Source organism: Rothia gullae (genome assembly GCF_024294905.1).
Classification (GTDB): domain Bacteria; phylum Actinomycetota; class Actinomycetes; order Actinomycetales; family Micrococcaceae; genus Rothia.
Window position 1 is genome coordinate 123,711 of sequence record NZ_JANCOC010000004.1, and the last position, 57,671, is coordinate 181,381.

General features: G+C 59.4%; 50 protein-coding genes and 1 pseudogene (1 of these 51 only partly in view). 5 read left to right on the top strand and 46 right to left on the bottom strand.

Features of this window, described 5'->3' with window-relative positions; genetic code table 11:
• Nucleotides 1–89 precede the first annotated feature (89 nt).
• Complete coding sequence (gene dnaJ, locus NML54_RS04045) at nucleotides 90–1,226, bottom strand: molecular chaperone DnaJ (RefSeq protein WP_254756024.1); 1,137 nt, start codon at nucleotides 1,224–1,226, stop codon at nucleotides 90–92.
• Nucleotides 1,227–1,491: 265 nt separating this feature from the next.
• Here dnaJ and NML54_RS04050 point away from each other — a divergent pair, with 265 nt between their 5' ends.
• Both NML54_RS04050 and NML54_RS04055 read left to right on the top strand, forming a co-directional pair.
• The gene (locus NML54_RS04050; protein ID WP_254756025.1) at nucleotides 1,492–2,361 is read left to right on the top strand and encodes a DUF3097 domain-containing protein; all 870 of its coding nucleotides are present in this window, start codon (nucleotides 1,492–1,494) and stop codon (nucleotides 2,359–2,361) included.
• A 268-nt stretch (nucleotides 2,362–2,629) separates the two neighbouring features.
• Nucleotides 2,630–3,049 carry a DUF4870 domain-containing protein gene (locus NML54_RS04055; protein ID WP_254756026.1) on the top strand — a complete coding sequence of 140 codons (420 nt, stop codon included), beginning with the start codon at nucleotides 2,630–2,632 and terminating at the stop codon, nucleotides 3,047–3,049.
• A 777-nt stretch (nucleotides 3,050–3,826) separates the two neighbouring features.
• Here NML54_RS04055 and hemW read toward each other — a convergent pair.
• The 8 genes from hemW to NML54_RS04095 all read right to left on the bottom strand — a co-directional run bounded on the left by hemW (nucleotide 3,827) and on the right by NML54_RS04095 (nucleotide 14,135).
• Nucleotides 3,827–5,113, bottom strand: a complete 1,287-nt coding sequence (hemW, locus tag NML54_RS04060) for a radical SAM family heme chaperone HemW (RefSeq protein ID WP_254756027.1) — start codon at nucleotides 5,111–5,113, stop codon at nucleotides 3,827–3,829.
• Between the two features lie 158 nt (nucleotides 5,114–5,271).
• Nucleotides 5,272–6,228 (bottom strand): BsuBI/PstI family type II restriction endonuclease, encoded by a 957-nt coding sequence (locus tag NML54_RS04065; RefSeq protein ID WP_254756028.1) that lies wholly within the window; start codon nucleotides 6,226–6,228, stop codon nucleotides 5,272–5,274.
• Nucleotides 6,225–7,676 (bottom strand): Eco57I restriction-modification methylase domain-containing protein, encoded by a 1,452-nt coding sequence (locus tag NML54_RS04070; protein WP_254756029.1) that lies wholly within the window; start codon nucleotides 7,674–7,676, stop codon nucleotides 6,225–6,227. Before NML54_RS04070 ends, NML54_RS04065 begins: the two co-directional genes overlap by 4 nt.
• Before the next feature lie 182 nt (nucleotides 7,677–7,858).
• Nucleotides 7,859–9,700, bottom strand: coding sequence for a translation elongation factor 4 (gene lepA / locus NML54_RS04075; protein ID WP_371260001.1), 1,842 nt, complete (start codon nucleotides 9,698–9,700; stop codon nucleotides 7,859–7,861).
• 96 nt (nucleotides 9,701–9,796) lie between these two features.
• Nucleotides 9,797–10,819, bottom strand: a complete 1,023-nt coding sequence (locus NML54_RS04080) for a PAC2 family protein (RefSeq protein ID WP_254756030.1) — start codon at nucleotides 10,817–10,819, stop codon at nucleotides 9,797–9,799.
• Nucleotides 10,820–12,215: 1,396 nt separating this feature from the next.
• Nucleotides 12,216–12,551 (bottom strand): hypothetical protein, encoded by a 336-nt coding sequence (locus NML54_RS04085; RefSeq protein WP_254756031.1) that lies wholly within the window; start codon nucleotides 12,549–12,551, stop codon nucleotides 12,216–12,218.
• A 374-nt stretch (nucleotides 12,552–12,925) separates the two neighbouring features.
• Nucleotides 12,926–13,318 carry a hypothetical protein gene (locus NML54_RS04090; protein ID WP_254756032.1) on the bottom strand — a complete coding sequence of 131 codons (393 nt, stop codon included), beginning with the start codon at nucleotides 13,316–13,318 and terminating at the stop codon, nucleotides 12,926–12,928.
• Entirely contained in the window at nucleotides 13,308–14,135 is an 828-nt protein-coding gene (locus NML54_RS04095) for a hypothetical protein (RefSeq protein WP_254756033.1), read from the bottom strand. The genes NML54_RS04090 and NML54_RS04095 overlap by 11 nt, the downstream gene beginning before the upstream one ends.
• Here NML54_RS04095 and NML54_RS04100 point away from each other — a divergent pair.
• Nucleotides 14,116–14,661, top strand: a complete 546-nt coding sequence (locus NML54_RS04100; protein WP_254756034.1) for a tyrosine-type recombinase/integrase — start codon at nucleotides 14,116–14,118, stop codon at nucleotides 14,659–14,661. The two genes, NML54_RS04095 and NML54_RS04100, sit on opposite strands and share 20 nt — an antisense overlap.
• 161 nt (nucleotides 14,662–14,822) lie before the next feature.
• Here NML54_RS04100 and rpsT read toward each other — a convergent pair whose 3' ends face one another.
• From rpsT to aspS, 35 genes are all read right to left on the bottom strand, one after another.
• Nucleotides 14,823–15,086 carry a 30S ribosomal protein S20 gene (gene rpsT, locus NML54_RS04105; RefSeq protein WP_005505969.1) on the bottom strand — a complete coding sequence of 88 codons (264 nt, stop codon included), beginning with the start codon at nucleotides 15,084–15,086 and terminating at the stop codon, nucleotides 14,823–14,825.
• A gap of 261 nt (nucleotides 15,087–15,347) precedes the next feature.
• Complete coding sequence (locus tag NML54_RS04110) at nucleotides 15,348–15,992, bottom strand: type II toxin-antitoxin system PemK/MazF family toxin (RefSeq protein ID WP_254756035.1); 645 nt, start codon at nucleotides 15,990–15,992, stop codon at nucleotides 15,348–15,350.
• 15 nt (nucleotides 15,993–16,007) lie between these two features.
• Nucleotides 16,008–17,042: a DNA polymerase III subunit delta gene (gene holA / locus NML54_RS04115; RefSeq protein ID WP_254756036.1), complete on the bottom strand. Its 1,035-nt coding sequence runs from the start codon at nucleotides 17,040–17,042 to the stop codon at nucleotides 16,008–16,010.
• A gap of 127 nt (nucleotides 17,043–17,169) precedes the next feature.
• Nucleotides 17,170–19,164, bottom strand: a complete 1,995-nt coding sequence (locus NML54_RS04120) for a ComEC/Rec2 family competence protein (protein WP_254756037.1) — start codon at nucleotides 19,162–19,164, stop codon at nucleotides 17,170–17,172.
• A 65-nt stretch (nucleotides 19,165–19,229) separates the two neighbouring features.
• Nucleotides 19,230–20,387, bottom strand: a complete 1,158-nt coding sequence (locus NML54_RS04125; RefSeq protein ID WP_254756038.1) for a ComEA family DNA-binding protein — start codon at nucleotides 20,385–20,387, stop codon at nucleotides 19,230–19,232.
• A 220-nt stretch (nucleotides 20,388–20,607) separates the two neighbouring features.
• On the bottom strand, nucleotides 20,608–21,573 hold the full coding sequence (gene whiA / locus NML54_RS04130) for a DNA-binding protein WhiA (RefSeq protein ID WP_254756039.1): 966 nt from the start codon (nucleotides 21,571–21,573) through the stop codon (nucleotides 20,608–20,610).
• 108 nt (nucleotides 21,574–21,681) lie between these two features.
• On the bottom strand, nucleotides 21,682–22,734 hold the full coding sequence (locus NML54_RS04135; RefSeq protein WP_254756040.1) for a gluconeogenesis factor YvcK family protein: 1,053 nt from the start codon (nucleotides 22,732–22,734) through the stop codon (nucleotides 21,682–21,684).
• A 108-nt stretch (nucleotides 22,735–22,842) separates the two neighbouring features.
• Nucleotides 22,843–23,757, bottom strand: a complete 915-nt coding sequence (gene rapZ, locus NML54_RS04140; protein ID WP_254756041.1) for an RNase adapter RapZ — start codon at nucleotides 23,755–23,757, stop codon at nucleotides 22,843–22,845.
• A 358-nt stretch (nucleotides 23,758–24,115) separates the two neighbouring features.
• Nucleotides 24,116–25,543: a bifunctional phosphopantothenoylcysteine decarboxylase/phosphopantothenate synthase gene (locus NML54_RS04145; protein WP_254756042.1), complete on the bottom strand. Its 1,428-nt coding sequence runs from the start codon at nucleotides 25,541–25,543 to the stop codon at nucleotides 24,116–24,118.
• A gap of 31 nt (nucleotides 25,544–25,574) precedes the next feature.
• Complete coding sequence (rpoZ, locus tag NML54_RS04150) at nucleotides 25,575–26,033, bottom strand: DNA-directed RNA polymerase subunit omega (RefSeq protein ID WP_254756043.1); 459 nt, start codon at nucleotides 26,031–26,033, stop codon at nucleotides 25,575–25,577.
• 286 nt (nucleotides 26,034–26,319) lie between these two features.
• On the bottom strand, nucleotides 26,320–26,877 hold the full coding sequence (gene gmk, locus NML54_RS04155; protein ID WP_005505951.1) for a guanylate kinase: 558 nt from the start codon (nucleotides 26,875–26,877) through the stop codon (nucleotides 26,320–26,322).
• 41 nt (nucleotides 26,878–26,918) lie between these two features.
• Nucleotides 26,919–27,299, bottom strand: a complete 381-nt coding sequence (gene mihF / locus NML54_RS04160) for an integration host factor, actinobacterial type (RefSeq protein ID WP_254756044.1) — start codon at nucleotides 27,297–27,299, stop codon at nucleotides 26,919–26,921.
• Between the two features lie 395 nt (nucleotides 27,300–27,694).
• Nucleotides 27,695–28,570 carry an orotidine-5'-phosphate decarboxylase gene (gene pyrF / locus NML54_RS04165; protein ID WP_254756045.1) on the bottom strand — a complete coding sequence of 292 codons (876 nt, stop codon included), beginning with the start codon at nucleotides 28,568–28,570 and terminating at the stop codon, nucleotides 27,695–27,697.
• Entirely contained in the window at nucleotides 28,570–31,890 is a 3,321-nt protein-coding gene (gene carB / locus NML54_RS04170) for a carbamoyl-phosphate synthase large subunit (protein ID WP_254756046.1), read from the bottom strand. Before carB ends, pyrF begins: the two co-directional genes overlap by 1 nt.
• Nucleotides 31,891–33,078: a glutamine-hydrolyzing carbamoyl-phosphate synthase small subunit gene (gene carA / locus NML54_RS04175; protein ID WP_049327218.1), complete on the bottom strand. Its 1,188-nt coding sequence runs from the start codon at nucleotides 33,076–33,078 to the stop codon at nucleotides 31,891–31,893.
• A 178-nt stretch (nucleotides 33,079–33,256) separates the two neighbouring features.
• Nucleotides 33,257–33,796, bottom strand: coding sequence for a PH-like domain-containing protein (locus tag NML54_RS04180; protein ID WP_254756047.1), 540 nt, complete (start codon nucleotides 33,794–33,796; stop codon nucleotides 33,257–33,259).
• 185 nt (nucleotides 33,797–33,981) lie between these two features.
• On the bottom strand, nucleotides 33,982–35,283 hold the full coding sequence (locus NML54_RS04185) for a dihydroorotase (RefSeq protein WP_254756048.1): 1,302 nt from the start codon (nucleotides 35,281–35,283) through the stop codon (nucleotides 33,982–33,984).
• A 30-nt stretch (nucleotides 35,284–35,313) separates the two neighbouring features.
• Nucleotides 35,314–36,315 carry an aspartate carbamoyltransferase catalytic subunit gene (locus NML54_RS04190; protein ID WP_254756049.1) on the bottom strand — a complete coding sequence of 334 codons (1,002 nt, stop codon included), beginning with the start codon at nucleotides 36,313–36,315 and terminating at the stop codon, nucleotides 35,314–35,316.
• On the bottom strand, nucleotides 36,312–36,980 hold the full coding sequence (pyrR, locus tag NML54_RS04195; protein WP_239662323.1) for a bifunctional pyr operon transcriptional regulator/uracil phosphoribosyltransferase PyrR: 669 nt from the start codon (nucleotides 36,978–36,980) through the stop codon (nucleotides 36,312–36,314). The genes NML54_RS04190 and pyrR overlap by 4 nt, the downstream gene beginning before the upstream one ends.
• A gap of 333 nt (nucleotides 36,981–37,313) precedes the next feature.
• Nucleotides 37,314–37,724 (bottom strand): transcription antitermination factor NusB, encoded by a 411-nt coding sequence (gene nusB, locus NML54_RS04200; protein ID WP_254756050.1) that lies wholly within the window; start codon nucleotides 37,722–37,724, stop codon nucleotides 37,314–37,316.
• Nucleotides 37,724–38,287, bottom strand: coding sequence for an elongation factor P (efp, locus tag NML54_RS04205; protein WP_254756051.1), 564 nt, complete (start codon nucleotides 38,285–38,287; stop codon nucleotides 37,724–37,726). Before efp ends, nusB begins: the two co-directional genes overlap by 1 nt.
• A 212-nt stretch (nucleotides 38,288–38,499) precedes the next feature.
• Nucleotides 38,500–39,627: a 3-dehydroquinate synthase gene (aroB, locus tag NML54_RS04210; RefSeq protein ID WP_254756052.1), complete on the bottom strand. Its 1,128-nt coding sequence runs from the start codon at nucleotides 39,625–39,627 to the stop codon at nucleotides 38,500–38,502.
• Between the two features lie 25 nt (nucleotides 39,628–39,652).
• Entirely contained in the window at nucleotides 39,653–41,026 is a 1,374-nt protein-coding gene (locus tag NML54_RS04215) for a shikimate kinase (RefSeq protein WP_254756053.1), read from the bottom strand.
• Complete coding sequence (aroC, locus tag NML54_RS04220; protein WP_254756054.1) at nucleotides 41,026–42,243, bottom strand: chorismate synthase; 1,218 nt, start codon at nucleotides 42,241–42,243, stop codon at nucleotides 41,026–41,028. The genes NML54_RS04215 and aroC overlap by 1 nt, the downstream gene beginning before the upstream one ends.
• 119 nt (nucleotides 42,244–42,362) lie before the next feature.
• A complete protein-coding gene (locus NML54_RS04225) occupies nucleotides 42,363–43,298 on the bottom strand; it encodes a shikimate dehydrogenase (protein ID WP_254756055.1) in 936 nt (311 codons plus the stop codon).
• A gap of 284 nt (nucleotides 43,299–43,582) precedes the next feature.
• Nucleotides 43,583–44,776, bottom strand: a complete 1,194-nt coding sequence (gene mltG / locus NML54_RS04230; RefSeq protein ID WP_254756056.1) for an endolytic transglycosylase MltG — start codon at nucleotides 44,774–44,776, stop codon at nucleotides 43,583–43,585.
• A complete protein-coding gene (gene ruvX, locus NML54_RS04235; protein WP_254756057.1) occupies nucleotides 44,773–45,336 on the bottom strand; it encodes a Holliday junction resolvase RuvX in 564 nt (187 codons plus the stop codon). The genes mltG and ruvX overlap by 4 nt, the downstream gene beginning before the upstream one ends.
• Nucleotides 45,337–45,338: 2 nt before the next feature.
• A complete protein-coding gene (gene alaS / locus NML54_RS04240) occupies nucleotides 45,339–48,026 on the bottom strand; it encodes an alanine--tRNA ligase (protein ID WP_254756058.1) in 2,688 nt (895 codons plus the stop codon).
• 132 nt (nucleotides 48,027–48,158) lie between these two features.
• Nucleotides 48,159–48,653, bottom strand: coding sequence for a peptide chain release factor 4 (locus tag NML54_RS04245; protein WP_254756059.1), 495 nt, complete (start codon nucleotides 48,651–48,653; stop codon nucleotides 48,159–48,161).
• Entirely contained in the window at nucleotides 48,653–49,090 is a 438-nt protein-coding gene (locus NML54_RS04250; protein WP_254756060.1) for a DUF948 domain-containing protein, read from the bottom strand. The genes NML54_RS04245 and NML54_RS04250 overlap by 1 nt, the downstream gene beginning before the upstream one ends.
• Before the next feature lie 305 nt (nucleotides 49,091–49,395).
• Nucleotides 49,396–50,028 (bottom strand): 30S ribosomal protein S4, encoded by a 633-nt coding sequence (rpsD, locus tag NML54_RS04255; protein ID WP_254756061.1) that lies wholly within the window; start codon nucleotides 50,026–50,028, stop codon nucleotides 49,396–49,398.
• Nucleotides 50,029–50,708: 680 nt separating this feature from the next.
• Nucleotides 50,709–52,259, bottom strand: coding sequence for a replication-associated recombination protein A (locus NML54_RS04260; RefSeq protein WP_254756062.1), 1,551 nt, complete (start codon nucleotides 52,257–52,259; stop codon nucleotides 50,709–50,711).
• A gap of 175 nt (nucleotides 52,260–52,434) precedes the next feature.
• On the bottom strand, nucleotides 52,435–52,869 hold the full coding sequence (gene dtd / locus NML54_RS04265) for a D-aminoacyl-tRNA deacylase (RefSeq protein WP_049327228.1): 435 nt from the start codon (nucleotides 52,867–52,869) through the stop codon (nucleotides 52,435–52,437).
• Nucleotides 52,870–52,957: 88 nt separating this feature from the next.
• Nucleotides 52,958–53,485, bottom strand: coding sequence for a P-loop NTPase family protein (locus NML54_RS04270; RefSeq protein WP_254756063.1), 528 nt, complete (start codon nucleotides 53,483–53,485; stop codon nucleotides 52,958–52,960).
• A 191-nt stretch (nucleotides 53,486–53,676) separates the two neighbouring features.
• On the bottom strand, nucleotides 53,677–55,449 hold the full coding sequence (gene aspS / locus NML54_RS04275) for an aspartate--tRNA ligase (RefSeq protein ID WP_254756064.1): 1,773 nt from the start codon (nucleotides 55,447–55,449) through the stop codon (nucleotides 53,677–53,679).
• 386 nt (nucleotides 55,450–55,835) lie between these two features.
• Here aspS and NML54_RS08980 point away from each other — a divergent pair.
• A pseudogene (locus NML54_RS08980) lies at nucleotides 55,836–56,021 on the top strand (type IV toxin-antitoxin system AbiEi family antitoxin domain-containing protein); the annotation flags it as partial.
• Nucleotides 56,022–56,233: 212 nt separating this feature from the next.
• Here the strand turns inward: NML54_RS08980 and NML54_RS04280 are convergent.
• On the bottom strand, nucleotides 56,234–56,371 hold the full coding sequence (locus NML54_RS04280) for a hypothetical protein (protein ID WP_254756065.1): 138 nt from the start codon (nucleotides 56,369–56,371) through the stop codon (nucleotides 56,234–56,236).
• 13 nt (nucleotides 56,372–56,384) lie between these two features.
• On the opposite strand from NML54_RS04280, the gene NML54_RS04285 reads away from it, so the two are divergent.
• Nucleotides 56,385–56,792, top strand: a complete 408-nt coding sequence (locus tag NML54_RS04285; protein WP_254756066.1) for an endonuclease domain-containing protein — start codon at nucleotides 56,385–56,387, stop codon at nucleotides 56,790–56,792.
• Nucleotides 56,793–57,042: 250 nt separating this feature from the next.
• Here the strand turns inward: NML54_RS04285 and hisS are convergent, their stop codons facing one another.
• Nucleotides 57,043–57,671, bottom strand: the end of a protein-coding gene (gene hisS / locus NML54_RS04290; RefSeq protein ID WP_254756067.1) for a histidine--tRNA ligase. The gene runs 733 nt beyond the window's last position; only the last 629 of its 1,362 coding nucleotides appear in the window; its start codon lies off the right edge, out of view — the gene reads right to left on this strand; its stop codon occupies nucleotides 57,043–57,045.

A 57,671-nucleotide genomic window follows, 5' to 3' on the forward strand; every position in this document is an offset into this window, starting at 1 on the left:
TGTGGTGGGCGCGACCTCGATAATGGGTTCGGGGGGGGGGGGGGTTGCATGCCCCCCCCCCGCCGCATCCTCAGCTTGGTGTAGGGATCCTACTTGAACTGGTCCTTCAGGCGGGAGAAGAGACCGCCGCGGTGCTTGACCTGCGAACCTTCGGTGAGGGATTCACCGCGTAGAGCGGCGAACTGGCGAAGCAGTTCACGCTGTTCTTCGGTTATGTCGGTGGGGGTGACCACCTGGATACGCACCAGCAGGTCGCCACGACGCTCGGTGCCGAGCACGGTTGCGCCCAGGCCGTTGAGGGTGATCACGTCACCGCTCTGAGTGCCTGCGGGGATAGCAACTTCCTGGTCGCCGTCGAAGGTCTTCAGCGGGATGGTGGTGCCCAGTGCCGCCGCAACCATGGGGATGTTCACAGTGGTGACCAGGTTGTCGCCCTCGCGGCTGAAGTACTTGTCGCGCTTAACGTTCAGGTCAACGTACAGGTCGCCGTTGGGGCCACCGTACAGGCCTGCCTCACCCTTGCCGCGCAGGCGGATACGCGCCTTGTCGTGCACGCCGGCGGGAACGTTGAAGGTCAGCGGTATGTCTTCACGTACGCGGCCCTGACCGTGACATTCAGCGCAGGGAGTCTTGATGACGGTGCCGTAGCCGTGGCAGTCGGGGCATTCAACCTGCTGCATGACGGTACCGAGGATGGACTGCACACGGCGTTGCATGAAACCGTGACCGGAGCAGGTGGTGCAGGTTTCGGGCTGGGTGCCCTCTGCGGTGCCTTCACCGTTACAGGACTTACAGGTCACGGCGGAGCGACGTTCAATGGTCTTCTCAACACCGAACACGGCGTCCTGCAGGCTGATGGAGACAGTAATCAGGTCGTCCTGGCCCTGACGCATGCGGGATGCGGGGCCGCGGGCACCTGCCGCGCCGCCGGTGAACATGTTCAGCAGGTCCTCGAAGCCGCCGAAGCCGCCGAATCCGCCGCCCGGGTAGCCGCCGCCTCCGGGGTAGCCTGCGCGGCCCTGTTCGTCGCCGGTGGTGTCATAGTTGCGGCGCTTTTCGGAGTCGGAGAGCACCTCGTAGGCGAGGGTGACTCGCTTGAACTCTTCGGCTGCGTCCTCGGAGGGGTTCACGTCGGGGTGCAGCTGGCGTGCCTTTTTTCGGTACGCCTTCTTGATCTCTTCGGGGCTGGCGTCGTTCGATACGCCGAGAGTATCGTAGTGGCTCATGCGTTTCCTTCCTCTCGAGACGATGGCGGTGCTCGATGAGTGCACCGCCAACAATGGTCGTATCAATTCTAGGGGATACTACCCCCGACCCGATACAATGGCTAGGCTGAATAGGGGTCGCTCCCGCTATCCGCTTAATCTGCGATGCGTCCCGAACCCCGTTTTAGTTACCCGCCGGTTCTGTCTGATTGTTCTGTCTTATGGTTCCGGTACTGTTACCACCCCTACTGGCTCTGCTGCCCCTACTGCCCCAAAGGAGAATACGTTGAGTACCCACCATTCCCCCTACGGCTGGGGTGCCCAGGATCTAAACGCCGCCCGCATGAGCCGCCAGGCACCGGCCCCGCGTAAGGTGCCGCTGCGCCGCGGCCTGCTGATTGAGGATATTAACGGCTGGGTGGGTGAGGTCGTAAAGGCTGAACGCATCGGCGGCGCCCTGTTCTTCGGACTCGAGGACGCGAAGGGTCGCGTAAAGAATTTTCCGCTGGGTCCGGGCTACCTGATTGAGGGCGAGCCCGTTGAGATTGTCGCCCCGGTAGCGGCGAAGGAGCCGAAACGCACGATTTCTCGTTCCGGTTCTATTGCGGTGAAGAACACCCCGGCTCGGGTGGCACGCGCCTCCCGCATCTGGGTTGAGGGCCTACACGACGCCGAACTCGTGGAGAAGGTCTGGGGTCACGATCTGCGCGTTGAGGGCATTGTCGTGGAGCCGCTGCACGGAGTGGATGATCTTGCCGGTGCTGTTCGTGAGTTCGCGCCGGGACCGGGCCGCCGCCTGGGTATTCTGGTCGACCACCTGATTGAGGGCACGAAGGAGCAGCGCATTGTTGCCGAGGCAATGGCTGTACCGGGTGCCGCCGGGCACGTGAAGATCGTGGGTCACCCGTTCATCGATATTTGGCAGGCGGTCAAGCCCTCGGTGCTGGGTTTGAAGGCGTGGCCGCAGGTTCCGCGCGGTGAGGACTTCAAGAAGGGCACGCTACGTCGTCTGGGTCAGCCGCACGAAACGCAGGCGGATGTGGCACAGGCGTGGAAGCACATCCTCTCCCGCGTTGACTCCTACGCTGACCTGGACCCGACGCTGCTCGGTCCGGTTGAATCGCTCATCGATTTTCTGACCGAGCCGGGTGCCTGACCGCACCCGAAACCCGCTATTGCGCCCCCGTCTGCGGGCGCAGGTGTGAATTTGCTCAGAACCTTTTTCCCACCCCCGAGGGCATTATCCTGTGGGTTTTGCCCGCTAAAGCGTTACAATAGTTGAGCGTGTAGCATTGCCACTGTTGGTTATGCCGCAACATCACTACACTCTGGGTCGCCACCGCTCAAACGATTTGCCTCTTCGGAGGGTATATCCACCGGCTTAGGTGATCGCCACAAGAAACTTCTATCGAACCAGGATTTTCGTGACTAACGATGTTCGCCCGGCAACCGGGCCTCAGAAAACCCGTAAGATTAGCGTGATTCAGGACCGCAACCGTGCGACTCTGGCGCATTTCGGTGGCATTCTCGGCGTCATCCCTTCCGCTGCGGTTTTCTACGTCAGCCGCAATAACGCGCCCTTCGCTGAGCAGGAAGCTCGCGAGGCGATGAACTTCACCCTCCTGCCCTCCATTGCCCTGGTGGCGCTGTGGGTTGTGTCATTCATGCCCGGCATGGGCAACATTGCCATGGTCCTGGGTGCGCTCGTGTGGCTATTCATGGCTATTGCGTCGCTGCGTGCCGGTATTGAGGTAAACCGCGGTGAGCCGTACAGCTACCGCATTAACCCGCGCCTGCTGGACCGCTTCTACTCCACCGAGAACGCAGAATCCGCAGAGTCCTAAACCGCGCTGATAGCTTTTACGATGAACGCCCCGCACGTTGTGTGCGGGGCGTTCTACGTTTAAGTACTTCTGCTCTAAAGGCCGCAGGCTTACAGGCTACTGGTGGAGGCACTGCCACGTTGGGTTGTGTTGTGCCTGCTGCTTTCTGTATCCGTTGCTTCTGCGCATGGAGGGCTTGGGCGGTTCTTCTGCTAGGCTTTTCTTCCCGGGCTTTTCTTTTGGGGCTTCTTTGCCTAGTGCGCGTGAATTGCCGCAAACTCTACCGAATGTTGCTGTAGATAATCGTTGTCAAACAATCGTGGGCCCCTGTTACCAGGAGCCCACGATCATATTCACTCAACTTCAGCAAAGACGAGAACACTCTGTTAGATATATACCGTCCTGCCATGACCTATTATGGCACAGCGTAACCTTCAACCACAACTTGAAATTGGGTGTTTTGGAAGATTTTTTCTCAGGAAAGTAATCAAAAAATATGCACTCTAAAAGTGGTATGAAGGAGTGGAATATTCTTTCTGCTAGTCCAGCATAAATGCGAACAATTAGCACACTGGTGTAAGGTGTGATGCTCCCCCAAAACCCCTCCAAACAGCCCCGAAAATTTTTTTAAAAGTTTTTCTAGACCCGCAAAAACGCCGCGAAATCAACGAAATATTACGGCAATACCGGGGCGCCCAGCGACTACAGACGGCAAGAGGTGAAGCTCAAGTAGGCTTGCAGCAGACCCGAATCAGAGTGCGGATCTAGCCAAAAAGTGCCCTGTCAGACCAGTGCTTCTTAGTATTCCTCGTGCTCTTCCGAGACCTCCGGGAGTAGCTCACGGGTGACCGCATCGCCCAGAAGACGGCCCTTGAGGGTTAGTCGCACGTGAGCTTCAAGGTCAGGTTCAGCTTGAGAATTCAAAGCATCAGGCTCAATCAGAGCTTGAGAAACCAGCCAGCGCAGGGATGCGCCCAGCTGCGCCTCATCGTGCACGGCGAGCAGCTCGCGCATCGCCAAGCCCTCACGCACACGGATCATGAGCATAATCGTCTCAAAAGCACGAGTGGCGGTGTCCAGCACCTCACGTGCCGCCGCCGGGGACTCCCCCGCACGCACCTTCTGCGCGTAGGGCACCGGGTGCTTCACGTTCCACCAGCGGGTACCGTTCACGTGCGAGTGCGCGCCGGGGCCGATGCCCCACCAGTCCTGGTTTCGCCAGTAGGCAAGGTTGTGGTCGCTGCGGGTGTCCTCGCTGCGCGAGTAGTTGGACACCTCGTACCACTGGTAGCCGGCTTCGGTGAGTAGCTCCTCGGCGAGCAGGTACATGTCCGCCATGAGGTCCTCATCGGGCATGGTGTATTCGCCGCGGCGGATCTGCGCAGCGAGCTTGGTGCCGTCCTCCACAATCAGCGAGTACGCCGAAATATGGTCCGGCTCGTAGGAAATTGCGGCGCGAACGCTGCGCTCCCACTGCTGCAGGCTCTCCCCCGGCGAACCGTAAATCAAGTCCACGGACACCTGCAGGCCGACCTCCTTAGCCCAGGCGACGACCTTCGGCACGTTCGACGGCGTGTGGGTGCGGTCGAGTACCTGTAGCACCTCGGGGACGACGGACTGCATGCCGAAGGAGACGCGGGTGAAACCGCCGTCCTTGAGGGTCTGCAGGTCTTCGCGGGTTACGGAGTCGGGGTTCGCTTCGGTGGTGACTTCTGCGCCTTCGACGAGGCCGAATACGTCGATGGCTGCCTGCAGGATGCGCACGAGGTCGCGGGCGGGCAGTTTGGTGGGGGTGCCGCCTCCGAAGAAGACAGTGTGCATGGGGCGTTTTGCGACGCCGGATGCTTCGAGGGTACGGGCGGCGAAGAGGATTTCTGCGATGGCATCGTCGGCGTAGGTGCCGAGGCCGATGCCGTCGCCGAAGTCTTCGGTGGCGTAGGTGTTGAAGTCGCAGTAGCCGCAGCGTACGGAGCAGAAGGGGATGTGTACGTAGAGGCTGAAGTCGCGGGTTTCGCATCCTGCCGCGCTGGTGGCGGGGATGCGCCCGTCGCGGGGTGCGGGGGCGCCGGTGGGCTGGGCGGGCATTCTGCCTCCTGGAACTAGGTGTAGAGGTCGGGGGGGGGGGATCAAATATGGGCACCGCGCATGCGGCTAGGCGGGTAGTATCAGCAGGCGGGTAATATCAACAGACGGCGTGCAGAGAACCCGGCGGTACACGAGGCACCAGCCGGGTTCTCATATGTCTAGCTTTCGTGGGGCCCCATAAATCGTGAGCCGTTGAAATGAATCATATGAGTCGGGTCGCTCTCCAGCCAGACTTCTGTCTCCCAAGCGATATCCATTAGGTGAGATCGGAGTACTCGTCGATTCGGGAAACAGGAAACATACACGATTCCAGCTTCCGACCCTCCAAAAAGTGATTCCAAATCTTTCTTGCGGAGAGGATTTACTGGACCATGAGTTGTTACTGCCTCCATTAAAAAGAGCCAGTTTTTATCCTTCTGGTACACAACCAAGTCAGGCATCTTTCCGTGCATATCAAGATTAATACCAAGAGAGGAAAGTAACTCTTTGTTATAATTTGATGTTTTACTATCCGCGTCACCTATATACAGAACCTGGCCCCCTGGTGCAAAACGAGGACAAAATTCCTCAACCATAGATTTAATTAATTTATTTTGACCGCCGGGGTTAATGTATGCAATTTCATTCGAGGGCATACGAACCGGAATCTTGTGTATTTTACGCTCTTCACGTTGCAATTCCACTAGGCTCGGAGCATATGCTAGATATTCTTCAAGAGCAATACGAAATTCACTAGAAGTATCATCATTGCTTCCTGAATACATGCGAATCACACTTAGCGCATTGGGGCTAACCCTATATACATTTTTTGATGAATTAGTCGGGCGATCCGGATCATCATCATTGTGTTCGCAAAAAGCTGCTGCTACAAACTGATGAAGAACCTCTCTGCGTATAGTCTCCCTGGAGTTTTCTGCAATTGGGAAATCAAGATTATTTCTCATCCAATCCATTAGACCACGCACTCCGATTCGATTATTTGTTGCTTGATCCCAGGTATCTCCTTCACGGAGGTTCAACAGCGACAGAAGAGTCCTTGCTGCCATATCGTTAGTTCGTTTTTCATCAAACTCAAAGAGTTTCAAAAGCCTTCTAGCTTCTTCATGTATGCTCATACGGCTTTCTCCTTCTTAATTTGTAGAGATCCGATATTACCTGAAAGAATCTCAGAAATGTCCTGAGTCGGTTGTTTTGAATGGGCAAGCTTTCTCAAAGAACTTATTGACGGAAACGGAAGTTGACGCAAATCCCCAGCATTTACCTGGGTATGCCCACTGAAAATGCGAAAATAATCGTCTACTTGGGCTGAATTTAGCCATCGCTCAATTCCTATAGCGATGTCCTTTTCAAGACCCGAGCCATTATTGTGAATATAATTCACTTTATTATCTATTGCGAACAAATTATTCGAATGGTACAAGGCTGCGCTTATGCGACGCTTCTCTTCTTTTGCAGAGAAACGCTTTACAAGGACATACCAGCCTGGCGGAATAACATTTTTTGCCGTATTTGGATGGAACCCATCAACCCACTGTTCTTTCTTACAAGATTCAAGAGGGTGGATTACTTGTCCATTAAATATATGGGAAGCATGAATGAGAGGCAGCGAACCGACAAGTTGATTCTCAAGAAGAATCTCACGAGAGCGGAAACCCACCACTTTACCCGTCGAAACATTCAGGTTTAAAGAGGATAACGTTTCCTTGGCGTGGGACATTCGCTCAATAATCTCCCCGTCATAATCTGTGTTGGGGACAAAGATAAAATCACCAGTTACAACTTGAGTGTACGGAACCGAACGTGTGGAGGCTGTTCCCTTATGGTCATGCGATACACTTAGCTGCACATGAGATTTTGCTACTCCCTTATACATACCAGTGATAACTGTTTCTTGGAGTACTCCAGACTCTCCAAAAACAGAAGAACGGGACTCAAAACTATGGATAGAATCAATACTAGATTCTTTGAGTAAATCTTGGCGAAAAGCAGTGTAGTAGGTTCCATTCATCCATGAACGCGGAGTAATGGACACCTGATAGCCACCATCCTTCAAAAGGTGCTCGCCTAAGGACATGAAGGCAGCATACATATTGGGCACATTACACCCGTGCGAGCGTAGAATTTGGGCTACTTCTGACTTACTTGCAATCTTAAAATACGGTGGATTCTGAATAACATAGTCAAACAGGCTCTGACCTTGCAAAGCCCATTCAATAAAATCTTGATTAACGTATTCAAGATGCACCCCGGGACGAGAACAATCTTTCAGAGTATTCTTCAACGCAGGGATGAGCTCAGAATCTTTTTCTACAGCAATGATCTCAAGATTGGTTTCCGGAGATTCGCGTGTAAATCGGTCCACAACTGCTGCTGTCAATATGCCAGATCCTGCGCCAGGGTCTAGGATACGAACTTTATTAGAAGCTGGAAGAGGCAACATCTGCGCCATCATCTGCGCGACTGCGAGCGGGGTAAAAAACTGACCTTGGTCGCTTTGACTCTTCTCATCGAGAGCGCTCATAGCCTGCTGTCGTCGTATTTCAGCGCGTTCCACAAATTCCATACTTCAAGGGTAACTGCACCCCTGATGTGTGCCAAGTCAGTTCGTCATCTCAGGAATGTCCGACACAAATTGATGTGTTTTCTAAGTTAGACAGCAGAGAACCCGGCGGTACACGAGGCACCAGCCGGGTTCTCCACAATCAACAGGTCAGCACACAGCCGGAAAAGCTACAGCAGCGAAGGCTACTTCTTCTTTTCCTTCTCCTCGCTCGAAGACAGTGCCGCAATGAAGGCTTCCTGAGGAACCTCCACACGACCCACCATCTTCATGCGCTTCTTGCCTTCCTTCTGCTTCTCCAGCAGCTTACGCTTACGCGAAATATCGCCACCGTAACACTTCGAAAGAACGTCCTTACGCATCGCACGAATATTCTCGCGGGCAATAATACGCGAACCGATAGCCGCCTGAATCGGCACCTCAAACTGCTGACGAGGAATCAGCTCACGCAGCTTAGAAGTCATCATCAGACCGTACGAGTACGCCTTATCGCGGTGAGTAATGGCGCTGAACGCATCCACCTTCTCACCCTGCAGCAGGATGTCGACCTTCACCAGGTCAGCCTCTTCCTCACCGTCGAACTTCCAGTCCAGCGACGCATAACCGCGAGTACGGGACTTCAACTGATCGAAGAAATCGAACACGATCTCTGCCAGGGGCAGGCGGTAACGCATCTCCACACGATCCTCGGACAGGTAATCCATGCCGCCGATCTGGCCGCGGCGAGCCTGGCACAGCTCCATAATCGCGCCAATGTACTCGCTCGGGGCAATAATCGTACACGCCACCATGGGCTCGCGAATCGTCGCGACCTTACCCTCGGGGAATTCGCTCGGGTTGGTCACGCGCTTAGCGTTGCCAGCCTCATCCACCACGTCGTAAATAACGTTCGGTGCGGTCGAAATCAGGTCCAGGTTGAACTCGCGTTCCAGGCGCTCACGCACAATCTCCAGGTGCAGCAGACCCAGGAAGCCACAGCGGAAACCGAAGCCCAGAGCGGCAGAAGTCTCCGGCTCGTAAATCAGCGCGGCGTCGTTAAGCTTCAGCTTATCCAGCGCGTCACGCAGCGCCGGGTAGTCCGAACCATCAATCGGGAACAGACCAGAGAACACCATCGGCTTGGGATCCTCATAACCACCCAGGGACTCCTGCGCAGGCTTCGCGGCGGAGGTGACAGTATCACCCACACGGGACTGACGGACGTCCTTCACACCGGTAATGAGGTAACCCACCTCGCCCACGCCCAGGCCCTTCGACGGGACAGGCTCAGGGGAAATCACACCGATTTCAAGCAGGTCATGCTCAGCGCCGGTGGACATCATCTTAATCTTCTGACGCGGCTGCAGGCTACCGTCCACAACACGCACATAGGTGACCACGCCGCGGTACGAGTCGTACACCGAGTCAAAAATCATGGCACGCGCCGGGGCGGATGCGTCACCCTGCGGGGCGGGAATCGCCTCCACAATACGGTCCAGCAGAGCCTCAACACCCTCACCGGTCTTACCCGATACGCGCAGAACCTCGTCCGGCTCGCAACCAATCAGGTTCGCCAGCTCCTCAGCGTACTTATCGGGCTGAGCCGCGGGAAGGTCAATCTTGTTCAGCACCGGGATGATGGTCAGGTCGTTCTCCATCGCCAGGTACAGGTTCGCCAGGGTCTGAGCCTCAATACCCTGGGCGGCGTCCACAAGCAGAAGCGCACCCTCACACGCAGCCAGGGAGCGGGACACCTCATAGGTGAAGTCCACGTGGCCGGGGGTGTCAATCATGTTCAGCGCGTAGGAGGTGCCGTCAACATCCCAGGGCATGCGCACAGCCTGAGACTTAATGGTGATACCGCGTTCACGTTCAATATCCATGCGGTCCAGGTACTGCGCCTTCATATCGCGCGGGGCAACCACGCCGGTGGCCTGCAGCATACGGTCTGCGAGGGTGGACTTACCGTGGTCAATGTGGGCGATAATGCAGAAGTTGCGAATAATCGCGGGGTCGGTCGCCGCCGGAACGGGCGGGTTCTTCGACATGGGTGCCAATCACATCATCCTTTCGAGATGCTGGCTGCGGGTATGGGCATAGTTACCTATCATTTTCCCATACCCGCGCCATATGTGCGAACGGACCTAACGTTCCGAAGAATCCTCCGCGGATTCCGCACCATCATCGGCAGGATTTACGCTCTCGGAGGCAGCGCTGAGGGAATCCAGGTAGCCCTCAATATCCTCGGCAATCACCTCACCGGAGACAGTGCGCAGAGTCGAATCCATCTTCTGCTCAATCTCACGCACGAGCTCAACCTTCTCGTAGTCCTTCGCCATTTCTTCGGCGAGCTCCGCCTCCCACTCATCAGCGTGGGCACGCAGGCGGTCGTACTCCTCAGACTCGACCTTAATGCCGAGGATAACCTCCAGCGCCTCGATCAGGCTCACGACCGCGCGCGGGTTCTGCTGGTCAAAGCTCAGATACCCCGGAATGCTCATACGCAGCATGACCGAGGAACGCAGGCCGTGCTCAGCGGCAAGCGCAGACATCGCCATCGTCACCGAGGTAGAACCGGTGTAGTCCTCGTGCAGAATACCGGGGATTGCCGCCAGCTTCTCGTCGTAAGTGGTCAGCGTGTACGGGTACGGGCGGGTGTGAGCCACCTGATCCTCGAAGGTTTCAACGAAGATTGCGTGGTCCACGTGGAGTTTCTTCACGTACTTGAAGAAGCGGGTCATGAACCGCTGCAGGCACAGGCTGGGGGCGGGGCCGGTCACCATGAGCAGGCGCAGGCGGCGCTCCGGGATGGTGACCATGTTGTAGAACATCTTGGGCCACACCAGAACCGTGGATTCGGAGTCGTCGCTGTTCTGTAGCTGCGGGGCGACGGAAGCATAGTCGTAGAAGTCGTCCATGTCGAAGCCGGGGCTCTCGTCGCACGGGTCGAACGCGCGGTGAATCACGTCGAGGGCGTCCTCGCCGTTGCCCGGGGGTTCCTTCGCGGAGTTGAAGCCGACCAGCATGACGGTCGTGTAGTTGTCCTCTTCGGAGGATTCGCTCAGGCGCAGCTTGCCGAGCAGGCCCTTCTTCGCGGGCTGTTCTGTGGAGGCGGGCTTGGCGAAAGCGTCAAAGAGTCGGGCGGGAGGGAAGTTAGGCTGGCTCATCGTTGTCCTTAGCTCGTGGTCGGTGGTTGTGTAGTGTGTATCGGCGGTGCTCGCTCCCCCGGCGCTATGTGCAACGCCGCTTGGGGCGTTCATGATAGGCGCGGGCGGCGTGCGGTACTGCCGACAGTTCCCACTATACGGGCTCCCACGCGACCCGCAAGCGGTTTCGTCACCGGGCGGGTGCCTCCCCGAAATCTGTGCGTCATAAAACCACGGCGTGCGGGTATAGCAAAAGGCACCCTGCCACTTAGCAGGATGCCTTTCGCAAAAGTTATTGGGAGATAACCGGTGGTGCCTCCGGTGTCTTCTAGACCGATGCGTAAAGCCGCGGCCGCCCAAGCGTTATTGCCGCACCAATAGGTGAGGCTCAGGGTTTCAGAGGGGTCGTTTAACTCCTTGACGCCGCGTATACACAAAAATCTATCTTCCTATTTCATCATTTGTCTTGTATTACTGGCTTGCTACTACTCCAATGGGTCGCAGAAAGCCAAGGATAAGGCCGAAGCTACGCATCAGACGGCTACAAGTCTAGAGGTCCGAATTAGTGGGCGGGATGATGTCCTCTCTGCCTCGATTCCTCGATAGTTTAATTTTTGCGATTTGAAAGATGTGCATACAATCTGCAAGGGTAACAATGCTACTGGGGCAATTAGCTTCTGAACCGATTACGCGGGGACCTAACGTAGCCTGCAAATAGGTTTGCCCCAAGTAATTTCACATCTTCCAGATACGGACACATGATGCTGGCAGTTTCATAGGACATCAGAATATGTGGTTATCCTGATCAAGCTCCGTTTATTGGGGGAAACGGTGGAATTCTCTCTGGGATAAGAACCTCACCGGCTGCGGTACGCTCGTCATACTCGCGTGCGATAGAACGCATTTGGACATGCGACCCCCGCTTAAAGCGCTCCTCAAGAACCCATTGGCGTTTCATGGCTTCAGCCTTATTAGCTGGTGCCGGCGGCGTAATCTTAGTTACGCAGAAGGTGATAGGGTCGCTCAGCGTCGGAGGGATTTTTCAGGTTCCATGTGAGTATTCTAGTCTAGCTTCTTACTGAGTTCTGTTGGCATGGTACACATGCACCGCATCTTTAGGGTTCCTTCTGGGCATAGCAAAAGGCACCCCGCCACTTAGCAGGATGCCTTTCACAAAAGTTATAAGGAGTTAGCCAGTGACGCCCCCGAACGGTCCTTTAGACCGAAGCATAAAGCCGCGGCCGCCCAAGCATTATTGCCGCACCAATAGGTGAGGCTCAGGGTTGCAGGGGAATTGTCTAACTCCTTGAGCCCAAGTATACACGAAAAAGAGATCCCCTGCGTTCCCCTTAGAGGAGGGGAAACGCAGGGGGTCTCCGCCCTTAAGCCAGAGGGGTACTTAGGTACCCCGCAAGTTTTAGAAAGGCAAAAGCGCCAAATCGTATGGAGTGCCAGCATAAACATCCGGCAACTCGCCATTAGCCACCTTCTCACGATACAAGCTGGTTACTTCGCTATATTTGAAGGGGAATTCCTTAGCTTCATACCTACGCTTAATCTCTGCTAAACCCCACTCATATTCGGCACCGGGGCGTGCCACCGGAGCGTTGAAAAAACGCCCTTTCAACTCAGCACGCATCCACCCCTCCGGAGTATTTGCATCAGATATGGGCTTCGTAAAATCGAACGGGGCACGCCAATAATCGGGGTCTTCACGATAATCGTAAGCTTCTTCTGCAATCTCGCTACTCATGGGGAATCTCCTGATAATATGCAAAAATGTGTACCCACACCGGCGCTGCTTGCAACGCCGCTTAGGGCGCTCATGATAGGCGCGGGCGGTGTGCGGTACCGCCGATAGTTCCCACTATACGGGCTCTTCCACAAACCGCAAGCGGTTTCGTCACCGGGCGGGCGGTGCCGCTGCGTACAGTGGAAAACTCAAAACTGGGTACACAAAAGCTCCGTGCATGCACACCGTGCATAGGGCTTCTAATTATATAAATCTAACGCTTTAGGAGGTCTAGATGAGCCTCATAGTCGAACTCTTCAGTAGCGTATGTTTTTTGTGGCATAGCAAAAGGGGGCGCCCACCTGATGGTGTGGCGCCCCCCCTGTGTGGGTTGGCTAGTTGTCGTTGCTGGGGGTGAGTTCGGGCGGGAAGGGAATAGGGCCTTCTACGGGCTTGATGCCGCGGCGGGCGTACTCGGCAACGATTTCAGGACGCTTATTCAGCTTCCGCACCGCCGCTACCAGCCGCTTCTCATGACCGTCATTGCTCAACCAATTAATGTACGGGTAGCTTAGCAAGAAATCTACGTACAGCTCAGGATCCATAGGGTAACCATTATCCGAAGACACCATAAGGTTCTCTTCCGCTTGCATCCGCTCATAACCGGAGAAGCCGACACCGTAATGCCCGCCTTCTTCCGTATCGGTCAAAGCCCAGTTAAAAGTAGTAGCAGAGTCTTCAGCATAATACGCCTGCTGGGGACTAACGTCGATATCTTTAACCCACATGCTTCCACTCATTTTCCTGTAGGAGCCTTCTAATATCCGAGGAGATATTTAAAGGCGCAAGTACTTCTACCCCAGTATCAGCCAAATTAGCTCGACAATCAACACCCTTCATCGGAAAAGCAGCATGAAGTATAGTGCGACTACCGATAATCTCAAGACGGGCATGTAAAAGAATATCGTCTATAACCCCTAACAGCTTAACCCCAGCCGTCCCACTCCCGTAGGACTTAACAGAGACCATGTCAGGAGAATCTAGCAGCTTTTGCACAGCTTCTCGTGCCCGTTGCTTCGTCCACCCCGGAGGGAACTTCACCTTATTCCGGTGAGTACTCTCAGGACGATGCCCACCGTCTAGCCCGTTCGGCTCGCCTTCCCAGATATGCCGCATATCCTCATCAGTCAGCCGATACTCGGGCACCTTCACAGAAGCACGCGGAACAGTCTCAACACCGGGTGGCGGCCATTGCCACTCCTGCACCTCGGGCAGCCCCTTACGCCGGGAACGCCGCGAAGAGCCCATCTTCTTCGGATACTGACCATCCACAGAAGCGAACCCCCTTTCTGCCATAAACCCGTTATGTTCCTTGAACGCCTGCGCCTCGAAGCCACGCCGCTGGGATGACTCCAGCTCATCAGTCACAGCTTCCAGATGCTGTTCATCCGCACCATCTGTCACGGTGAAGGCGGCGGCTTCGTCCCGCTTATTCGAGATCAGCACGGGCGAGCCGGCGGCGGCACGCTCGGTCAGTTCCTGCTCAACCCAATCCCTGGGGTGGTTGCCCTTATATGCGTCCGGGTTGGTTGCCGCCCTGCCCACAACCCGCCCCTACTCGGGGTACCTGCCCGATCTGGTCGACATTCTGCTTGGTACTGGGTGCCGTTGGGGTGAGGGTTCCGGGCTCCGATGGGAGGACGTAGACCTGGACGCTGGGACGGTTACGGTAGCCGGCACGCTCATTCAGAAGGGCGGCTGGCAGGCGGACACAAAGACTCACGAGCCCCGCACCCTGCAGGTGCCGTCCTTTGTGCTCGATGTGCTCCGCAGGCGGCACTCAGAAGCCCGGGACGGCGCCGTGCACGTGTTCGAGCAAGGCGGGGCACCACTCGCCTACAACTCAGCAAGAAACTACCTCCAGCGGGCACTGACAGGCTCCGAGCTAGAGTGGGTGACCTGGCATGTACTCCGCAAGACCACAGCAACCTTCCTCGATGAGCGTCTCGGGTTGGCTGAGGCGTCTGCACAGCTGGGTCACGCCTCGGAGGCGCAGACGTTATCGGCGTATGTGGCGCGTGACCGGCAGGCGGTCTTTGCGGAAGCGCTGGAGGGGCTGGCGGCGGCGTAGATTGGTCACAATTTACTCCCAATTTTGAAACCAGTAAACCCCAAAAATGAACCAGTATTTAACCTGGCGAAAAAAGAAGAACCCCCGTATTTCCCCTAGTCAACTAGAGGAAATACGGGGGTTCATATAGTTTGCACACCTGTTACGTGTGCGCTCTCACATTAGAAAGCCTTGTTTACCAGCGCAGCAAGACCGGACTTCTTGTTTGCAGCGGTCTTCTTGTGCAGAACACCCTTGGAAACAGCCTTGTCCAGCTTACGGTTCACAAAACGCAGAGCCTCAACAGCAGCTTCCTGGTTCTGTGCCTCAACAGCAGCCTTGACCTTGCGGGTCGCGGTCTTCAGCTCGGACTTTACAATGTTGTTGCGCAGGCGAGCCTTCTCGTTGGTGAGGATACGCTTCTTCTGAGACTTAATGTTAGCCACAATTAAACTTTCTGTTTTGTCTTATTGGTCGGTGAGGGCGACGCTGGCCGATCATCGACTGAGCGGCGTGGGGATGCCTATGGCAACCGGCCAGCAGTGCCCGATGACCATCGGACACTCAACCACACATAATACCAGATGAACAGCCTCCACGACAGACCCCCGCGGAGAGAAAAATACTGTGAAAACCGCTACACGCAGCCTCCACATCCGGCGCAGATAATCGACACCAGTCGCCGGTGAAACTACCGGCACAGGGCGTTAGCCGTTACGGCGAGTCCACGCACGCTCAATCAGACGGAACGTATCCTTCGGCATAATCGCACCCTCACGGCGCATCGAATCCGGGCGAACACGAATCACACGGTTCAGCTTCACCTCAGAAGCGCGGCCCTGCGGATCCCACGGACCCGAACCAATATCAAGGTAGTTCGAATCAGCGTGCTCACGGTTATTGTGGTCCTTGCTGGTCATCATCAACGCTAGCAGGTACTCACCGTCACGACCCACCAGAAGCACCGGGCGGTCCTTACCCTGCGAGTGGTCCTCCTCGAAAGGAACCCACGTCCACACGATTTCACCCGGGTCAGCGTCGCCGTCCAGGGAGGGCGAGTACTCAAAGTTGATCATGTCGCGGTAATCGCCCGGGTAATCCGAACCGTCGGATGCGACGGTCGAAGCCGGTGCGGAAGACTTCGAGGCGCTCGGTTTAGGCGCCGAAGAGCCGGAGGTGCGAGCCTTACCCTGACGAGATTCACGCTGACGAAATTCATCCTTGCGGGATTCACTCTTCTGGGAGGACTCGGAGCCGCCCTTAGACGCAGTAGCGTCGTTGAGGGCATCCTCTGCCGCCTTCTGCAGGAAGGGCAGCAGGGCAAAGAAAATTTTCTTCAGAATTTCGAGCATGGGCTCTATTATGCACTACAGGCGCGGAGGTAGAGCAATCGCCAAAACAGCCTGCTCCACCGCATACACCGCGTCCTGCGACTCGCCCTTCAGCTGGGCGTCCGCATCAGCCAGAAGCTGCACAATATGCGCCAGCTGGGCGCCGGTAAAACGGCGGCCGTCACGCTGAGCCTGCTCAACCTGCCACGGTGACATACCCACCTCACGCGCCAGCTCGTTAGCGCTCATACGCACGTGGTGTACGCGCGCAATATTGCGGATACGCATGGCGAGCGCGCCAAGCATCGGAATCGGCTCCGTGCCGGTGGCAAGGGAGTGGCGGAGCAGACGCAAAGCCTCCGGGGCGTTACCGGAAATCGCGGCATCACTTACACGGAACGCGGTGACTTCGGTACGGCCGCCGTAGTAGCGGTTCACTGCCTCTTCGGTGATGTCGCCGGGTACGTCTGAGAGCAGCTGCTGGCATGCGGCGGCAAGCTCCGCGGTGTCGGAAGCGGCGGCCGTCAGCAACGCCAGAGCCCCGCCGGTAATGGGGCGCTGGGCGGTAGCGAACTCCCCCGCCAAGAACTCGCTCTTCTCCCGGTCGGTTTTGAGCGCCTTACAGTTAATGAGCACGAACTGGGAGCGCACCAGGTCAATGAGCTTCTTGCCGCGGTTACCGCCCGAGTGGTTCAGAATGAGCATGATGTCCGGCTCGGGGGCGTTCAGGTAGGCGAGCGTATCGGTCAAAAACTCGTCACTCATGGAGGCGAGGTTCTCAACCTCAATGATCTTCGCCGAACCGAACAGGGAGGGCGAAGCGTGCAGGATCAGTTCCCCCGCCGTGTAGGTGGCGGCGTTAATCTGAACGCGGTCTACCTCCGGGTGGATGCTGCGGAACAGCTCACGCAGGCGTGCTGCAGCGCGGGAGGCGAAGTACTCCTCCGGGCCGTAGAGCATGACGGCGGGTGCCGGGGTGACGGTACGCCACGCGGTGTCGAGGGCGGGGCCGCCTCGGCGGGCGTAACCTCGGGAACCACCACGCTGGGTTGAATGCTTACGCTCGGACACGCATATCACTCGCCTTTATCTGCAGGGTACGGGTTGAACTCGGCCCCGCTGCGCACGGGGGTGCTGCGTGGGTAGAGTCTCGAGTATCCATCATAGCGTTTTCTTCTCAGATGCCTCCTAGCGGTGGTTAGGGGCAGTCGGTCACGGTTAGTCGGTTAAGACCGGGCGGGCTGATTGGGCGCTGATAGGAGGGCGCGGTTTGCGGTACCACCCGCAAATACTGCCGGTGCGTGACCGCACGGTAGCGGCATGCATCCACCCACCACAGGGCTATGCTCAACGCCAGCACACAGAGGGCGCTACACGCCACCGCGGGCACGCCCGAACCGGGCTCCCACGGGTTACCCGGCGCGTGCGCGGCAGTGTGTGCCGCCCACTCGATGCCCTGCGCGGCAAGGCCACCGGCACGCAGGCACAGATCCGCCGCAGTGGGCAGACCCAGGAGCATGAATCCGAGCGCAACCAGCCCGGCGAGCATACTCAGCGGCGACAAAGGAGCGGCAACCAGATTCGCCGGAACCGAATAGAGCGGCACCTTACCGCTCATCCCCAAAATCAGCGGAGTACACCACAGGGACGCCACAATCGGCGCGGCGAGCATTTCCGCACAGAACACAGGCATGACGCGCATGAGCAGGCGAATCAGTGGAGGACCCAGCAGAATCAGTGCGGAGGTTGCCGTCACCGACAGGGCGAACCCCATATCCACGGCGAGGTGCGGGGCGGCAAGCAGACACATCAGCACTGTTGTTTGCAACGCCGCCAAGGACTGGCGACCCGAACCGCGTAGCATCGCGTAAGCACCGAGCAGGCCCATGGCGAGGGAACGAATCACGGAACCCTCAGAGTCCAGCAACATGGCGTAGGCGAGCACCGCCGCAACCCCGCACAGCACCATGACGCGGTGCGGAATGGCGAGGGTACTCAGCCGGTACACAAGCGGCGGCAGGGCGTGGGCATTTGACGGGGTAGGTTGTTGAGAGTGGGTAGGGCGACGGGGGTACGCGGGGCAGCGAGAACGAGCCGTGCCTCTCCCCCGCAACCGCTGCATCCAGGAACGGAACAGCAGGTATGCGCTGGTGAAACGGTACGGGCGAACCGCCAACACCAGCCGGTACGCACCCAAAAACACAATGGCAATATTCGCCCCGGACACCGCCGTAATATGGCTGAGCCCGCTGAGCTTATACTCCTCCCGCGCGGTGGAACTCATCAGCGAATCGTCCCCGTAGGCGGTACCCAAAACCAGTGCCGCAGACTCCGTGCCGAGGGCGTCCAGAGCGCGGGCGCGCAGCTGCTCCTTGAGCGTGGACAGGTATGGCTCCGCCGCCGTCCGGGTGACAGCGTTCGACCCGGCACCGGAGGCGGGAAAAATAGTTGCGCCGCTCAGCTTCGCCGTGGAACCGTTGAACTCCACCGTACCGAGGGCGGTCACCTTCATGCCCGGATAAATTGCCTGCGAGCGCGCGGTGCCGCTCCCCTGCTGCTTAGCCGCCGAGTTCGCCGCCGAACTTGCCTCCAGCCGCTGCGCGGCGCTCTTTGCCGAACCGTCACGCCGGTACACGCGCACCCTCTCATTCACCAACGCACGCACTCTCCGCCCCTGAATTTCCTCCAGCTTAATAACCACCAGAGTAGTACGCGGATCCACGCGGCGAACCTGCTCCACCGTGCCATTCAGACGAAGCGAAGCACCCTGCACCTGCTGCAGGGTGGCGCGGGATGCATCCACCCCCGTAGCGCACAAAAGCACCGCCTGAACCGTGACAATACACGCCAGGAAAACCAGCTGACCGGTCGTGCGAAAGAGCAGGCTGTAGGGCATCACGGCACGCGGCGGAAAGAAGAGCAGAATCGCCAGGCACCCCAGCAGGGCAATGAGCCCGCACGCCAGCGGATGCACCACCCGCCACGTGCCCACGGTCAGCGCCGCCGCGGTAAAAGCCCACAGCGCCAGCACCGTGAAACTCAGGCGAAGGTCCAGGTGTATGAGGCTTCCCTGGGCGCGCAGCTCCTGCTCATCACGGCGGGTGCGCCACCGTTCAGCGCCGATGCTCCAGCGGTAGCGGGCACGGTCATACGCCGTAGCCGCGGACCGGGTGAAGCACCGGGTAAGGCGCAAGGAACCGGGAAAGAGTTTCTGCTCCCCTGCGTGCTGGCGGTTCGGCCTGCAGTTCTGCCGGCGCATTAGACCGTCACCAGCGGGCGCAGATTCTCCAGCATCGACGGACCAATGCCGGGCACCGCATCCAGCTCATCCACGCTACGGAAACCGCCGTGCGCCTCACGCCAGGCAATAATACGCTGAGCCATTGCCGGACCAATACGCGGCAGGGTCTGCAGCTCCTCAGCGGTGGCAGTGTTAATGTTCACCGGGGTTGAGCCCTTCTGCGCGCTGCCTGCAGGAGTTAGCGTGCGCGCAGGCTGAGGCTGCGTGCCACCCTGCGAAGCGCCGTTCTGCGCTGCACCATTCGCCGCGTTACCCTGACCCGCATTTGCCGTGCCACCGTTGGGCTGAATCTGCGCTGGAGCAGCCGTCTCACCACGATGCGGTACATAAATCTGCACCCCGTCACTGAGCGCACCGGCAAGGTTCACGCGGTCCAGGTCAGCATCCGCTGCGGCACCGGAGGCGGCGGCAATCGCATCCACGGCACGACCCTGCGCGGGCAGCGTGTACACGCCGGGATTGTTCACGGCACCCGCCACATGCACCCGCACGGTACCCTCGCTGGAGGCGCCACCCTGCGCAGATTTACTCGGGTTAGCGCCCGGCTGGGCAGTGGACTGGGTGCCGGGCTGAGCACCCGGGCTCTGCGGGGCCCCCACCGCCTGCACCGACTCAGCGGAAGCACTCGAGGAGGCGACCTGCTCGGCACGCGGCGCCGCCGAAAACTGGGTCACACCCCACACCACGGTAACCAATGCCAACACCGCCACCAGAAGCAGCACGCGTGGCGACAAGCCCCAACGGGTACTGCGGGTGGTGCCAGGCTGATCAGCCTGCTCCCATTCCGCCCAATCGTCCACCTCGGTCCAATCGGGCTGCTGATCCCATTCAGCCCAACCATTCGACTCCGGCTGGGATGCCGAGGGCTCGGCAGGTGTTTCTTCGGCTGGTACCTCCGCGGGCGTTACCTCAGTTGAGATTGCCAGCGGCACGGTGTCCTCAGCATCCGGCGCACCGTGTTTACGGGCGCGGGGGCTGCGGTAGAGGCTGTTCATCAGGGAGCGGGCGCTACGCTGCACGCCGCCCTGCTGAGTTGTGCCGCCCTGCTGGGCTGCACTATTCTGCACCGGGCTCTGTACAGCGTTCTGGTCGGGGTTGGGGGTCATGCTTGTCATACCCCTACCCTAGGCTCACGCGCGTGAACGCACGAGCGCACGCAAAGAACCTGTGGATAACTCCCCTCGCACAGTGCGAGAGGGGCCATCCACAGGCTCATTTTTGAAAAATATGCGGTTTTGTTCAAAAACGGAGGGGTTTGGTTTGTCATAAAACCGTCACAAACACCTCAGCCACACGAGCTTCCCGTGCCGTTTAATAGCAGAATCTAGCCTTCGCTTACTCCCCGCGCGGCAGCTCAGTACCCGGAACACCCAGCTCCGAAGCACGCTTATCAGCCATCACCAGCAGGCGACGAATACGGCCCGCAACCGCGTCCTTCGTCATCGGCGGATCAGCCAGACGACCCAGCTCATCCAACGACGCATGCTTATGCAGCACACGCAGCTCACCGGCATAGCGCAGATGATCTGGAACCTCATGACCCAGAATCTGCAGGGCGCGCTCCACGCGGGCGCTCGCCGCAACAGCCGCCTGAGCGCTACGGCGCAGGTTCGCATCATCAAAATTTGCCAGACGGTTCGCGGTCGCACGAACCTCCTTGCGGGTGCGCGCCTCACGCCACATGGTCAGGGTGCCAGTCGCACCCATACGCTCCAGTAGTTGCGAAATCGTCTCGCCGTCACGCACCACCACACGGTCGGTGCCGCGCACCTCGCGTGCCTTCGCAATAATGTCCAGGCGACGAGCCGCACCCACCAGCGCGAGCGCCGCCTCAGGACCGGGGCAGGTAATCTCCAGGGAGGAGGAACGACCCGGCTCAGTCAGCGAACCGTGCGCCAAGAACGCACCGCGAATGACCGCCTCAGCGTCCTGCCGGGAGCCGTTCACCACGGCCGGAGGCAGGCCACGCACCGGGCGGCCACGCAAATCCAGCAGACCGGTCTGGCGAGCCAGCGCCTCACCGCCGTGATCCACACGCACAATGTAGCGGCCGCCTCGACGCAGACCACCACCGCTGACGCTGGTCAGCTCAGAGTCGTGGCCGTAAATCTCCGCGATGGTGCGGCGCATGCGGTGGGCGGTTGCCTCGTGGTCGACCTCAGACTCCACCACGATTCGCCCCGAGACAATGTGCAGGCCTCCGGTAAAACGCAGAATCGTAGAGATTTCTGCCTTACGAGCAGAGACTTTCGTTGCCTCGTAGTTGGCGAGTTCGTCCTTGACGAGCGTGGTTAATGCCATGAACAGGTCCTTCTAGGCGTAGTGTTTAAGTCTAAAAATCAGGAAAAAGGGCGCACATAACAGCCAGCTCAAGCAACACACTTGAGCAGCAAACCCAAGCCAGTAAACCTAAGAGCTCAGCTCAAACGCTTCGTTATACGCAGCCGCAAGCTTCAGCGGGTCGTGCACATTCGGCTGGGAGCTCGAACGCAGATGCGCCCACACAACCTTCGCACCCATCGCAGAAGCCTCACGCTCCAGCTCGGAACGGTGATCAGCCTGCATGTCAGCGTCAGCAATCACCGCGTCAAGGTGAAGCTTCGGGGCGTACTGGCGCAACAAATCCAAGTGCGTTGCCGGGGTGAAGCCGACCGTCTCCTTATCGTCGGAGAGGTTCATAACCACGCAGCGGCACGCCTCCGTACGGATAATCGCCTCACGCTGAGCATCCAAGAGCAGATGCGGCAGAACCGACGTACGCCACGAACCCGGACCCAAAACAATCCAGTCGGACTCTTCAATAGCGGCGAGCGCCTCCGGGCAGGGGCGAGCATTCTCAGGGGTCAGACCAATATCGTGAACCCGTTCCTCCTTCGAGAGGTTCACCTGACCGACCACCTTCACACGCTCAATACCGCCACCGTTATGCTCACGCAGCACAGTGCCGTAAATGACCATCGGATCCAACGCCATCGGCAGCACACGGCCACGCGCATTTAGCAGGGCACCCGCCCAGTCCAGACCAGCAACCGGGTCATCCAGAAGCTGCCAGAGAGTAGCAATCAGCAGGTTACCGAGAGCATGGTAATCCAGCGGGAACTCACCCTCATAACCCTCGGGCGCGCTAAAACGATGCTGCATCACATCACGCCACGTGCGACCCCAATCGGTGTCATCACACAGCGCAGAAAGCGCCATACGCAAATCTCCCGGAGGGAGAATACCCATCTCCTCACGCAAACGACCCGACGAACCGCCATCGTCAGCAACCGTCACAACAGCCGTCAAATCAGGCGTGACGTGGCGCAACGCAGACAGGGAACCGTACAGCCCGTGGCCGCCGCCCATCGCCGTGACCTTCGGCGAACGGTGCGTGGTCTTCAGCAGGCGCAAAGCCTGAGTCGGCAGAGCCGGCAGGCGCGGAATACCCTGAGTGTCATAACTGGTCGAATGGGTGGACATAGTAATACCTCACATACCCGGAAGAAACGGTATGCCGGCCCCACGGGTGCGGGGCCGGACGGCGGCTAATGAAACACGACGCGGTGGTTGGGACGCGCCGGGCGGAACTTACTCGCGGCCCTTGTCGCGGTGCTGAACATTCACGTTCAGCTCACCGAAAGCAGAGAGACGACGAGCCAGTTCTTCCGTCACAGCCACGGAACGATGCTTACCACCGGTGCAGCCAATTGCGATGGTGGCGTAGTACTTGCCCTCACGGCGGTAGCCCTCAAGCACGGGGCGAAGAGCCGCAAGGTAGTTGCCGATGAACTCCTCGGTGCCGGCGTGCTCCAGCACGTAGTCGCGCACCGGGGCGTCCTGACCGGTCAGGGGGCGCAGCTCCGGAACCCAGTGCGGGTTCGGGATGAAACGCATATCAGCCATGTAGTTAGCATCCGAAGGCGCACCGTACTTGAAGCCGAAGCTCATCACGGTCAGGTTCAGCTTCTTATCCGCACCCTCAGCAAACATTTCACGCACAGTACGAGCCAGCTCGTGCACGTTCATGCCGGTGGTGTCAATGGTGCGGTCAGAAGCGAGGCGCAGATCTTCGAAGAGAGTGCGTTCAGCGCGGATACCGTCGAGGACGCGGCCCTCACCCTGCAGCGGGTGCGGGCGGCGCTGAGCCTCGTAGCGGGCAATAATGGTCTCATCCTTGGCGTCAAGGAAGAGCATGGAGAAGTCAATATCGGACTTGCGCAGAGTCTCAATCGCAGCGGGAAGATCGGAGAACAGTGCGCGGGCGCGAACGTCAATACCGAGCGCCACCTTCGGAACTCGTGCACCGTCGCGGGTGACCAAATCAGCCAGGGAACCGAGCATCTGCGGCGGGATGTTATCGATAACGTACCAGCCCTCATCCTCCAGTACATTTGCGACAGTGCTGCGGCCTGCACCAGAAATACCGGTGATCACCAGAATCTGAGGACGCTTCTCACTCTGGGCGGACTGTACCGTGGCGGGCTTGCTCTGATTCTCGGGCATGGTGCTTCTTCCCCTTCAACGCGAAATACTCTCTATGCCATGATACAAGACCTTTATCTGACGGTTCGGGGGTATGGTCAGAAATTTCGCCAGTATGACAGAAATATGAGATGCTCCCCCGGCGGAACCCCAGAAGGAACCCCAGAAGAAAGAAACCTGCATCACAAGTGCTTGCGCATAATGCTCCCCCAAGGGAGTCTACAAAAAGAGGCGGTCTACAGAAAGAGGCCGGCGGCAGAGCTACGGAGGGTACAGCAAAGCCCGCACGATACCTCCTCGCAGGAGGCATCGCACGGGCTTTGAAAATACGTAACCAAGCACGCACCAGCTGAGTAGCTACGCGAACGAATGAGGATTCTTAGGCAGAAAACTCAGGCAGGAAATCCGCCACATGCTCCAACAGACGCACCGACAGTTCCTTCTTCGAACCGGAGAACACCGGCGCCTCATCATTCAGAGTCGACAGCAGCGTAATCGTGTTATCGTCCGTACCGAAACCACGATTTACACCCACCGTATTGACCGCCAAGAAGTCCGTACCCTTACGCTGCAGCTTCTCACGCCCCAGCTCCAACGGAGTCTTCTCCGCAGAGCCAGTCTCCGCCGCAAAACCAACAATGAGCTTCGGACCGAGGGTGCTCTCCCCCTCCTCACAAGCCTGCTGGCGGCGCACTACGACCTCACGCAGAATATCCGGGTTGCGAACCAGCTGAATCACCGGCGCATCCTCAGAATCGGCGCTCTTCTTAATCTTGAACTCGGCAAACTCGGCGGGTCTAAAATCAGCCACCGCCGCAGACATGATCAGCACATCCGCCGCCGCGCTCGCCTCAAGGGTCGCCTCACGCAGCTCCAGGGCGCTCACCACGCGGGTCACCTGCACACCCTCCGGCGCGGGAACCTCAAGGTTCGCACCGATCAGATGTACGGTCGCGCCCAGGTCACGTGCCGCCTCCGCGAGCGCCACGCCCTGCTTGCCGGTCGAACGGTTGCCGAGGAAGCGCACCGGGTCCAGCGCCTCACGGGTGCCGCCAGCGGTAATGACCACGAGGCGACCGGCCAGAGGAGCACGCAGCGGTTCGGAGGCGCCAGTTGCCTGACTGGATTCAAACTGACCAGGCTCAGCCTTGCCCAAATCACCCTGCCCCAGCAGCGCCGAAGTCAGCGTCGCCGCCATACGCTCCTGCTCCGTACCCGTGTACAGGGGCTCAGCCGGCGCGCAACCGGGCGTGTACACCGGGTGCATCTGCCCCTTCGGGAAGCGAGCAATCACATCTAGCGCTACCGCGAAAATATCCTCCGGCTCAGGCATGCGACCCGGACCAGAATCCGGGCCCGTCAAACGCCCAATCGCAGGCTCAATCACGCGATAACCCCACGAACGCAGAGTCTGCACATTCGCCTGAGTTGCCGGATGCTCCCACATCTGGGTGTGCATCGCCGGCGCCAAAATTACCGGGGCGTGCGTTGTCAACACCGTAGAAGACAGCAGATCATCCGCACGACCAGCCGCCAAACGAGCCAGCAAATCAGCGGTCGCCGGGGCAATCACCACAGCGTCAGCCTGCTCGGCCTGACGCACGTGGTTCACCTCCGGTACACGGTCAAACACGTCCGTTGAGACGGGGTTGCCGCTCAGTGCCTCCAGAGTGGGAACACCCACGAACTTCGTCGCGTTCGGGGTGGGCATGGCGATCACCTCGTCGCCATTCTTCGCAAAAAGACGAAGGAGCATCGCCGCCTTATACGCAGCAATGCCCCCTCCAATACCAACGATAATGCGCATGGTACGTCAAAGAATCCTTGTAAAAAGCAGATTACTCAGCGGACTCGTCGAGGATAACCTCTTCGATAGCAATAACCTCTTCGCTACCTGCGGGGATGTACTCCTCCTCGATAGCGCCAGAGAACTCAGCCGCGCTGAAATCAATCACAGCGGACAGATCCTCGGGAATCGGGTAGCCGTCCTCGTCGAACCTAGCGTCCGGGTGGTGCTCCGCCACAACACGGTCAGCAATGATTTCACGCATTGCCACCGACAGGGACTTCTCATTCGACTCAGCGTCAACCAGCGGGCCAACGTGCGCAGCAGTATTGTCCTGCAGGTTAGCGTAGTATGCGTTAATCTGGCGTGCACGGCGGGCACCGAAAATCACCAGGCCGTACTTGGACTCCGCCTTCTCAATCAGCGCGTCAGCGCTGGGGCTCACGATGCCCTCGGGAGCGACACCGTCAACGAAGTTGTAGTCCTCGTGTTCCTTGATTTCGTTTGCCACTAAAAACTCCAAATAGCTTGATGGAATGTACGTACCGAACACCCCCGCACACCGTTCGCGCTATGGCGCAAACCGGGCGCACTGAGGGCACGGTCAAAACTAAAGAACTATTCTACCCTCTCAACGACTAAAACGCACGTACCAGCCTGGGCAAAAGGTGTCAGCCCAGCCAAAAAGGTGGGGGTCCGAAGAAAACTCTTCGAAACCCCCACCCTTCACAACGCCTCACGGCAGAACTACAGGTCGGAAGAAACTCTGGCCCCACCGCAAACGCAAAGCATGCAGATTAGGCGGCGCCAATCAGCTCAGCAATCTCCTTCGCTGCACGCTCAACAGAGTCGTTGACGACCGTGACGTCAAATTCCTTCTCAGCAGCCAGCTCAACCTTCGCGGTTTCAAGGCGACGAGCCTGCTCCTGCTCACTCTCGGTACCTCGACCCACCAGACGCGACACCAGCTCATCCCAGCTCGGAGGAGCCAAGAAAATCAGGCGGGCATCAGGCATGGTCTCACGAATCTGGCGAGCACCCTGCAGGTCAATCTCAAGGATCACCGGGCGGCCAGCGTCCAGGGCCTCCTGGACCTTAGCGCGCGGAGTACCGTACTTGTTCTTACCGTGCACCACAGCGTACTCAAGCATCTGACCGTCAGCAATCATCTGGTCAAACTCTTCCATCGAAACGAAATAGTAGTGAGTACCGTCAACCTCACCGGGGCGAGGATCACGAGTAGTAGCGGAAACAGAGAACCACACGTTCGGGTAGTTCTCACGAATGTACTGGCACACCGTACCCTTGCCAACAGCAGTGGGGCCAGCCAGTACGGTGAGAGTCGGCTGAGACATAGCTTCCTTACTGCGCCTTCATCGGCTGAAGGCACGATGTATTAGGACTGAGAAGGCTCGGAATACTGAGTAGTAGTCCTACGACGTGCACGGTTCAAATACCGCGAATTACGGTTGAAGTACTCCACCATCTTGCGACGCTGGTGTACACCCAGGCCGCCAAGGCGGCGAGTCGGTGCAATATGAAGTTCTTCAATAATGCGTTCAGCTCGAACAGCACCAATGCCCGGAAGTGCGCGCAACATCTGCCCCACCGGCATTTTAGCCAGTGCAGGGTCGGAATCGACCATATCGAGCACCTGACGCACAGAAAGTTCACGGTTACTCAGTGCACGCTTAATTTCCTGACGGTGCGCTCGGGCAAGTACTGCCTTCTCACGGGCGGAGGCGCGCGCATCCTCAGTTAGCGGAGTCAGCGGCATGGTTGGGTCCCCATCTCTGCGATTTATAGAATTTTACTTATCAACTAATCTAACACGGATAGCACGAAAACCCTCGTTCCACCCGCGGCACTCACCCTCGCACCAACAATGCGTCTACGCACGTCAGCACGTAAATATCAGGGAGTACTCCTATAGCATAGCGGAGTATTCACCTTATCAAAAGTGGAACCACGCACGCACCTCAAAGAGTAGGCGCACTCCCCCAGTGTAGAAGTAAGCAAAATCATATCGGCGCGAGTATACGGCAGCAAAATTATGCATGCGGGTGTACCGAAAAAATGCGATAAAACAAGCACGCACAAGGGGCGCGCACCCCGAACAGGCCCTCAACAGAATCCACCCGGAGCACACGCCCCTCTCACACAACACGCGAACTACGCGCCGCGAGCCGCTAACAGGTCATCACGAGCCGCCTGCGCAGCCTGCGCCAAACCCTCAACCGACGGGCCAGCAGCCAGCACGCCACGGCTGGAATTCACCAACACCTGCGACTCAATGCCCGCAAACACGCGGTACAAATCAGCCGCCGAAGCACCCTGCGCACCATAACCCGGCGACAGAATCGGGCCGTTGAACACGCTCAGGTCAATACCCAAATCAACCAGCGCCTGACCAACAGTCGCGCCAACCACCAGACCGCACGGGCCCATCTGCTCCCACTGGCGGGAAGCATTCTCAGCAGTAGCCGCAGCGATAATACGCTTAGCCACAGCGCCCCCAGACTCGCCGGAATGACCAGACTCCGACGCGCCCACGTGCTGAACGCTCTTACCCTCAGGGTTCGAGGTCAACGCCAGCACAAACGTGCCACGGTCATTCTCATCAGCCAAATCCAGCGCCGGACGTAGCGACTCAAAACCCAGATACGGGCTCAAAGTCACCGAATCGGTACCCAGCGGCGAAGATGAGCCGAGCCACGCATCCGCGTACGCCTTCATGGTCGAACCGATATCGCCGCGCTTAGCGTCAGCAACAATCAGCACACCATCAGCGGCAGCGCGGGCGAACAGCGCCTCCAGCACAGCAAGACCAGCCGAACCGTGACGCTCAAACAACGCCACCTGAGGCTTCAACGCCGCCGCAAACGGGGCGCAACCCTCATAGACCGCCTCAGTAAAAGCAGCCAGGCCGGCAGCGGAATCCTCAAGATCCCACTGCTCCAGCAGGTTCGGATGCGGGTCAATACCCACACACAGCGGGCCGCGCTCCGCCATCGCCTTCGCCAGACGATCACCAAAAGCAGCGGACATTACGCCTCGCCACCCTCAGAACGAGCATCCACAGCGGCAGCCAGCTGAACGCCGTGCTCCTGCAGGCTCATGATGTCCCAGCTGTGCTCACGCAGAGCATTAATCGCCTGAACAGCCGCAGCGAACTCAGAAATAGTAGTCATGACCGGGCAACCCACCGAAACCGCAGCGGCACGAATCTCGTAACCATCGCTACGAGCAGCACCACCGGCGGGAGTGTTCAGAATCAGGTCAATGTCACCATTGCGGACCATGTCCACAATCGAGTGGTCGCCATTCGCCTCAGCAAATTTCGAAGCCACAATCACAGAGTTCAGGCCGTTACGGCGCAGAATCTCAGCGGTACCACCGGTCGAAACAATCTCAAAGCCCAGCGACTCCAGCATCTTCGCGTAAATAATGACGTTACGCTTATCGTGGTTAGCCACCGAAATGAACACCTTACCGGAGGTCGGCAGCGGCGAACCAGCACCAGCCTGAGCCTTCGCGAACGCGGTGTCATAGTGCTTATCCAGACCCATGACCTCACCGGTCGAACGCATCTCCGGGCTCAGCAGCGAATCCACCACAACACCCTCCGGGGTGCGGAAACGAGCGAACGGCAGAACCGCAGCCTTCACAGCAATCGCAGTCTCCTCAGGCAGGGACGCGCCATCCATGTTCGACGGCAGGTAACCCTCAGCCTTCAGCTCAGCAATGCTCTTACCCAGACCAATCAGCACAGCAGCCTTAGCCATCTGCACGCCGGTAGCCTTCGACACGAACGGAACAGTACGAGACGCACGCGGGTTCGCCTCAATCACGTACAGGTTCTCAGACACGTACGCGAACTGAATGTTAATCAGGCCGCGCACACCGGTACCGCGAGCAATCTTCTCGGTAGCGTCCTTCACCTTCGCGATGATGTCCGGGCCGAGAGTAATCGGAGGCAGAGTACAGGAAGAGTCACCCGAATGAATACCGGCTTCCTCAATGTGCTCCATGACGCCGCCCAAGTACAGCTCCTCGCCGTCGAACAGTGCGTCAACGTCAATCTCGATAGCGTCCTCAAGGAACTTATCAATCAGAGCAGGCTGCGAAGGCGAAACCTCGGTAGCGTTCTCCAGGTAGCGTGCCAGGTTCGCCTCATCGTAGACGATCTCCATGCCACGGCCACCCAGCACGTACGAAGGACGAACCAGAACCGGGTAACCAATCTCATCAGCGATGCGCTTAGCACCCTCGAAAGTGAACGCGGTACCGTTCTTGGGCGCAATCAGGCAGCCCTCCTCCAGCACCCGGGAGAACTCGCCGCGATCCTCAGCCAGGTCAATAGCCTCGGGGGTGGTGCCCAGAATCGGCACGCCCGCATCCTTCAGGGCACGAGCCAGCTTCAGCGGAGTCTGACCGCCCAGCTGCACGAACACGCCCATCAGGCCGCCGGTACGACGCTCCGACTCAACAATCTCAAGCACATCCTCAAGAGTGAGCGGCTCAAAGTACAGGCGAGTCGAAATATCGTAGTCAGTCGAAACAGTCTCAGGGTTGCAGTTAACCATGACAGTCTCGTAACCGAGCGAACGCAGCACCAGCGAAGCGTGCACACAGGAGTAGTCGAACTCGATACCCTGACCGATACGGTTCGGACCCGAACCCAGAATCATAATCGAGGGCTTCTCGTGGTGCGCAACCTCATCCTCCAGGTCGTAGGAGGAGTAGTGGTACGGAGTGAACGCCTCAAACTCGGCAGCACAGGTGTCAACAGTCTTGAAGACAGGGCGGATACCCAGAGCATGGCGAACACCGCGCACAACATCCTCAGAAGAGCCGATAATCTCAGCAATCTGAGCGTCCGAGAAACCGTGACGCTTAGCCAGCTTCAAGGTCTCCGGGTCAAGGTTGTCACGCTTAGCGTGAACCACGCCAGCAACCTCATTCAGCAGCACCAGCTGATCCAGGAACCACGGGTCAATCTTGGTCGCCTCGTGCAGCTGCTCCACGGTAGCGCCAGCCAGCAGAGCCTGCTGAACCTGGTAAATACGCTGAGTGGTCGGAACCTTCGTCTTCTCAATCAGCTCAGCCAGCTCAGCCTCAGACAGGGACAGCGGCTTGAACGAGAAGGACGCGCCCTTCTGCTCCAGCGAACGCATCGCCTTCTGCAGAGCCTCAGTGAAGTTACGGCCCAGAGCCATAGCCTCGCCAACACTCTTCATGGTGGTGGTCAGGGTCGGGTCAGCAGCCGGGAACTTCTCAAACGCGAAGCGCGGAACCTTCACAACCACATAGTCGAGGGTCGGCTCGAAGGATGCCGGGGTCTTCTGGGTGATATCGTTCGGAATCTCATCCAGGGTGTAACCCAGGGACAGCTTGGTCGCAATCTTCGCAATCGGGAAGCCGGTAGCCTTCGAGGCGAGCGCCGAAGAACGAGACACGCGCGGGTTCATCTCAATGACGATGATGCGGCCAGTCTTCGGGTCAATCGCGAACTGGATGTTACAACCACCGGTGTCCACGCCAACCTCACGAATCACGTTGATCGCGATGTCGCGTAGCTTCTGGAACTCACGGTCGGTCAGGGTCAGTGCGGGTGCCACGGTGATGGAGTCACCGGTGTGCACACCCACGGGGTCGAAGTTTTCGATGGAGCAGACGACCACGACGTTGTCGTTGGTGTCACGCATCATCTCCAGCTCGTATTCCTTCCAGCCGAGGATGGACTCCTCCAGCAGGACCTCGCTGGTCGGTGAGTACTGAATACCGGCACCGGCAATACGGTAGAGGTCTTCCTCGTTGTACGCCATACCCGAGCCGAGACCGCCCATGGTGAAGGAGGGGCGGACCACCATCGGGTAGCCCAGCTCCTTAGCGGCTTCCAGCGCCTCCGGCATGGAGTGAACAATCACCGAGCGTGCAGACTCGCCGCCGGCGCGCTCCACCACACCCTTGAATGCTTCACGGTCCTCACCGAGGTTAATCGCCTCAATGTTCGCGCCAATGAGCTCAACATTGTACTTGGCAAGCACGCCGCGCTCATCCAGGGAGATAGCCGCGTTCAGCGCGGTCTGACCACCCAGGGTCGGCAGGATTGCGTCCGGCTTTTCCTTCTCGATGATCTTCTCAATCACCTCGGGGGTGATGGGTTCAATGTAGGTGGCGTCCGCGAACTCGGGGTCGGTCATGATGGTTGCCGGGTTCGAGTTCACGAGGATGACGCGCACGCCCTCCTCCTTCAGCACACGCAGCGCCTGAGTGCCGGAGTAGTCAAATTCCGCTGCCTGACCGATGACGATGGGGCCGGAACCGATGACGAGGACGCTATTAAGGTCAGTACGACGAGGCATTTATGCTTCCTTTGCAGTCTTGGTTGCGACCATCAGGTCGATGAAACGGTCAAAGAGGTAGGCGGAATCGTGCGGGCCCGCAGCAGCCTCGGGGTGGTACTGCACGGAGAACGCGGGGATGTCCTTACAGGTCAGGCCCTCAACCACGTTATCGTTCAGACCCACGTGGGAGACCATGACCTGACCGAACTCGGCGTTCGGTGCGGTCACGTAGTCGCCAATCGGCGCGTCCACAGCGAAGCCGTGGTTCTGCGCGGTAATTTCAACCTTACCGGTGGTCTTATCCATGACCGGCTGGTTGATGCCGCGGTGGCCGAAGGGCAGCTTGTAGGTGCCGAAGCCCAGGGCGCGGCCGAGCAGCTGATTACCGAAGCAGATGCCGAAGAACGGGGTGCCCTTACGCAGCACGCCCTGCAGCAGCTCAACCTGCTCATCAGCAGTTGCCGGGTCACCGGGGCCGTTGGAGAAGAACACGCCGTCGGGGTTGTGGGAGTAGATGTCCTCGAGGGTTGCGCTTGCGGGTAGCACGTGCACGCGCACGCCACGCTCAGCGAAACGCTGCGGGGTCATCGACTTGATGCCCAGGTCCAGGGCAACGATGGTTGCGACCGGGGGTGCGAACCAGTTGAACTGGTGCGGCTCAACGGTGTAGGCGGTGTCAACCGAAACGGAGTCAGCGAGCTTACGGCCAGCCATCGGCTCGGAGGCGCGCACCTCCTCCAGCAGTTCAGCTTCGGGGCGTTCTGCGTGCTCACCGGAGAACACGCCCGCACGCATCGAACCGCTCGAACGCAGGCGGCGGGTCAGGGCGCGAGTGTCAATGCCCTGAATACCGACGATGCCCTGCTCGATGAGCTCTTCGTCGAGGGTGCGCTCAGAACGCCAGTTGGATGCCACACGTGCTGCGTCGCGAACCACGTAGCCGGCAACCCAAATCTTGCGGGACTCAGCGTCGGTGGTGTTCACGCCGGTGTTGCCGATATGGGGAGCGGTCTGAACCACAATCTGACCTGCGTAGGAGGGGTCGGTCAGGGTTTCCTGGTAGCCGGTCATACCGGTCGAGAAAACCGCCTCGCCCAGGGACGCGCCGGTTGCGCCGTAGCCGTAGCCGCGGTAGACGGTGCCGTCCTCCAGGACGAGCAGCGCGCGGTCCGTACGCAGGGCGCCGGATCGTGTCATGTCAGTCATGCTCTTCTTCCTTTTCTCTGGTGTTCTCCCCCGCTTCCTGTACAGCCTCTACCGTGCAGGTTCCGGGGTAGTCTATGGTGCCTTCGGCGGGTGTTCGCCTGACCTCAGGCAAAATCTATGGGTGTGGGTGTGCGGGAATATTACACCGCGATATTGCGCCGGGATATTACACCGGGATTTAGGCTTCCGGTTCTGCCGCCCACTTTTCGGGCGCATCCACCGCGTTCGGGGCGATGCGGCGTAGCTCCTGCAGTACCGCCTGCTTGTCCTCGGCGTAGCGGGTGCGGAAGCCGGTCTGCACGCGGTGACCGTCCAGGGTCCAACCAATCACGACCAGGCCGTTCTTCTCCACAACCTTGCCCGCCATACCGCGGTCGGTGGTGATGACTGCGAGCTTCTTCGCCGGAATCCACAGGTCCTTCGCGCCGTTACGGGTGAAGATGATGCTGTCCGAGTAAATCAGCAGGGTGGACTTGCTCTTGAAGCCGAGCGAATCGAAACCCACGCGGTCCAGCCAGTTACCGAAAATCGTGGTGCTGACGTACTCGCCCTCGAAAGCGGCCTCAGCGGTCATGCCTTCGTAGCGTTCGGGAACTTCCTTGAGGGATCCGAACATGTTTGCCTGGCGTGCCAGGCGCGAGCGCCATCCGTGCCACATGCCGTAGATGCACAGGGCGACCAGGGCGATGCAGATGACGGCGGTCAGGAACTTTCCCACGAAGGTTCTCTCTTTCGGTTGGGGTCTCGGTCGATAATCTCGGCCTGGGCTGGTGAGGTTGGGGGCGGTGCTCCCGGCGAGGCGGTGGCAGGCGCGAAACCTACCACCGCCAGGCACGGTCACCACGTACGTTCGCTTCGCGGGTCAGTTGTGCAAACTTAGCGGTGCGAACGTACATGCGCGGGTTAGCGGCGCGGGGTTGCCAGCTCGCCGTTCAGCACGGTCGGGTGGCCAGCGTAGAAGGTTGCACGGATCGAGCCGGGCACCTCCATGTCGCGGTAGGGGTTGTTCTTACCCTTGGTTGCCTGCTCCTCCGGCTTGATAACGCGGGTTGCCTTCGGGTCGACCAGCACAATGTTTGCCGGTTCGCCTTCGGCAAGCGGGCGGCCCTGCTCGTGGTCCAGGCGACCAATCTTCGCGGGCTCCTCGGAGAGGATGCGTGCCACATCACGCCAGGTGATCATGCCGGTGTCAACCAGGGTCATCTGGATGATGGACAGTGCCTGCTCCAGGCCGGTCATACCGTTCGCGGCGCACGCCCACTCGCATTCCTTGGTCTCTGCCGGGTGCGGTGCGTGGTCGGTACCGATTACGTCGATGATGCCGTCAGCAACAGCCTGACGCAGCGCCATGACGTCCTCTTCGGTGCGCAACGGCGGGTTCACTTTGAAGATCGGGTCGTAGGTGCGTGCGGTCTCGTCGGTGAGCAGCAGGTGGTGCGGGGTTGCCTCCGCGGTTACCTTCACGCCGCGGGACTTAGCCCAGCGCACAACCTCAATGGAGCCCTTGGTGGACAGGTGGCAGATGTGCAGCTTGGAGTCCAGGTGCTCAGCCAGCAGCACGTCGCGGGCAATGATTGCCTCTTCAGCGACGGCGGGCCAACCGGTCAGACCCAGGTCAGCGGACACCTTACCTTCGTTCATCTGGGCGCCTTCGGTCAGGCGCGGCTCCTGCGCGTGCTGCGCGATAACACCGTCGAAGGTCTTGACGTATTCGAGGGCGCGACGCATCACTGCGGGGTCGTACACGCACATGCCGTCGTCAGAGAACACGCGCACGTTCGCGGTGGAGTTCGCCATGCCGCCAATGTCGGAGAGGCGCTCACCCTTCAGACCCACGGTCACTGCGCCGATGGGCTGAACGCGGCACCATGCGGATTCCTTGCCGAGGCGGTCAACCTGCTCAACCACTGCGGCGGTATCTGCCACGGGCATGGAGTTTGCCATGGCGAACACTGCGGTGTAGCCGCCCAGTGCTGCTGCGCGGGTGCCGGTCTCGACGGTTTCGGATGCCTCGTAGCCGGGCTGACGCAGGTGGGTGTGGATATCAACCAGGCCGGGCAGCGCCACCTGGCCTGCTGCCTCGACGACCTGTGCGTCTGCGGCGTCAATATTCTCTGCGATGCGGCTAATCACGCCGTCCTCGATGAGGATGTCGGTGACCTTTTCGCCGTAGAGGCTTGCGCCCTTGATCAGGTACTTGCTCATGGTTTTGGTTCCTCTCGTTAGGAAGGTCGTTTAGGATTCGTCGCCGGCGTAGAGCTTGGCGCTGGAGCCGTCGGTCAGAAGCAGGTAGAGCACCGCCATGCGCAGCGCCACGCCGTTGCTGACCTGGCGCAGGACCCAGGAGTTGGTGGCGTCGGCGGCTTCGGTGCAGATTTCCAGGCCGCGGTTCATGGGGCCCGGGTGCAGGATTGCGACCGGCTGCGGCTGCGCCTGCAGGGTTGCGAAACGTTCGGCGGTCAGGCCCCACAGGTCGGTGTATTCCTCTGCGGAGGGGAAGTACGCGGCGTTCATGCGTTCCTTCTGGATGCGCAGCAGCATGACGGCGTCGGGGTTGGTGGCGATGGCTTCGTCGAAGTCGTGGAAGATTTCCAGGCCGGCTTCTTCAACCCAGGAGGCGGTATTCAGCGGCAGCAGGGTCGGCGGTGCGACGAAGACGACCTGCGCGCCGAGGGTGGTCAGCAGCCAGAGGTTGGAGCGTGCCACGCGCGAGTGCAGGATGTCGCCGACGATGAGCACACGCATGCCGGACAGGTCGGTGCCACGGGGGCTGTCGAGGCCGTCGCGTTCTGCCTTGTACTGGCGCAGGGATACGGCGTCGAGCAGTGCCTGGGTAGGGTGTGCGTGGGTGCCGTCGCCCGCGTTGAGTACGGGGATGTCGGTCCAGCCTGCCTCGGCAAGGCGCTGGGGTGCGCCGGATGCCGAGTGGCGGATCACGAACGCATCCGCGGCAATCGCTTTGAGGGTCTGCGCGGTGTCCTTGAGCGACTCGCCCTTAGACACGGAGGAGCCAGATGCGGAGAAGTTGGTGACGGCGGCGCCCAGGCGCTTCTCGGCGGCTTCGAAGGAGAGGCGGGTTCGGGTGGAGTCCTCGAAGAAGAGGTTGACGACGGTCTTGCCGTTGAGCACGTTGAGGGTGCGGTTTTCGGCTTTGACCTGCGCCATGTAGTCGGCGACGTCAAGGATTTCGATGGCTTCTTCGCGGGTTAGTTCGCGGGTGTCGAGCAGATGCTTCATGAGAGCCCTCCCAGCTGGATAATGTCAACTCGGTCTGTTGCGTTGTCGGTTTCAGTCAGTACGACGCGCACGGTTTCGCTGGCGCTGGTGGGCAGGTTTTTGCCCACGTGGTCGGCGCGGATGGGTAGTTGCCGGTGTCCGCGGTCTACGAGGACTGCCAGGCGTACGAGGGCGGGTCGTCCGTGGGCGTTGAGTGCGTCGAGGGCGGCGCGTACGGTGCGGCCGGAGTAGAGGACGTCGTCAACGAGGACTACGGTTTTGCCTTCGATGCCGATAGTGGGCATGATGCTTTCCCCTGCGGTGTCTGGGGAGGTGGTGCCGCCGGTTCGCTGGTCGTCGCGGTAGGCGGTGATGTCCAGGGCGCCGATTCGTGTTTCTGCGTTGAAGTTCGGCTCGATGGCTTGGATGCGGGCTGCGAGTCGTACGGCGAGGGGCACGCCGCGGGAGCGGATGCCGATGAGTACGAGGTTTTCTACGCCTTTATTGGTTTCAATAATTTCGTAGGCGATGCGGGTGAGGGCGCGGCGGATTTCGTCCTCGCTGAGGATGGTGCGGCCGACGGTGGTCGCGTCCTCCAAGGTGCTTTGAGGGGTTGCCGAATGGGGGGCTGCGGTTAGATTTCGCCCCTGATTCGCGCCGGATGTGGGTACAGTTGACCCAGGCATAGCCGTCTCCTTCCCCGCCTCACGGGACGGAATTTAAAGGTTTTGTGCTTCTAGTAGGGTACCACAGTTCACAGGCTACGTTCAGGTTCGGCGAGAGACCGCTCACGGCGGGGACGGAGCTGGTATGGAGCGGGGCGGGGGATCCGTCCTCAAGGCGCTCAGCCACGCAGAACTGCACCAACCAAACGCAACCTAGACACAGAAAACCCCCGCCGTCCTGTAGTTCGCTACAGCACGGCGGGGGTTTCACGTACGCTCCCCTGCGGGCGCATCCTCAACAGCAGCAAACCAAACCAGCTATAAGAGCTGGTGGGCAGGCCGCGGCGGGACGTCTTACGCGAGCAGGGTCGGCTTCACCTGACGGAGCTTATCCAGCAGACCGTTCACGAACTTTGGAGATTCATTCGTGGACAGCACACGCGCCAGACCGACAGCCTCAGAAATTGCGACAGCATCCGGAACTTCGTCATTGTACAGAAGCTCCCAAGCGCCAATACGCAGCACGGCACGGTCCACGGCGGGCATACGCTCGAAGGACCAGTCACGGGCGTAAGTCTCCACAAACTCGCGGATCTCTTCGTCGTGGTCGCGAACGCCACGAATGATTTCCTCAGAGTAAGCAGAGATCTGCGCTACCGTGTACAGTCGGCGGCGGCGGAGTACCTCAATATAATCTTCGTTGCGCTGATCCGCCTCGAAGAGCACTTCGAGGGCGCGCAATCGGGCTTTCGTACGCGAATTCATTAGTCGTTCACGCGACCGAGGTACTCACCGGTGCGGGTGTCAACCTTGACCTTGGTGCCGGTCTCCAGGAACAGGGGAACCTGAATCTCGTAGCCGGTCTCAACGGTTGCGGGCTTGGTGCCGCCGGTGGAGCGGTCACCCTGCAGGCCGGGCTCGGTGTAGGTGATTTCGAGGACCACGGATGCGGGCAGCTCGATGTACAGGGGGCTACCCTCGTGCATTGCGATGGTTGCGGTCTGGGACTCGAGTATGTAGTTTGCTGCGTCGCCAACAACGGTTGCGGGAACGTTGATCTGGTCGTAGGTCTTCATGTCCATGAAGACGTAGTCGTCGCCGTCCTGGTACAGGTACTGGTAGTCGGAGCGGTCAACGGTTGCGGTTTCGATCTTAGCGCCAGCGTTGAAGGTGCGGTCGACGACCTTGCCGGAGGTAACGTTGCGCAGCTTGGTGCGGACGAATGCGCCACCCTTACCGGGCTTAACGTGCTGGAACTCTACGACGGACCAGAGGTTGCCGTCAATCTTCAGGACGGCGCCGTTCTTAATATCGGTAGTGGATGCCATGGGGCTCTCCTTCGTGTCATCGACGCTCACGCCGTAGTGGTACCCGGCGAGGCGCTAAGTTTTCAATGAGCAAAAATATGTCCCGTACATTCTACAGGATGCGCACGAATTTGCCTAGCAGAGGCGCCACATTTTCTGTGGCACCCCGCCCGGCTGGCGCGTATTAGCAAACACGCGCCGGGTGCATCCGGTGCATGTACGGGACTCATCACCTACTCGGTAATCTCCTGGTAGGTCATGTACAGGATTGAGTCGTCCGGCACCTCGTAGACGCGCGGGCGAGCCAAACCGTCAAGAATGATGAAGCGCAGCAGGTTGCCGCGTGCCTTCTTGTCGCGGCGCATCGTTTCGAGCAGCTGGGGCCATGCGTCTGCCTTGTAGGAGGTGGGCAGACCCAGCGATTCGAGGATGCGGCGGGTGCGTGCCACGAGTTCTTCGTCGGCGTGGCCGGTTGCCAGCGCCAGTTCGGCGGCGTAGACCATGCCGACGGACACTGCCGCGCCGTGACGCCACTGGTAGCGTTCGTTGCGCTCGATGGCGTGGGCGAGGGTGTGGCCGTAGTTCAGGATTTCACGGCGACCGGATTCGCGGAGGTCCTCAGAGACGACCTCCGCCTTCACGCGCACGCTGCGTTCAATGAGTTCACGCATCACGGCGGACTGCGAGTCGCGTACGGCGTTCGGGTTCGCCTCAATCAGGTCGAGAATTTCGGGGTCTGCGATGAAGCCGCACTTGACGACCTCACCCATGCCGGTCAGCAGCTCATATTCAGGCAGGGTGCGCAGGGTGCCGATCTCGCAGAGCACCGCTGCGGGCGGCCAGAACGCGCCGACCAGGTTCTTACCTTCGGCGGTGTTGATGCCGGTCTTACCGCCCACGGCAGCGTCCACCATACCGAGCAGGGTGGTCGGGATGTGAATAACGCGCACGCCGCGCAACCAGGTTGCCGCGACGAATCCGGCAACGTCGGTAATGGCGCCGCCGCCCACGGAAATGATCGCGTCGGTGCGGGTGAAGTCGTTCTGACCGAGCACCTGCCAGCAGAACGCCGCCACCTGGTAGTGCTTCGCCTCTTCAGCGTCCGGAATTTCGGCGCTGAACGATTCGTAGCCCATGGCACGCAGGTCTTCCATGACCAGCTCACCCGTGGAACGCAGGGCACGCGGGTGAATCACGAGCACCTTCTTGGCGCGGTTGCCCAGAATTTCGGGGATTTTACCGAGCAGATTGTGGCCGATGAGAACCTCATAGTTCTCACGCGGGGAGCTGCCGGTCACCGGGATGCGGGTGATATCTTCCGCGCCGGAGGCACCGAAAGTGGGGGTGGGCTGAGTGCTCATCATGTGTCCTTTCACAGGTGAGGGGTTAAGCTTGGGGGCGCTGCGCGCGGGAGGTGCGGGTTGCGGTCACGTACGCCTGGATTTCGGCGGTCATCTCGGTGATGGGGCGGCCGCCTCGTGCGTCCAGGGTGAAGTGCGCCAGCTCTTCGTATCGGCTGCGGCGGCGCTCAAAAATTTCGGTCCACCGCTCGACCGGGTTCGGCTGCAGCAGCGGGCGGGTCTTGTTGCCGGTAATGCGCGGGGTGACGGTGTCAGCATCAACGAGGATGTACACCACACATTCGTCCTTGAGCAGCTCCGCAACCGAGTCGGTCATGGGCGCGCCACCACCCAGGGAGAACACCGTGTTGCGGTACACGGGCGAGGTGAGGACCTCTTCGATGGTTTTGCGTTCGAGCTCGCGGAAGTACGCCTCACCGAAGATCTCGAAGATTTCGGAGACTTCGCCGTAGCGTTCCACGATGAGCTGGTCGGCGTCGAGAAACTCGTAGCCGTAAAAACGCGCCAAGTGCGTACCAATGTAGGTCTTACCTGCCGCCATGGGGCCAATGAGCACGATGGGGCGGGAACGTTCCGCGAAGTTCTCGTGCATTTCACGCACCTGCTGCGGGTGGATGCGAGCACCGGCGGACTCGTCTTCTGCGAGCGCATCTGCGGGGACAGCAAACTCTGCGGGGACGGTGAGCTCTGCGGATGCCACAGATTCAGCCGGCACTGCAGGTTCGGCGGGCGCAGCAACCTGAACCTTGCCGAACAGCGCCGGAGTCGGACGAACCGGCTTGGCGGGTGCAGGCTTGGGCGCAGCGACTACTGACGGCGCGGCCGGTTTTGGAGCTACGGGCTTGGGTGCATCCGCCTGTGCGGGCTCCTCGCGAGGCTCTTCCTCAGCCATGCCCTGCAGGGCGCTGAGCAGCTTCAGGCGCAGGTCCTCGTCCAGGCCGAGCGCCGGTTCGGCGTCCTCAGATACCGAGGAGGCGTACAGGCGCACACCCTGCGTGCTCGCCGTAGCAGCGGCGGGCAGGGGGCGGGCGCCAGAACGCATCAGGTCAGCGGGAGTGGGCACCCGAGAAGCCGGGCGCGCAGAAGAAACTGACGCGGAAGAACCCGATGCGGCAGCCTCACGCGCGACAGTCTCACGAACCCCAGCGCCCGCAACCTCAACAGCCTCAGCGTCCGCAATCTCAACACTCTGCTCAGCCGCAGCAGATACACCGGGTTCCGCACCGGACTCTGCACCGGGTTCCGGGCGCGGCGAAGCGCCCCCTCGCGCACGCTGCGTTGCCGCAGCAATACGCGCAAGAGGGCTCGAAGCTACCGGGCGAACACCCTGCTCCACAGAAACTTCCCCGGAACCGCGACCCTTCGCGCCGCGGCCCTCAAACTCTGCCGGAAGGGGCACTACGCGTCCCAACCAGCCACGTTAGACTCCCACGCCAGAGACGCCGGAATGGCGTCCAGGTAGGAATCCATGTTGCGGCGAGTCTCACCAATCGAGTCGCCGCCAAACTTCTCCAGTGCAGCCTCAGCGAGCACCAGGGCGACCATAGCCTCCGCCACCACGCCGGCGGCGGGAACAGCACACACGTCCGAACGCTGGTGGTGGGCGCGAGCCTCTTCACCGGTGGAAGTGTCAATGGTCTTCAGAGCCTTCGGCACGGTCGCAATGGGCTTCATTGCCGCGCGCACACGCAGCAGGTCGCCAATGCTCATGCCACCCTCAATACCACCGGCACGGTTGGTATCGCGGGTTACGCCGTGCTCACCAATGGAAATCTCGTCGTGAGCGGCAGTGCCCGGGCGGTCAGCGGTCGCGAAACCGTCGCCAACCTCAACGCCCTTAATCGCCTGAATACCCATCAGCGCTGCGGCAAGGCGCGCGTCCAGGCGGCGGTCCCAGTGCACGTACGAACCCAGTCCGGGAGGCATACCGTACGCGAGCACCTCAACCACGCCGCCGAGAGTCTCGCCGTCCCTGTGCGCCTCGTCCACGCGCTGAACCATCGCGTCAGAGGTCGCCTTGTCGAAGCAGCGCAGCGGGTCAGCGTCCAGCTGATCAACGTTACGGGGCGAAGGCACCGGGGCGCCCTCGGGAGCATGTACGCCACCCACAGCTACGGTGTGAGAAACCAGCTCAACATCCAGAGCCTTCAAAATCTGTGCGGCAACCACGCCAAGAGCCACGCGGGTCGCAGTCTCACGCGCGGAGGCGCGCTCCAGCACCGGGCGAGCCTCAGAGAAGTTGTACTTCTGCATACCCGCAAAATCGGCGTGACCGGGGCGCGGACGGGTCAGCGCAGCATTACGCGCACGCCCCTCAATCAGCTTCGGATCCACCGGGTCGGAGCTCATCACGTCAGTCCACTTGGGCCACTCGGTGTTCGCAATCTCAATCGCGACCGGGCCGCCCTGAGTCAGGCCGTGACGCACACCGCCCAGGATGCGCACGCGGTCCTCCTCGAACTTCATGCGGGCACCGCGGCCGTAGCCAAGGCGGCGACGAGCCAGGGCATCACGCACCATGTCGCTGGTGAGTTTCACACCGGCGGGTACGCCCTCAATAATGCCGACGAGTGCCTCGCCGTGGGATTCTCCGGCAGTGAGCCAACGCAGGGCCATAGGTTAACCTCTTTTCATTGCACCCGCACCGCAGCGCAGGAGGAAGGAATAATAATTCTTCACGTGTATAAACAGTGTATAAAATGCCTGTTTACTGAGCGAGTGAAAGCACGCTTTTTTCACGAAACGGAAGCACGAGGCGCAAGATCAACCGCCGCGCACATCGCATTCACCAAACCCAGCAGCTCACCCTCAGACAGGGTGCGGTCGGTAAATAGCAGCACCTGCTCCACCGCCTGATACAGCAGCATCTCCAGGCCAGAAACCACCGTGCCGCCGTTAGCCTCCCAAGCACTCGCCAGTACCGAAGGCCACGGGTTATACGCAACATCGAGCAGTACCGGCCGGTGCGTCGCGGAGGCGCCCTTCAGCCCGCTCAGCTGGCTCGCCCACTCATCCGCCGCATGGGCCGGAAGCGTAGAAATCACCGGGTGATGACCGCGTTCCGCAAGATTCTGCGGCAAATCAGCCAGGGAAACCTGCTCCAGCTGAACGCCAAGGCGGTCCGCCGCCTCCTGCACGCTACCGAGCTTATGCAGCGAACGGGCGTACACGCTCACACGGGAATACCCCAGCTGATGCAGTGCGGTCAGGGCGGAAATAGCCGTCGCTCCCCCACCCACAATCGCGGCAGAATCCTTGAGTGGCTGCGGCTCCAAACCGGCGTGACGCAGCGCGTTCACGATGCCGATCACGTCCGTGTTATCACCCAGCACCTTCTCACCGCGCGGATACACCGTGTTCACCGCACCGGTCACGCGGGCAGTCTCACTCAGCTCATCGCAATACTTAATGACCGCGGTCTTCAACGGCATCGTCACCGACAGACCCGCAATATACGGGGCGTCCTCCGTACCGTCCGGGTGGCGCACCCCATGCATAATCGCCGGCAAATCATCGGGCAGAGTATCGCGGCGATCATAACCCAAATTCTGCTCACCCAAAAAGTCATACGCGGCACGATGCAGCGCAGGCGACAGCGAATGCGCAATAGGGTGCCCCAGCACGTAGGCGCGGCGAAGATACGGGGCCTCACGGTACGGTTCAGTCTTCATCGATACTCTCTCGCTCTCAACGCTGGGGAACGCTCTCAACACTTGGGGCTTGCGGGCTTGCGGACACGCACGCCACGAACCCGCGTTCATAGGCGCACCCTCCCATTTTAAGGGACAAACCAATATTCGGGTACAGCCCAACAACTGAGCACCCCAGCATTCGGGTACAGAGCATTCGGGTACAGCAAAGGCGGGCACCTCCTCCACTCTCGTGGAGGCGGTACCCGCCTCAGCAAGGAACCTTCAGTCCAAAGCTACCGAATTATAGATACCGGCTAAACCGATTAGCTACAACGGTTCGGGTGCTTAGAACACCACTGGTTGTACTCTTCAACGTAACGCTGGTGCTCAGCGTACGTGCGGGAGTACTTAGTCTCACCGGAATCCAGGTCCACAGTCACCCAGTAGAAGTACGGGTTCTTCTCAGGAGCCGCGGCAGCCTTAATCGAAGCCAGCTGCGGGGAACCAATCGGGCCCTTCGGAAGACCCTTATTCGCATAAGTGTTGTACTTATTGCTCTTATCGGCCTTCTGCTCTTCAGTCAGGTGGTACGAACGGACACCCAGACCGTAAGTCACGGTCGCATCCGACTGAATCAGACCCGACGTCTCACCATCGGGGGTGTTCAGACGATTCTCAATGATGCCTGCAACCGCCACGTAGTCCTTCGGCTGAGCCTCAAGCTCCACGATGGAGGCAACAGTCAGAACCTCAAAAATCTTCTGGTCGCCGCTCACGCCGGCTTCCTTCAGGTCAGCCTTGGTCTTATCAACCATGGTCTGAATGACCTTCTTGATGTCGGTGTCCTTCGGGAAGCGGTACTCACCCGGGTGCAACCAACCCTCAATCGAGGGGAAGTTGCTCGGCACACCGTACTGGGTGTAGTTGCTGACCGCGTCCTCAACCTGCTTGCGGGTAAACGCACCATCGGAGCCAGAAACAATCAGGTCGATGGTCTCGCTCACGCGCTTACCCTGCGGAATCGCCAGGTACAGGACGTTGCTGTTCGCATCAATAATGGTCGTAATCGCGCTCGAGCTGCTCATGTGCTGCTGCAGTTCATAGGTGCCAGGCTGCAAGTACTTACCCTTGCTCTCCTTGGTGTACACCTCGACGAACTTATCAGCATCAGCAATAACTCCAGCCTCTTCCAGCTCATGCGCCACCTGCGCGGTGGACTGACCGGAACGAATCGTGAACGTCACGGTCGTGCCGTTACCTCCACCCGAGTAATCACGATTCTTGAACGGGTCGTAGCGAGTAATCAGGGCACCAGAAATGATGACCAGAGCCACGATAAACAGGGAAATTGCGCTCAGCAAAACCGCGTGGCGGCGGCGCTTACGCGCACGCAACGTATCCACCGACACGATTTCCTGTTCCATCGTGATGCCGATAATACCCTTACGTTGGTCCTCGGCCGTGGGCCTAAAGAGGTCGAGCCCGCTCTCTTCGGGCTGTTTATTCTGTTCGGTCACTGAAGGTTCTCCGTTTCGTTGACGGCACCAACCGCGGTCCCTTCTGACTCGGACGGTCGGTTTTCTTCGTGGGCCGGATCGCTCACCTTGTACCCGGCTACGGACTGCCCCGCCTTGAGGGCATCCAGGCTGTACTGCAAAATGTTCACAGCCGCCACCTGGTCAACCATAGTCTTGAAATCTCGGCTGGAAACCCCAGCCTCGTGCAGTGCACGGTGAGCGCTCACGGTGGTGAGTCGCTCATCCACCAGCCAAATGTTAATGTGTGTATTCTCTTCGGCATCCAGCTCGGAGCGCAGAGCCTGAGCGTACTCCCGAGCCATTTCCGTGGAGAGAGAATCCCCACCACGCATAGTCTTCGGAAGCCCGACGAAAACCTCCACCACCTCGTTCACCTCAATCAGCTTACGCAAAACACGGCGGTCAGAGTTCTTCTTCGCGTCGCGGCGCAACGTCTTGAGCGGGGTGGCGAGAATACCGTCGGGGTCGCTGAGGGCGGTGCCGACGCGGGCATTACCCACATCGACACCCATCCGCACTCCGCGCTGGAATTCTGCCATGTTTAGGCCTGAGCCTGTGCGATAGCGTCGCGGACAGCATCCAGTGCAGCACCAATCTTGGATGCGTCCTGGCCACCACCCTGAGCGACGTCGTCCTTACCGCCGCCACCGCCGCCGAGAACACCGGCAGCGACGCGGACCAGAGCGCCAGCCTTCACGCCAGCCTCACGAGCACCCTCGTTGGTTGCCACCAGGACGACGGGGCGACCATTAGCCACACCCACCACGGCAACAACAGCGGCCTCGGAGCCGAAGCGCGAACGCAGATCCAGAGCCAGGTCCCGAACGCCGTTAGCGTCCAGTTCGCCAGCGTCATGCGCCAGAACGCGAACAGATCCGATGGTCTGTGCGTTCTCCAGCAGCTTGCCAGCCTCAGCCTGCAGCTTCTCGCGGCGCAGCTGAACCAGTTCCTTCTCAGCAGCCTTCAGCTTAGACAGAGTCTGGTTAATCTTCTCCGGCAGATCAGCGGAAGACTGAACCTTCATCAGGCCGGTCAGCTGGTTCACCAGGGTACGCTCAGCAGCCAGGTGGTTGAAGGAGTCCAGACCCACCAGAGCCTCAACACGGCGGTTACCGGAGCCAACAGAACCCTCAGTCAGCAGGGTCAGCGAACCAATCTCAGCGGACGAACCAACGTGGGTACCACCGCACAGCTCGCGGGAGAACTCGCCGCCGATTTCAACAACACGCACCACGTCGCCGTACTTCTCACCGAAGAGGCTCATAGCGCCCAGAGCCTTAGCCTCAGCAATCGGCATCTCATGAGTAATCACCTTGTGGTTATCGCGGATCGCGAGGTTCGCAACCTCTTCAACCTCACGCTTAGCTGACTCGGACAGGCCCTCGCCCCACGCGAAGTCGAAACGCAGGTAGCCTTCCTTGTTGAAAGAGCCACGCTGAGTAGCCTCGTTGCCGAGCACCTGGTGCAGGGCAGCGTGAATGATGTGGGTACCAGAGTGGGCCTTCTCACCGTCGCGGCGGCGCTGAACATCAACCTGTGCCACAACATCGGCACCGACGTGAACATCGCCCTCACGCACAACGGCGCGGTGAACACTCAGGCCCTTTACGGGCTGCTGAACGTCCTGAACGTCAATAATGAAGCCGTTTCCGGTAATAACACCGGTATCAGCAGCCTGACCACCAGACTCGGCATAGAACGGAGTCTCATCCAGGACAACCTCAATCTTGTCGCCAGCCTTAGCTGCGGGAACCGACACGCCGTCCACCAGGATTGCGCGCAGCTTAGTCTCAGTACGCAACTCGGTGTAACCGGTGAAGATGGAGCCACGCTCATCCACGAGCTTACGCAGCTCAGACAGATCAGCGAACGCACCCTTCTTCGCTTTAGCGTCAGCCTGCGCACGGTGACGCTGCTCAGCCATCAGCTCACGGAAAGCCTTCTCGTCAACCTTCACGCCAGCCTCAGCAGCCATCTCCAGGGTCAGGTCAATCGGGAAGCCGTAGGTGTCGTGCAGAGCAAACGCCTCAGCACCAGAAACAGCGTTAGAGCCGTCCTTCTTAGCGGCAGCGACAGCCTCTTCCAGACGCTCAGTACCGGTCTCAATGGTGTGCAGGAACGCCTTCTCCTCAGCGTACGCAATACGGGAAATACGCTCGAAGTCGTCAGCAACGTACGGGAACGCACCCTTCATCGCATCACGCGAAGCCGGGAACAGCACGGGCAGGCAGGGCTCAGTAACGCCCAGCAAACGCATCGCACGAATCGCACGGCGCATCAGACGGCGCAGAATGTAGCCGCGGCCCTCGTTGGAGGGGGTCACGCCATCAGCAATCAGCATCAGCGAAGAGCGGATGTGGTCCGCAACCACGCGCATACGCACGTCATCCTCATAGCCCTCGTCCTCAGCGGACTCAGAGCCGTGGTACTTCTTACCGGACAGCTTAGAAGCAGCGTCCAGAACGGGGCGAACCTGGTCGGTCTCGTAGAAGTTCTCAACACCCTGCAACAGCATGGCAAGACGCTCAACGCCCAGACCGGTATCGATGTTCTTCTTCGGCAGATCACCCAGAATCTCGAAGTCATCCTTACCGATGCCCTCGCCACGCTGGTACTGCATGAACACAAGGTTCCAAATCTCAATGTAACGGTCGTCGTCAGCCGCCGGGCCGCCTTCCTTACCGTAGGCAGGGCCACGGTCGTAGAAGATCTCCGAGTCGGGGCCTGCAGGGCCGGGCTGACCGGTGGACCAGTAGTTTTCCTTCATGCCCATACGCTGAATACGCTCAGCAGGGAAACCAACAGTCTTAGTCCAAATCTCGAACGCCTCATCGTCACCCTCATAAATAGTGACCCACAGGCGCTCCGGATCCAGGCCGAAACCGCCCTTATCCTGAGGGGTGGTCAGCAGCTCGTAAGCAAACGGAATCGCCTGCTCCTTGAAGTAATCACCAAAGGAGAAGTTACCAGCCATCTGGAAGAAGGTACCGTGACGCGCAGTCTTACCGACCTCTTCAATGTCCAGGGTGCGGATGCACTTCTGCACGCTGGTCGCGCGGGAGAACGGAGGGGTCTCACGGCCCAGGAAGTAGGGAATGAACGGCACCATACCGGCAATGGTGAACATAGCGCCGGGCTCGTTCGAAATCAGCGATGCCGAAGGCACCACAGTATGGCCGCGGGAAGCGAAGAAATCAATCCAGCGCTTGGAAATCTCCTGTGAGAGCATCTCGTTCCTTATAGTAATCTATGCGAAATTCTAAATTAGTCTACTGACCTATGGTGCCTGCCCGAGAGCAAAATGGCTAATCGAGCCAGTCTCGTACCGTGGTTTACGGGCGAAAACACCATCTTTTAAAACCTAGTTGAAGAAGCCGTCACCGAGCTGACGATCACGCGCAATACGCTGCTCACGCGCTCGCTTCTGAGCCTCTTCCAAGGAGGCAATCTCAGCCTCCACCTCAATGAGTTCACGCTCAGCCAGGCGGCGGTTCGTGGACTCAATCTCAGCCGAGCTCATCTGGCGGTCCCACGTATCCAGGGATCCAGGACGCAAATCCTGCTTCTGGCGCTCCACCTTAGCGTTGAGCTCCATCTCCTTCTCCTGCATACCCTCACGCACGCGGGCGGCGAACTCAACAGCACGCAGCGCATACGGCTGCAGGGGCTTGCCAATCGGCGATTCGAAGAACTTTCCCATCTGAGACTCCGGGTTAAGGGCAAGCTCACCGTGCTCACGCATGAGCAAGGCGCTGCCGGGGGTACGCTGAGCAGGTTCGGAGGTGGCACGCCTGGAAGCGAAGTAACCAACCGCCGCTCCGGCGCCAAGCAGAAGAGCTGAACGAAGCAGACCCATTAGTTCTCACCGCCTGCAGAGTAAGAGGACTGTGCCGAACCGTACTGACCGCCAGCGTGGGCGTTACCAGCGGTGCGGTGTGCATCGCCCGGCTTGCCACCGCGGAATGCCTGACGCACACCGTACGAGAAGGACGCAACCTTAATCAGCGGCTGACCCACAGTCGAGGTCACCAGCGAGGACAGCGCAGAAACGTTCGCGGACGCATCCGAAACATTCGAAGTGATGTCGTCAACCTTCTCCAGCTGCTCATTGGTGGTCACCACAGTACGGGTCACCTCTTCAATGAGAGGGCCGGTGCTCTGGTTCAGCGAACGAATCGTCACGATAAGCTCATCAAACACCTTGGTCAGGCGAATAATGGGTAGCGCAAGCAGAGCCACCAGAATCGCAAAAACTCCTGCTGCAATCAGGCCCGCAATATCTCCGCCGGTCATCTATAACCCCATTCCGCTCAATGCATGATGCTTATCAATAGTCGTACAAGGCTGGACGCCACCGTGGCGCGCAGCCGGATCGTGCATACAGTTCAGGACTATATACACAGCTCAATCCCCTATTTTAGTCGAAAAATCCTTCAAGCGCCCCCTAAACTCTCATGAAACTCCCAGCGACGGAAGATTCACAGGTTCTGCAGCGCCACAGCCCTGTAGTGTATAAGCCCCAAAAACCCACGCGTTAAACGGGAACAACCCGCCCCCACCGAACGGTGCAGGACGGGTTGCTTCTCGAAAAATCGAGATTATGCCAGACGCGAGTAGTACTCAACGACCAGCTGCTCGTCGCAGATCACGGGGATCTCTTCGCGCTTGGGCTTGCGCTCAAGCTTTGCGTGCAGCTTCTCGATCTCAACGTTCAGGTATGCGGGAACCTCGGGCAGAACTGCCTGGTTCTCACCTGCAGCCGCAGCCTGGAAGGGGGTGGTCTTCTCAGCCTTGGGGTGAACGTGGATCAGCTGGCCGGGCTTGACGTGGAACGAGGGGCGGTCCACGCGAACGCCGTCAACCATGATGTGACGGTGAACAACCATCTGACGTGCCTGTGCAATGGTGCGGGCGAAGCCTGCACGCAGAACCAGAGCGTCGAGGCGGGTCTCGAGCAGCTCGACCATGTTCTTACCGGTCTGGCCCTCGGTACGCTTTGCCTCGAGGTATGCGCGGCGCATCTGTGCCTCGCGAATGTTGTACTGAGCGCGCAGACGCTGCTTTTCCTTCAGCTGGGTAGCGTAGTTGGAGTCAGCCTTCTTGCGGGCACGGCCGTGCTGGCCGGGGCCGTAAGGACGACGCTCGAGGTACTTTTCTGCCTTCGGGGTCAGTGCAATGCCCAGGGCACGGGACTGACGCACGGTACGGCGGGGACGGTTGTGCTTAGCCACAATCTACCTTTCTATGTGAGGCTCCTGCACCCTCACGGGTGGGGCCTCGATCTGTTGAATACTGGCCTCCTCGGTTGACCCCGCCGGAATCCGTACGCGACCAGTTCGGTCGTTACTGTACGGCGGTGGGGCGGAGAGCTCGGGGCAGAGTACCCCGTAGCTACATTACTGACGCTCGCACGAATGCGGGCATAGTAATTGCCAGACCCGTCAAGCTTACCGGATGCACCCGGGCTTTACCAGCCTTTTGGGAAATCTTTGATTCAAATCACTGTGCGTGTGGGTTTTTGGCACTTACCCACACGACCCCCACAGCAAATATTTGCACCCGTCGGAGCTATTTAGGTGCGACTTTCCCGAAAAATTGCGACATCAATATGTTGGAATGTAATCATTTCGTTATTTTTAACCTGTGTCTTTATGGGAATAGCTTGAATCAGGCCCCCATATCGCCTAGATTAGAAACCGTAACAAGCTTGGCCCCCGCTCTTCCGGGAAAGCCGACGGTCAAGACGTCTATCACAACTCAAAACTCTGACGCGGTGCGCAGTACTACCGAGGTACTACGCACCGCTTTCTGTTTGCACTCAACCCTATACGGCTGCTTTCCTGCCGAGGCGCGCCACTCCCCCGGTGGTCAGCACTCAAAGTAGTGGACGACTCGATGGGAGCCACGTAAGCTAACGGGTCGTATCCTGCACCAGAGCCGCATCCAAAATACGGCGAATACGCTCACGACGCTCCGCCAACGTACGCTCAAAACCGTGCTGCGTCGGCTCGTAGTAGACCGTACCGCGCAGAGTATCCGGCAGGTACTGCTGCGCCGCCACATGCCCCGGCTCATCATGCGCATACACATACCCCACGCCGTGACCAAACTGCTTAGCCCCCGCATAATGACCATCACGCAAATGCACCGGAACCTGACCCGAAGCACCCGCACGCACATCCGCAATCGCGCGGTTAATCGCGTTATACGCGGCATTCGACTTCGGAGCGAGCGCACAATAAATCACCGCCTGCGAGAGAATAATACGCGCCTCCGGCATGCCCACCAGCGCCACTGACTGCGCCGCAGCTGTCGCCACCTGCAACGCCTGCGGATCAGCCAGACCAATATCCTCACTCGCCAAAATCATGATGCGACGCGCCACAAAACGCGGATCCTCGCCACCCTCCAACATGCGCGCCAAATAGTGTACCGCGGCGTCCGCATCAGAGCCGCGCATGGACTTAATGAACGCACTCACCACGTCATAGTGCTGATCGCCCGAACGGTCGTAGCGGATCGCGGCGCGGTCCACCGCCTCCGTAGCGTGCGCCAGGGTGATGCGCACGGGCACGGCAGGTTCAGAGGCCTTCTCCCCCGATTCCCCCGCCGGGTCTTCTGAATCTGCCAAATCTGCCAAATCCTCGGCGGAGCGGGCAGATTCTACCGAAACCTGTTCAGCCTCGCTAAACGCAATCGCAGCCGCCGCCTCCAGCGAGGTCAGGGAGCGGCGAGCGTCGCCTCCAGAAACCGCCGCGAGGTGGGCGCGCGCATCCTCATCAATAACCGCTGCACCATCAAAACCACGCGGATCAGCCAACGCACGGTCAATCAGACGCTCAATATCGGACTGCTCCAACGAATGAACCCGCAACAGTAGCGAACGCGAGAGCAGTGGCGAAATAATGCTGAACGACGGGTTCTCCGTCGTAGCCGCCACCAGAATCACCCAGCGGTTCTCCACGCCGGGCAGGAGCGCATCCTGCTGAGCCTTCGTGAAACGGTGAATCTCGTCGAGGAAAAGCACGGTAGTCGTGCCGTACATGTCACGGTCGAGCAGCGCCTGATCCATGACCGCACGCACATCCTTCACGCCCGCGGTAATCGCCGAAAGCTCCACGAACTTACGACCCGGCGCACGCGCAATCACATGCGCCAAGGTGGTCTTACCCGTACCCGGAGGGCCGTACAAAATCACCGACGAAGGGCCAGCCGGGCCGGCGTTCTCCCCCGCCAACACGCGCAGAGGCGCACCCGGAGTCAGCAGGTGCTCCTGGCCGAGGACCTCATCAATCGTGCGCGGACGCATACGCACCGCCAACGGTGCACGAGACGCCGAACGCGCAGAATTCGCACGCGACCCGGAGGCACGCGAGGAGGCGGGCTCCTCAGCGGGCGCCCCAATCAGGCTCACGCGGTCCCCGTCATCGGGCAACTCAAAATCAAAGAGGGAATCAGCCATAGTCTTACTCTATCGTTTTGCAGGCTTGAGGTGGGCGCGGGGTGTGGATATACAGCAGCGGATTTAGCTCGCGGCGTGACGCCACACGGGTTTTCGATGGGGTTTCGATAGGTTAGTGTCTTCGCCGTGGGTTTTAAACCCCGGGGCAATCCACTAACCTATCGAAAGCGCCGGCCTAGAGGGTCTCACTATCGAGGATCAGGGTTACCGGACCGTCATTGACCAGCTCCACCTGCATGTCCGCGCCGAACACGCCGGTCTCCACGTGCAGGCCACGCTCACGCAGCGCCTGAACATAGTCGTTGAACAGCGGCTCGCTCACCGCACCGGGCGCAGCGGCAGACCAGGAGGGGCGGCGACCCTTCTTCGCATCCCCGTACAGGGTGAACTGGCTAACCGCCAGCACGGGTGCGCCCTCATCGAGCAGTGACTTTTCCCCCTCCAGCAGGCGCAGGTTCGCGGTCTTATCGGCAAGCTTCGCGATCTGCGCTGCACCGTCACCGTGCGTGATGCCGACCAGAACCAGGTAGCCGGGCTGCTCAATCGCCCCAACGGTCTCACCAGCCACGCGCACCGCCGCGCGGGTCACACGCTGAATAACTACTCGCATCGTTCACCTTTCAACTTGGAGCCGGCCTTCACCGGGCTCATACATCTCTTTCGACACCACTCTCGGCAGCTGGTTTAGGGGAACCGCCTCAGAGCACACCGCGCAGTTGCACGGCACGCAAAAACTGGTTTGCCGCCCGCGGAGTACGAAACTCAATAAAATGCTTCTGCAGATGTTGCCCGCGAGCCTCCGCCAGCAATTCCCCGACATGAGGGTAGCTCCTCCACGTGTACCGAATCATGTTATCCGGGTCGCGCAGAATATTCTTCAGCGGCGGCTCCACATTATCAGCCCACAGCCTCTGACCCGTCACCGCACGGCGCACCGTCCGGCGAACCACACGCCACATGACCACCGCACGGCTATAGCGCAGGTAAATCACCACATCCGCACGCTCCAGCAGGCGGCCACGCACCTGCGGATACTGCCACTCCGTAATCCACGCAGGCCGCTCAATGAGCGCCTGAACATCCGCCTCAAAACTAGGGCGCGGAGTCCAGTTCGGACCCCAATGCAACGAGTCCATCTCCGTATGCGGAATGTCCAGGAGGCGCCCCAACCGCGCCGCGAACGTCGTCTTACCGCTACCGCTCGGGCCGGCAATCAGAATACGCATGCTCCCCTCCCCCTTTGGGTAGTACACAAATCGGCACGCACACCAGTTGATACAAAAGGTGGGCTGCGACCCTGCACCAGCAGAATACACAGCCCACCCTTCAACGGCGACCCCGGCACAACTCAACGCCCGCCGGGTTCACGCCGCACAGGCCCACACCCCTACGGGGCGCACGACCAAAGACTAGAGAATTACTCCTCGTCCTTCTTCTTCGGCTTGAAATCAACGCCAGCTTCCTTACGCTGCTCCGGAGTAATCGGGGCAGGAGCCGCAGTCAACGGATCAAAACCATTACCGGTCTTCGGGAACGCAATAACCTCGCGGATCGAATCAACGCCAGCCAGCAGAGACACAATACGGTCCCAACCGAACGCAATACCACCCATGGGCGGCGCACCGTACTTGAACGCATCCAGCAGGAAGCCGAACTTCTCCTGAGCCTCTTCCTCGCCAATGCCCATCACAGCAAACACGCGTTCCTGCACGTCACGGCGGTGAATACGGATCGAACCGCCACCAATCTCGTTACCGTTGCAGACAATGTCGTAAGCGTATGCCAGAGCCGAACCCGGGTCGGTGTCGAAAGTATCCATGAACTCGGGCTTCGGGGAGGTGAACGCGTGGTGCACAGCAGTCCACGCGGAGTGGCCCAGAGCCACGTCACCGGACTCAGTAGCATCAGCAGAAGACTCGAACATGGGAGCGTCAACAACCCACACGAAGGACCACTCGCCGTCCTTAATCAGGCCGGTACGGTGACCAATCTCAACACGAGCAGCACCCAGCAGCGCACGGGAAGCCTTAGCCTCACCAGCAGCGAAGAAGATGCAGTCGCCGGGCTTCGCGCCGGTAGCCTCGGCCAGGCCAGCACGCTCAGCGTCGGTAATGTTCTTAGCAACCGGACCGGTCAGCTCGCCATCCTCCTGAATGAGGACGTAAGCCAGGCCCTTAGCGCCACGCTGCTTCGCCCACTCCTGCCAAGCGTCCAGGGTACGGCGAGGCTGAGAAGCACCACCGGGCATGACAACAGCACCCACGTAAGGAGCCTTGAACACGCGGAAAGTGGTGTCCTTGAAGTACTCGGTCAGCTCAGTCAGCTCCAGACCAAAACGCAGGTCAGGCTTGTCCGAACCGTACTTCTCCATCGCATCCTTGTAGGTTATGCGCTGAATCGGGCGGGGAACCTTCACGTCAATCAGGTTCCACACAGCCTCAACGATGCGCTCGCCCAGCTCAATGATGTCTTCCTGATCAACGAACGACGCCTCAATGTCCAGCTGAGTGAACTCAGGCTGACGGTCCGCACGGAAATCCTCGTCACGGTAGCAACGAGCAATCTGGTAGTACTTCTCAATACCGCCCACCTGCAGCAGCTGCTTGAACAGCTGCGGGGACTGCGGCAGAGCATACCAAGAACCCGGAGCCAGACGAGCCGGCACCAGGAAGTCACGCGCGCCCTCAGGGGTGGAACGGGTCAGGGTCGGGGTCTCAACCTCAATGTAGCCGTCCTCAGCCAGCAGGTTGCGTGCCGCACGGTTCGCGTCTGAACGCAGGCGCATGATGCGAGCCGGCTCCGGGCGGCGAAGATCCAGGTAGCGGTAGCGCAGGCGCGCCTCCTCACCCACCTCAACGTGCTCGTCAATCTGGAAAGGCAGCGGAGCGGCAGTGTTCAGCACCTCAACGGCGGACACCTCAACCTCAATCTCGCCAGTCGCCAGGTTCGGGTTCTCGTTACCCTCCGGGCGCTTAGTCACCAGACCGGTCACACGCAGCACGTACTCGTTGCGCAGGTGCTCAAAATCAGCCTCATTGTGGAAAACACACTGGGTGACACCCTCACGGTCACGCAGGTCAACGAAAGCGACACCACCGTGGTCGCGGCGGCGAGCCACCCAACCGGTCAGGGTAACAGTCTCTCCAATATTTGCGGCGGTCAGCTCGCCGTTGGTGTGAGTGCGAAGCACAGACATTCCTTTCATAGCGGGCACCTCACGACTATAGACAGTAGCCGGGTACACGCGGTTGATGATATGCGCACACTGCGTGCGCCTCATATATTGTATCCCCTCCGGGCAGGTCAGGGGCAGAAAATAGGGCACGGAGGCGGGGCTGCAGGTAGGGCGGCAGGTTCGCGGGGGTCTGCGGTCGATAGGTTAGCGTCTTAGCCGTGGGCCTTTAACCCGGGGTGAAGGCATTAACCTATCGAAAAGCCACTACCCTATCGAAGTATTACTGGGGAATCCACTCCGCATGCCTGTGGACAAACACTTTTTCGGTTGAATCCGCGAAGTTATCCACAGATTTCACGAACAAGCCCCACAACCTCACACAGCCTGCCAGGATAAAGCCTATGAACACCGTAACTATTCCGTGGCAACGCGTCCCAAACGTATTACCGGCTACACCAGAAATTACCCGCACCGTAGAACTGCACCCATTCGTGCTGAACTCCCAGATGCTCAACCTGCGAGGAGTCGGGCCCAAACGCATTCGCAAGCTAGTGGCGGAAGGGTCTCTGCAACGTATCCAGCGAGGAGCCTATATTTACACCCGCGATGCCCAAGCGCTCACCCCCGAAGAGCGGCTCACGGTACGGTGCATCGCTGCTCAGATGATGGGTCTTCAAGGGATCTTCTCCCACGCATCAGCCGCGGCACTATGGGGACTTGATGTACTCTCTGTTCCCCAAATGATAAGCGTGTATAGCCGTAGTCATAGCACCTCTGACAAGGGAAGAATCACCCGGCATTACAGCGCCACCAGCCCCGAGGAAGTCACCAGGTTACCGGGCACATCCATCATGGTTACGACGGTGGCTCGCACGCTACAGGATTGTGCGCGCAGCATGCCCTTTCGGGAGGCGGTGGTCCTCGCCGACTCCATCATGCGCCGGGGACTAATGGAACCCCACGAAGTTACCGAAACCCTGCTGAACCTCACCGGGTACGGCGGTTCAGCCGGGCCCCTCCTGGCGCAGGCAGTGGATGTATCCAGCGAGTCGGCCGGTGAAAGCCTCACCCGGTGCCTGCTCATGGAGCACAGGCTGCCCCTGCCCGTAACGCAGTACCCGATTTCGTGCGAGGGCCGTAACTATCGAGTAGACTTCGCCTGGCCCGAGGCACGGGTCATTCTCGAGTTCGACGGTGAACAGAAATACGTGGACCACCCCGGCAGGGACCGCTACGAGGCAGCCCGCGACCGCGCACTGACCCGCGCCGGATGGACGGTCGTACACCTCACGTGGGCTGACATCTTTCAAAAAGAACGGGAAGTCATCACCCACTTGCGGAAACTACTCTTGAGATAAAGCGAGGAAACGCCTCAGTCGATAGGTTAGCGCCTTCACCCCGGGTTAAAGACCCACAGCGAAGACACTAACCTATCGAGAATCTGGGCTCACACGAAAGACCCGCCCGGCAGGGAGGTCAACATCCTCCCCACCAGGCGGGTACACATCCATATGCAGGCTACAGTAATCAAATTATTACAGCAGCCAGATACTACAGCGGCCAAACACCGCAGGGATTACAGGCCATAAGATGACAAGCCCCTAATGTTTACAGACCCTCAGCACGCACAATCTGAACGTGCAGGTCCTCAGCCGGCGGCATCCACGAAGCCGGATCAGCAGCAACCTGCTCACCCGAACGGATATCCTTCACCTCGTGAATCGGAGCACCCGACTCATCCGACGAAATGAACCACACGAACGGAATGCCGCGCTTCTCAGCGTACTTAATCTGCTTACCGAACTTCGCCGCATTCGCAGACACCTCGCAGGCAATGCCGCGGGCACGCAGCGCATCCGCAACATCATTCGCAGCCGACCAGCCCTCATCATTCGTCAGGGCAACAAACACAGCCGAAGGCACCTTACGGCTCGCCTGCGCAAAACCCTGCGACAGAATACGAGCCACCACACGGGTCACACCAATCGACAGGCCAACACCCGGGTACGTCTTCTTACCGTTCGATGCCAGCGACTCGTAACGGCCACCCGAACAGATCGAACCCAGCGACTCGTGACCAACCAGCACAGTCTCATACACGGTGCCGGTGTAGTAGTCCAAACCGCGAGCAATCGACAGGTCAGCCAGCACCTTACCCGGCGCACGGCGAGCCGCCTCCTCAATGACCTCAGCCAGCTCAGCAAGACCCTGATCCAGCAGCTCATGCTCCACCGAAT

Bases quoted from the DNA above. Each gene is read 5' to 3' on its own strand.
- dnaJ (WP_254756024.1), bottom strand. From the start codon at position 1,226: ATGAGCCACTACGATACTCTCGGCGTATCGAACGACGCCAGCCCCGAA.
- hemW (WP_254756027.1), bottom strand. From the start codon at position 5,113: ATGCCCGCCCAGCCCACCGGCGCCCCCGCACCCCGCGACGGGCGCATC.
- NML54_RS04065 (WP_254756028.1), bottom strand. From the start codon at position 6,228: ATGAGCATACATGAAGAAGCTAGAAGGCTTTTGAAACTCTTTGAGTTT.
- NML54_RS04070 (WP_254756029.1), bottom strand. From the start codon at position 7,676: ATGGAATTTGTGGAACGCGCTGAAATACGACGACAGCAGGCTATGAGC.
- lepA (WP_371260001.1), bottom strand. From the start codon at position 9,700: ATGTCGAAGAACCCGCCCGTTCCGGCGGCGACCGACCCCGCGATTATT.
- NML54_RS04080 (WP_254756030.1), bottom strand. From the start codon at position 10,819: ATGAGCCAGCCTAACTTCCCTCCCGCCCGACTCTTTGACGCTTTCGCC.
- NML54_RS04085 (WP_254756031.1), bottom strand. From the start codon at position 12,551: ATGAGTAGCGAGATTGCAGAAGAAGCTTACGATTATCGTGAAGACCCC.
- NML54_RS04090 (WP_254756032.1), bottom strand. From the start codon at position 13,318: ATGTGGGTTAAAGATATCGACGTTAGTCCCCAGCAGGCGTATTATGCT.
- NML54_RS04110 (WP_254756035.1), bottom strand. From the start codon at position 15,992: ATGCTCGAAATTCTGAAGAAAATTTTCTTTGCCCTGCTGCCCTTCCTG.
- NML54_RS04125 (WP_254756038.1), bottom strand. From the start codon at position 20,387: ATGACAAGCATGACCCCCAACCCCGACCAGAACGCTGTACAGAGCCCG.
- whiA (WP_254756039.1), bottom strand. From the start codon at position 21,573: ATGGCATTAACCACGCTCGTCAAGGACGAACTCGCCAACTACGAGGCA.
- NML54_RS04135 (WP_254756040.1), bottom strand. From the start codon at position 22,734: ATGTCCACCCATTCGACCAGTTATGACACTCAGGGTATTCCGCGCCTG.
- rapZ (WP_254756041.1), bottom strand. From the start codon at position 23,757: ATGCCCGAGAATCAGAGCAAGCCCGCCACGGTACAGTCCGCCCAGAGT.
- NML54_RS04145 (WP_254756042.1), bottom strand. From the start codon at position 25,543: ATGCGCATTATCGTTGGTATTGGAGGGGGCATTGCTGCGTATAAGGCG.
- gmk (WP_005505951.1), bottom strand. From the start codon at position 26,877: ATGTCTCAGCCGACTCTCACCGTACTGGCTGGCCCCACTGCTGTTGGC.
- mihF (WP_254756044.1), bottom strand. From the start codon at position 27,299: ATGCCGCTGACTCCGCTAACTGAGGATGCGCGCGCCTCCGCCCGTGAG.
- pyrF (WP_254756045.1), bottom strand. From the start codon at position 28,570: ATGTCCGCTGCTTTTGGTGATCGTCTGGCGAAGGCGATGGCGGAGCGC.
- carB (WP_254756046.1), bottom strand. From the start codon at position 31,890: ATGCCTCGTCGTACTGACCTTAATAGCGTCCTCGTCATCGGTTCCGGC.
- carA (WP_049327218.1), bottom strand. From the start codon at position 33,078: ATGACTGACATGACACGATCCGGCGCCCTGCGTACGGACCGCGCGCTG.
- NML54_RS04185 (WP_254756048.1), bottom strand. From the start codon at position 35,283: ATGAGCAAGTACCTGATCAAGGGCGCAAGCCTCTACGGCGAAAAGGTC.
- NML54_RS04190 (WP_254756049.1), bottom strand. From the start codon at position 36,315: ATGAAGCATCTGCTCGACACCCGCGAACTAACCCGCGAAGAAGCCATC.
- pyrR (WP_239662323.1), bottom strand. From the start codon at position 36,980: ATGCCTGGGTCAACTGTACCCACATCCGGCGCGAATCAGGGGCGAAAT.
- nusB (WP_254756050.1), bottom strand. From the start codon at position 37,724: ATGAATTCGCGTACGAAAGCCCGATTGCGCGCCCTCGAAGTGCTCTTC.
- efp (WP_254756051.1), bottom strand. From the start codon at position 38,287: ATGGCATCCACTACCGATATTAAGAACGGCGCCGTCCTGAAGATTGAC.
- aroB (WP_254756052.1), bottom strand. From the start codon at position 39,627: ATGAGCACTCAGCCCACCCCCACTTTCGGTGCCTCCGGCGCGGAAGAT.
- aroC (WP_254756054.1), bottom strand. From the start codon at position 42,243: ATGGCCCTGCGTTGGCTCACTGCCGGAGAATCCCACGGCGAGGCACTC.
- NML54_RS04225 (WP_254756055.1), bottom strand. From the start codon at position 43,298: ATGAAGACTGAACCGTACCGTGAGGCCCCGTATCTTCGCCGCGCCTAC.
- ruvX (WP_254756057.1), bottom strand. From the start codon at position 45,336: ATGGCAGAATTCCAGCGCGGAGTGCGGATGGGTGTCGATGTGGGTAAT.
- alaS (WP_254756058.1), bottom strand. From the start codon at position 48,026: ATGCTCTCACAGGAGATTTCCAAGCGCTGGATTGATTTCTTCGCTTCC.
- NML54_RS04245 (WP_254756059.1), bottom strand. From the start codon at position 48,653: ATGGGTCTGCTTCGTTCAGCTCTTCTGCTTGGCGCCGGAGCGGCGGTT.
- NML54_RS04250 (WP_254756060.1), bottom strand. From the start codon at position 49,090: ATGACCGGCGGAGATATTGCGGGCCTGATTGCAGCAGGAGTTTTTGCG.
- NML54_RS04260 (WP_254756062.1), bottom strand. From the start codon at position 52,259: ATGGCTGATTCCCTCTTTGATTTTGAGTTGCCCGATGACGGGGACCGC.
- dtd (WP_049327228.1), bottom strand. From the start codon at position 52,869: ATGCGAGTAGTTATTCAGCGTGTGACCCGCGCGGCGGTGCGCGTGGCT.
- NML54_RS04270 (WP_254756063.1), bottom strand. From the start codon at position 53,485: ATGCGTATTCTGATTGCCGGCCCGAGCGGTAGCGGTAAGACGACGTTC.
- NML54_RS04280 (WP_254756065.1), bottom strand. From the start codon at position 56,371: ATGATGGAGTCGGCGAGGACCACCGCCTCCCGAAAGGGCATGCTGCGC.
- NML54_RS04285 (WP_254756066.1), top strand. From the start codon at position 56,385: ATGGAACCCCACGAAGTTACCGAAACCCTGCTGAACCTCACCGGGTAC.